The sequence below is a fragment of the Bacteroides ovatus genome, assembly GCF_001314995.1.
GTDB classification, from domain to species: domain Bacteria; phylum Bacteroidota; class Bacteroidia; order Bacteroidales; family Bacteroidaceae; genus Bacteroides; species Bacteroides ovatus.
In genome coordinates this window covers 1,211,099-1,267,844 of record NZ_CP012938.1, presented here as the reverse complement: position 1 = coordinate 1,267,844, position 56,746 = coordinate 1,211,099, and the positions used below count along the sequence as shown (strand labels likewise).

At 45.3% G+C, this 56,746-nt stretch carries 59 protein-coding genes and 2 pseudogenes (1 of these 61 only partly in view); 33 read left to right on the top strand and 28 right to left on the bottom strand.

Features of this window, described 5'->3' with window-relative positions; translation table 11 throughout:
• Window positions 1-19: 19 nt before the first annotated feature.
• The 13 genes and pseudogenes from Bovatus_RS05115 (at window position 20) to Bovatus_RS05055 (ending at window position 12,617) form a co-directional block, all read left to right on the top strand.
• Entirely contained in the window at window positions 20-730 is a 711-nt protein-coding gene (locus Bovatus_RS05115) for a hypothetical protein (protein ID WP_005815592.1), read from the top strand.
• 308 nt (window positions 731-1,038) lie between these two features.
• Window positions 1,039-2,589: pseudogene (locus Bovatus_RS05110) on the top strand (TraG family conjugative transposon ATPase); the annotation flags it as partial.
• A complete protein-coding gene (locus tag Bovatus_RS05105; RefSeq protein WP_004295643.1) occupies window positions 2,583-3,323 on the top strand; it encodes a hypothetical protein in 741 nt (246 codons plus the stop codon). The pseudogene Bovatus_RS05110 and the gene Bovatus_RS05105, both read left to right, overlap by 7 nt.
• Before the next feature lie 18 nt (window positions 3,324-3,341).
• Window positions 3,342-4,046: a hypothetical protein gene (locus Bovatus_RS05100; RefSeq protein ID WP_004295644.1), complete on the top strand. Its 705-nt coding sequence runs from the start codon at window positions 3,342-3,344 to the stop codon at window positions 4,044-4,046.
• Complete coding sequence (locus tag Bovatus_RS05095) at window positions 4,036-4,713, top strand: DUF5045 domain-containing protein (protein ID WP_004295645.1); 678 nt, start codon at window positions 4,036-4,038, stop codon at window positions 4,711-4,713. The genes Bovatus_RS05100 and Bovatus_RS05095 overlap by 11 nt, the downstream gene beginning before the upstream one ends.
• Window positions 4,714-4,737: 24 nt before the next feature.
• Window positions 4,738-5,865 carry a hypothetical protein gene (locus Bovatus_RS05090; protein ID WP_004295646.1) on the top strand — a complete coding sequence of 376 codons (1,128 nt, stop codon included), beginning with the start codon at window positions 4,738-4,740 and terminating at the stop codon, window positions 5,863-5,865.
• A gap of 28 nt (window positions 5,866-5,893) precedes the next feature.
• A complete protein-coding gene (gene traK, locus Bovatus_RS05085) occupies window positions 5,894-6,490 on the top strand; it encodes a conjugative transposon protein TraK (protein WP_004295647.1) in 597 nt (198 codons plus the stop codon).
• A gap of 25 nt (window positions 6,491-6,515) precedes the next feature.
• Window positions 6,516-7,007, top strand: coding sequence for a hypothetical protein (locus Bovatus_RS05080; RefSeq protein WP_004295648.1), 492 nt, complete (start codon window positions 6,516-6,518; stop codon window positions 7,005-7,007).
• The gene (gene traM / locus Bovatus_RS05075) at window positions 7,004-8,185 is read left to right on the top strand and encodes a conjugative transposon protein TraM (RefSeq protein WP_004295649.1); all 1,182 of its coding nucleotides are present in this window, start codon (window positions 7,004-7,006) and stop codon (window positions 8,183-8,185) included. The genes Bovatus_RS05080 and traM overlap by 4 nt, the downstream gene beginning before the upstream one ends.
• A 35-nt stretch (window positions 8,186-8,220) precedes the next feature.
• The gene (gene traN, locus Bovatus_RS05070; protein ID WP_004295650.1) at window positions 8,221-9,117 is read left to right on the top strand and encodes a conjugative transposon protein TraN; all 897 of its coding nucleotides are present in this window, start codon (window positions 8,221-8,223) and stop codon (window positions 9,115-9,117) included.
• Window positions 9,105-9,569: pseudogene (locus tag Bovatus_RS05065) on the top strand (hypothetical protein). The gene traN and the pseudogene Bovatus_RS05065 overlap by 13 nt, the downstream one beginning before the upstream one ends.
• Before the next feature lie 24 nt (window positions 9,570-9,593).
• Entirely contained in the window at window positions 9,594-11,903 is a 2,310-nt protein-coding gene (locus Bovatus_RS05060) for a type IV secretory system conjugative DNA transfer family protein (RefSeq protein ID WP_004295653.1), read from the top strand.
• A 6-nt stretch (window positions 11,904-11,909) separates the two neighbouring features.
• A complete protein-coding gene (locus Bovatus_RS05055; RefSeq protein ID WP_004295654.1) occupies window positions 11,910-12,617 on the top strand; it encodes a TraX family protein in 708 nt (235 codons plus the stop codon).
• A 67-nt stretch (window positions 12,618-12,684) separates the two neighbouring features.
• Here the strand turns inward: Bovatus_RS05055 and Bovatus_RS05050 are convergent, their stop codons facing one another.
• The 4 genes from Bovatus_RS05050 to Bovatus_RS05035 form a co-directional block, all read right to left on the bottom strand.
• Window positions 12,685-12,969: a helix-turn-helix domain-containing protein gene (locus Bovatus_RS05050; protein WP_004295655.1), complete on the bottom strand. Its 285-nt coding sequence runs from the start codon at window positions 12,967-12,969 to the stop codon at window positions 12,685-12,687.
• A gap of 12 nt (window positions 12,970-12,981) precedes the next feature.
• Window positions 12,982-13,164, bottom strand: a complete 183-nt coding sequence (locus Bovatus_RS05045; RefSeq protein ID WP_004295656.1) for a hypothetical protein — start codon at window positions 13,162-13,164, stop codon at window positions 12,982-12,984.
• 23 nt (window positions 13,165-13,187) lie between these two features.
• The gene (locus tag Bovatus_RS05040; RefSeq protein ID WP_004295657.1) at window positions 13,188-13,931 is read right to left on the bottom strand and encodes a hypothetical protein; all 744 of its coding nucleotides are present in this window, start codon (window positions 13,929-13,931) and stop codon (window positions 13,188-13,190) included.
• Between the two features lie 135 nt (window positions 13,932-14,066).
• A complete protein-coding gene (locus Bovatus_RS05035; protein ID WP_004295659.1) occupies window positions 14,067-14,705 on the bottom strand; it encodes a glucosaminidase domain-containing protein in 639 nt (212 codons plus the stop codon).
• An 82-nt stretch (window positions 14,706-14,787) separates the two neighbouring features.
• On the opposite strand from Bovatus_RS05035, the gene Bovatus_RS05030 reads away from it, so the two are divergent.
• The 12 genes from Bovatus_RS05030 to Bovatus_RS04970 all read left to right on the top strand — a co-directional run bounded on the left by Bovatus_RS05030 (window position 14,788) and on the right by Bovatus_RS04970 (window position 24,487).
• Entirely contained in the window at window positions 14,788-15,573 is a 786-nt protein-coding gene (locus Bovatus_RS05030; RefSeq protein WP_004295660.1) for a DUF4099 domain-containing protein, read from the top strand.
• 5 nt (window positions 15,574-15,578) lie between these two features.
• Window positions 15,579-16,853 carry a MutS N-terminal domain-containing protein gene (locus Bovatus_RS05025; RefSeq protein WP_004295661.1) on the top strand — a complete coding sequence of 425 codons (1,275 nt, stop codon included), beginning with the start codon at window positions 15,579-15,581 and terminating at the stop codon, window positions 16,851-16,853.
• 34 nt (window positions 16,854-16,887) lie between these two features.
• Entirely contained in the window at window positions 16,888-17,115 is a 228-nt protein-coding gene (locus Bovatus_RS05020; RefSeq protein ID WP_004295662.1) for a hypothetical protein, read from the top strand.
• Entirely contained in the window at window positions 17,099-18,436 is a 1,338-nt protein-coding gene (locus Bovatus_RS05015) for an ArdC family protein (RefSeq protein ID WP_004295663.1), read from the top strand. Before Bovatus_RS05020 ends, Bovatus_RS05015 begins: the two co-directional genes overlap by 17 nt.
• Before the next feature lie 12 nt (window positions 18,437-18,448).
• The gene (locus tag Bovatus_RS05010) at window positions 18,449-19,633 is read left to right on the top strand and encodes a toprim domain-containing protein (protein ID WP_004295664.1); all 1,185 of its coding nucleotides are present in this window, start codon (window positions 18,449-18,451) and stop codon (window positions 19,631-19,633) included.
• A gap of 5 nt (window positions 19,634-19,638) precedes the next feature.
• The gene (locus tag Bovatus_RS05005) at window positions 19,639-20,388 is read left to right on the top strand and encodes a hypothetical protein (RefSeq protein ID WP_004295665.1); all 750 of its coding nucleotides are present in this window, start codon (window positions 19,639-19,641) and stop codon (window positions 20,386-20,388) included.
• 44 nt (window positions 20,389-20,432) lie between these two features.
• A complete protein-coding gene (locus tag Bovatus_RS05000; protein ID WP_004295666.1) occupies window positions 20,433-20,978 on the top strand; it encodes a topoisomerase C-terminal repeat-containing protein in 546 nt (181 codons plus the stop codon).
• The gene (locus Bovatus_RS04995; RefSeq protein ID WP_004295667.1) at window positions 20,975-21,520 is read left to right on the top strand and encodes a hypothetical protein; all 546 of its coding nucleotides are present in this window, start codon (window positions 20,975-20,977) and stop codon (window positions 21,518-21,520) included. Before Bovatus_RS05000 ends, Bovatus_RS04995 begins: the two co-directional genes overlap by 4 nt.
• A 412-nt stretch (window positions 21,521-21,932) precedes the next feature.
• Entirely contained in the window at window positions 21,933-22,250 is a 318-nt protein-coding gene (locus Bovatus_RS04985; protein ID WP_004295670.1) for a hypothetical protein, read from the top strand.
• A gap of 19 nt (window positions 22,251-22,269) precedes the next feature.
• Window positions 22,270-22,758, top strand: coding sequence for a hypothetical protein (locus tag Bovatus_RS04980; protein ID WP_004295671.1), 489 nt, complete (start codon window positions 22,270-22,272; stop codon window positions 22,756-22,758).
• Between the two features lie 28 nt (window positions 22,759-22,786).
• On the top strand, window positions 22,787-23,209 hold the full coding sequence (locus tag Bovatus_RS04975; RefSeq protein ID WP_004295672.1) for a PcfK-like family protein: 423 nt from the start codon (window positions 22,787-22,789) through the stop codon (window positions 23,207-23,209).
• A 3-nt stretch (window positions 23,210-23,212) separates the two neighbouring features.
• Window positions 23,213-24,487 (top strand): PcfJ domain-containing protein, encoded by a 1,275-nt coding sequence (locus tag Bovatus_RS04970; protein WP_004295673.1) that lies wholly within the window; start codon window positions 23,213-23,215, stop codon window positions 24,485-24,487.
• Between the two features lie 131 nt (window positions 24,488-24,618).
• Here Bovatus_RS04970 and Bovatus_RS04965 read toward each other — a convergent pair whose 3' ends face one another.
• The 10 genes from Bovatus_RS04965 to Bovatus_RS04920 all read right to left on the bottom strand — a co-directional run bounded on the left by Bovatus_RS04965 (window position 24,619) and on the right by Bovatus_RS04920 (window position 39,091).
• Window positions 24,619-25,035 carry a YolD-like family protein gene (locus Bovatus_RS04965; protein WP_004295674.1) on the bottom strand — a complete coding sequence of 139 codons (417 nt, stop codon included), beginning with the start codon at window positions 25,033-25,035 and terminating at the stop codon, window positions 24,619-24,621.
• A complete protein-coding gene (locus tag Bovatus_RS04960; RefSeq protein WP_004295675.1) occupies window positions 25,028-26,506 on the bottom strand; it encodes a Y-family DNA polymerase in 1,479 nt (492 codons plus the stop codon). Before Bovatus_RS04960 ends, Bovatus_RS04965 begins: the two co-directional genes overlap by 8 nt.
• A gap of 16 nt (window positions 26,507-26,522) precedes the next feature.
• Window positions 26,523-28,004, bottom strand: a complete 1,482-nt coding sequence (locus Bovatus_RS04955; RefSeq protein ID WP_004295676.1) for an exodeoxyribonuclease VII large subunit — start codon at window positions 28,002-28,004, stop codon at window positions 26,523-26,525.
• A complete protein-coding gene (locus Bovatus_RS04950; RefSeq protein ID WP_004295677.1) occupies window positions 28,001-28,555 on the bottom strand; it encodes a hypothetical protein in 555 nt (184 codons plus the stop codon). Before Bovatus_RS04950 ends, Bovatus_RS04955 begins: the two co-directional genes overlap by 4 nt.
• Window positions 28,552-29,274, bottom strand: coding sequence for a uracil-DNA glycosylase family protein (locus Bovatus_RS04945; protein ID WP_004295678.1), 723 nt, complete (start codon window positions 29,272-29,274; stop codon window positions 28,552-28,554). The genes Bovatus_RS04950 and Bovatus_RS04945 overlap by 4 nt, the downstream gene beginning before the upstream one ends.
• The gene (locus Bovatus_RS04940) at window positions 29,271-31,844 is read right to left on the bottom strand and encodes a phosphoribosyltransferase (RefSeq protein WP_004295679.1); all 2,574 of its coding nucleotides are present in this window, start codon (window positions 31,842-31,844) and stop codon (window positions 29,271-29,273) included. Before Bovatus_RS04940 ends, Bovatus_RS04945 begins: the two co-directional genes overlap by 4 nt.
• 5 nt (window positions 31,845-31,849) lie before the next feature.
• Window positions 31,850-32,347: an HAD family hydrolase gene (locus Bovatus_RS04935; RefSeq protein WP_004303546.1), complete on the bottom strand. Its 498-nt coding sequence runs from the start codon at window positions 32,345-32,347 to the stop codon at window positions 31,850-31,852.
• Window positions 32,348-32,410: 63 nt separating this feature from the next.
• Window positions 32,411-33,091 (bottom strand): phosphoribosyltransferase, encoded by a 681-nt coding sequence (locus Bovatus_RS04930; RefSeq protein WP_004295681.1) that lies wholly within the window; start codon window positions 33,089-33,091, stop codon window positions 32,411-32,413.
• Between the two features lie 62 nt (window positions 33,092-33,153).
• A complete protein-coding gene (locus tag Bovatus_RS04925; protein ID WP_004295682.1) occupies window positions 33,154-34,116 on the bottom strand; it encodes a DNA-processing protein DprA in 963 nt (320 codons plus the stop codon).
• A 19-nt stretch (window positions 34,117-34,135) separates the two neighbouring features.
• Window positions 34,136-39,091 (bottom strand): DEAD/DEAH box helicase, encoded by a 4,956-nt coding sequence (locus Bovatus_RS04920; protein ID WP_004295683.1) that lies wholly within the window; start codon window positions 39,089-39,091, stop codon window positions 34,136-34,138.
• Window positions 39,092-39,882: 791 nt separating this feature from the next.
• On the opposite strand from Bovatus_RS04920, the gene Bovatus_RS24580 reads away from it, so the two are divergent.
• The 5 genes from Bovatus_RS24580 to Bovatus_RS04895 are packed head-to-tail and all read left to right on the top strand — an operon-like array spanning window position 39,883 to window position 41,380.
• On the top strand, window positions 39,883-40,077 hold the full coding sequence (locus Bovatus_RS24580; protein ID WP_004295685.1) for a hypothetical protein: 195 nt from the start codon (window positions 39,883-39,885) through the stop codon (window positions 40,075-40,077).
• An 11-nt stretch (window positions 40,078-40,088) separates the two neighbouring features.
• Complete coding sequence (locus Bovatus_RS04910) at window positions 40,089-40,397, top strand: hypothetical protein (protein WP_004295686.1); 309 nt, start codon at window positions 40,089-40,091, stop codon at window positions 40,395-40,397.
• A 12-nt stretch (window positions 40,398-40,409) separates the two neighbouring features.
• Complete coding sequence (locus Bovatus_RS04905) at window positions 40,410-40,580, top strand: hypothetical protein (RefSeq protein WP_004295687.1); 171 nt, start codon at window positions 40,410-40,412, stop codon at window positions 40,578-40,580.
• A 1-nt stretch (window position 40,581) separates the two neighbouring features.
• Window positions 40,582-40,944 (top strand): hypothetical protein, encoded by a 363-nt coding sequence (locus tag Bovatus_RS04900; RefSeq protein ID WP_004303545.1) that lies wholly within the window; start codon window positions 40,582-40,584, stop codon window positions 40,942-40,944.
• Window positions 40,945-40,999: 55 nt separating this feature from the next.
• A complete protein-coding gene (locus Bovatus_RS04895; protein ID WP_004295690.1) occupies window positions 41,000-41,380 on the top strand; it encodes a hypothetical protein in 381 nt (126 codons plus the stop codon).
• 17 nt (window positions 41,381-41,397) lie between these two features.
• Here the strand turns inward: Bovatus_RS04895 and Bovatus_RS25445 are convergent, their stop codons facing one another.
• The 9 genes from Bovatus_RS25445 to Bovatus_RS04855 all read right to left on the bottom strand — a co-directional run bounded on the left by Bovatus_RS25445 (window position 41,398) and on the right by Bovatus_RS04855 (window position 49,354).
• The gene (locus Bovatus_RS25445; RefSeq protein WP_032839557.1) at window positions 41,398-41,646 is read right to left on the bottom strand and encodes a MerR family transcriptional regulator; all 249 of its coding nucleotides are present in this window, start codon (window positions 41,644-41,646) and stop codon (window positions 41,398-41,400) included.
• A 569-nt stretch (window positions 41,647-42,215) separates the two neighbouring features.
• Window positions 42,216-42,839, bottom strand: coding sequence for a PP2C family protein-serine/threonine phosphatase (locus Bovatus_RS04885; RefSeq protein WP_004295692.1), 624 nt, complete (start codon window positions 42,837-42,839; stop codon window positions 42,216-42,218).
• Complete coding sequence (locus Bovatus_RS04880; RefSeq protein ID WP_004295693.1) at window positions 42,826-43,701, bottom strand: hypothetical protein; 876 nt, start codon at window positions 43,699-43,701, stop codon at window positions 42,826-42,828. The genes Bovatus_RS04885 and Bovatus_RS04880 overlap by 14 nt, the downstream gene beginning before the upstream one ends.
• Window positions 43,691-44,668 carry a type IV toxin-antitoxin system AbiEi family antitoxin gene (locus Bovatus_RS04875; RefSeq protein ID WP_004303544.1) on the bottom strand — a complete coding sequence of 326 codons (978 nt, stop codon included), beginning with the start codon at window positions 44,666-44,668 and terminating at the stop codon, window positions 43,691-43,693. The genes Bovatus_RS04880 and Bovatus_RS04875 overlap by 11 nt, the downstream gene beginning before the upstream one ends.
• Window positions 44,669-44,908: 240 nt before the next feature.
• Complete coding sequence (locus tag Bovatus_RS04870; RefSeq protein WP_004295695.1) at window positions 44,909-45,217, bottom strand: hypothetical protein; 309 nt, start codon at window positions 45,215-45,217, stop codon at window positions 44,909-44,911.
• 11 nt (window positions 45,218-45,228) lie between these two features.
• Window positions 45,229-48,546 carry a DNA primase gene (gene dnaG / locus Bovatus_RS04865; protein WP_004295696.1) on the bottom strand — a complete coding sequence of 1,106 codons (3,318 nt, stop codon included), beginning with the start codon at window positions 48,544-48,546 and terminating at the stop codon, window positions 45,229-45,231.
• Window positions 48,543-48,746, bottom strand: a complete 204-nt coding sequence (locus Bovatus_RS25625; RefSeq protein WP_074726661.1) for a MerR family transcriptional regulator — start codon at window positions 48,744-48,746, stop codon at window positions 48,543-48,545. Before Bovatus_RS25625 ends, dnaG begins: the two co-directional genes overlap by 4 nt.
• 114 nt (window positions 48,747-48,860) lie before the next feature.
• On the bottom strand, window positions 48,861-49,157 hold the full coding sequence (locus tag Bovatus_RS04860; RefSeq protein ID WP_004295697.1) for a hypothetical protein: 297 nt from the start codon (window positions 49,155-49,157) through the stop codon (window positions 48,861-48,863).
• A gap of 5 nt (window positions 49,158-49,162) precedes the next feature.
• On the bottom strand, window positions 49,163-49,354 hold the full coding sequence (locus Bovatus_RS04855) for a hypothetical protein (protein WP_004295698.1): 192 nt from the start codon (window positions 49,352-49,354) through the stop codon (window positions 49,163-49,165).
• 145 nt (window positions 49,355-49,499) lie between these two features.
• Here Bovatus_RS04855 and Bovatus_RS04850 point away from each other — a divergent pair, with 145 nt between their 5' ends.
• From Bovatus_RS04850 to Bovatus_RS04840, 3 genes are all read left to right on the top strand, one after another.
• A complete protein-coding gene (locus Bovatus_RS04850) occupies window positions 49,500-49,952 on the top strand; it encodes a helix-turn-helix transcriptional regulator (RefSeq protein WP_004295699.1) in 453 nt (150 codons plus the stop codon).
• Between the two features lie 390 nt (window positions 49,953-50,342).
• Window positions 50,343-50,858 carry an outer membrane beta-barrel protein gene (locus Bovatus_RS04845; RefSeq protein ID WP_004295700.1) on the top strand — a complete coding sequence of 172 codons (516 nt, stop codon included), beginning with the start codon at window positions 50,343-50,345 and terminating at the stop codon, window positions 50,856-50,858.
• A gap of 195 nt (window positions 50,859-51,053) precedes the next feature.
• A complete protein-coding gene (locus tag Bovatus_RS04840; RefSeq protein ID WP_004295701.1) occupies window positions 51,054-51,626 on the top strand; it encodes a porin family protein in 573 nt (190 codons plus the stop codon).
• Between the two features lie 136 nt (window positions 51,627-51,762).
• On the opposite strand, the gene Bovatus_RS04835 is transcribed toward Bovatus_RS04840, so the two are convergent.
• From Bovatus_RS04835 to Bovatus_RS04815, 5 genes are all read right to left on the bottom strand, one after another.
• Window positions 51,763-52,371, bottom strand: coding sequence for a thiamine phosphate synthase (locus tag Bovatus_RS04835; RefSeq protein WP_004295702.1), 609 nt, complete (start codon window positions 52,369-52,371; stop codon window positions 51,763-51,765).
• 62 nt (window positions 52,372-52,433) lie between these two features.
• Entirely contained in the window at window positions 52,434-53,126 is a 693-nt protein-coding gene (locus Bovatus_RS04830) for a HesA/MoeB/ThiF family protein (RefSeq protein ID WP_004303541.1), read from the bottom strand.
• 4 nt (window positions 53,127-53,130) lie between these two features.
• A complete protein-coding gene (gene thiH / locus Bovatus_RS04825) occupies window positions 53,131-54,255 on the bottom strand; it encodes a 2-iminoacetate synthase ThiH (RefSeq protein WP_004295704.1) in 1,125 nt (374 codons plus the stop codon).
• A gap of 79 nt (window positions 54,256-54,334) precedes the next feature.
• Window positions 54,335-56,032 (bottom strand): phosphomethylpyrimidine synthase ThiC, encoded by a 1,698-nt coding sequence (gene thiC, locus Bovatus_RS04820; RefSeq protein WP_004295705.1) that lies wholly within the window; start codon window positions 56,030-56,032, stop codon window positions 54,335-54,337.
• A gap of 13 nt (window positions 56,033-56,045) precedes the next feature.
• Window positions 56,046-56,746: the 3' portion of a thiazole synthase gene (locus Bovatus_RS04815; RefSeq protein ID WP_004295706.1), read on the bottom strand. Its footprint extends 73 nt past the window's final position; 701 of the gene's 774 nt are visible here — the last part of the coding sequence; the start codon falls outside the window, past its right edge; the stop codon is at window positions 56,046-56,048.

Genomic DNA, 56,746 nt, shown 5'->3' with positions numbered 1-56,746 from the left:
TATCAAATTCTTTCCGATTATGAAGAAACTCGTTGCTTTCTTATTGATATTATTAGCGTTTACTCCACTGCAAGCGAAGATTCATTTTACTGACTTACCAGATACGTTGCAAGTTGATTTAGATACTAAATATGCTGTGCATTGGTCGGTTACTTTTACTCCTGTCGTTAGTCAAGGTAGTACGACGATGGAGTTGCTTGAACATATGATTAACGCGGTAAGTCTAATCAATGAATCCGATAATTTTCAGTTGGCAGATAGTTCATTGCTTTATGAACAAAGCAACTGCACCATGGAACAACTGGAAAAGGTTTGTGAATATCTGTATCATACGCCACTGCCAAGTCCATATGGGTGGTTTTTAGGATTACAAAACGATGATACTGTTATATTCGGCATTAAGGATACTACCGAAAAATTTCAGGCCAATGTTGCCGAGGCGTCAGTACATATTGAACCCCTATATGGCAATATCCCTGTCGTTAATTTTAGGCTTGACAATGGAGAACCTACGGAAATAACACAGACTTTCAAAGACTTTACCGAGCGGAATCTATTCAAAGCTATTGCAACCGAAATCGACGGGGAGTGTATTATGGCACCAAGATTAAACAATACTATCGAAGGCGGCGCGATAGAGGTAACATCAATGCCAATTCCCTTAATCAATAAACTCTTTCGCCCGAACCCGGAAATTGGAATCGAAGAAGAAGCAGTTATAATAGACTAATAGCCGCGTCTTTTCCCACCCCATACTTGCTCCATAATTTTGTGGCACAACTCACAAGATTATGGGCATTTCTTTTCTATTCAAGGATTGTTTCGGTTTTATTCTCATTCCGAGCTGTTATCATCAGTTGATAAAAAGTCTTATCAAGTGTTAAGATTTGGTTAAATATTTCACCCAAAACGCACACCTTTTCTAATTCATTCACTCCCTCAAAGCAACTTTTTCATTCCCTCTTATTCCTAACGGATAGTTGTACCGTTATTTTCTTATATAGTTGATTTTCAGCGGTAAAAGTCATTGAAAATCAATTCCACATGAACAGTGTCGTCCGCCAGCTGCTGGAGCAGCAGACCGATGTGGTCATGGTCGATACGGGAGATTCCTACGAGGGTATCTGCGGCTACTACAAGGGCACATACATCTCTTACTCCAAAGAGAAGCCCATCTCCATGAACCCGTTCAAGGTGACAAAGGAAGAGTATGACCAAAATTTCGGGGAGAAGAAAAACTTCCTCAAATCGTTGATATTCCTGATATACAAGGGCAATGAGTTTCCGACCAAGATTGAGGACATGCTCATTAACCAGACCATCGTGGAATACTACGAAGCCTACTTCCATCCCTTTACCAAGTTCACAGAGAAAGAGCGCGAAGGACTGAGGCAGAAACTGCTGGTCGCCTCCAAGATGGAAGAGGACTATGACAAGTTTTCCCACAGCATGGAGGACATTGACGCCCAAATTCAGGATGCGGAAACCGACAAGCAATCGGAAAGCAAGGCACTGATGCTTCCGACAGAAGCCCGGCGGCTCAAACTGCTCCGACAGGGCCGTTCCCTCTTGGCACTTGCCCGGGACGAGGCGGCCAGCAAAGGGGAAAAGGAACGCGCCCTGCTGATTATCGAGAATTACAAGAAGGAACTGTACAACAACTCCATACTTATCAAGATAGACAAGCAGATTGACCATATCGAGGAGCAGAAGCGCAGGCTGAAAGTAACGGAATTGTCCTTCAACTCCTACTATGAGTTCGCACTGGAGCGCATTCCGCAAATCGTTTCGCAGGAGAAGATCCAGTTCAACATCCGGGACTTCGCCGCCATCCTGAAACAGTTCTACCGGGGCGGCGAGCTGGAAGTGACGCTGAACTCCGACCTTGACGTGAACCTCTTCGACGAGCGTTTCATTGTCTTTGAAATTGACAAGATAAAAGATGACCCCGTGCTTTTCCCCATCGTGGTGCTGATCATCATGGACGTGTTCCTGCAAAAGATGCGCATCAAGAAAGGGCGCAAAGCCCTGATAATCGAAGAGGCATGGAAAGCCATCGCCTCACCCACCATGGCGGAATACATAAAATATTTGTACAAAACGGTCAGGAAATTCCACGGCATCGCCGGGGTGGTCACACAGGAGCTGAACGACGTGATTGACTCGCCCATCGTCAAGGAGGCCATCATCAACAACTCCGACGTGAAGATACTGCTGGACCAGACAAAGTTCAAGGACAGGTATGAGCAGATAGCCGCCATCTTGGGTCTCACGCCCATCCAGCGGCAGCAGATATTCACCATCAACGCCCTGAACAACCGCGAGGGGCGCAGCTACTTCAAAGAGGTGTGGATATGCCGTGGGCAAAACTCGGACGTGTATGGTGTGGAGGAAGCCCCGGAATGTTACTGGGCATACACGACCGAACGGAGCGAAAAGGAAGCCCTGAAGGTATACCTCGCCCATTACGGCACGATGCAGGAGGCGATAACCCGTATCGAAGCCGACCGCAAACGTGCAGGAAGTCCGAAATATCTGGAATTTGCAAGGAAAGTAAATGAACATCAAAAGGTAATGTCACAATGGTAAAGTTACGATACATACTGGTAATGGTTTTAATGGCAACCGCATCAACCCCGGTGTTTGCCGGATGGAAGGTTGTCATTGACAAGAACTGCATCAAGGTGGTGGCTGCCAATACCGCCTCACAGAAACTGATAGAAGACCAGCATAACCAGCGTCTGGATTCCATCGCCTCCAAGAAGCAGAAGGTGGAACTCTATTCGGTGAGCATGGCCACCATCAAGGAACTCTACAAGCTCACGATGGAGAACATTTCGGGTTTCGGGACGGAGAGCCTGTACTACAAGGAAATCGGCACGTGCGCCTTTGACATACTCAAAGACGTGCCGGAACTGATAAACACGGTGAATAAGGCCAAGTTCAAGAACAAGCTCGCCTGCCTGACGGAGCTGGGCGGCCTCGTGATGGAGACACAGCAACTGGTAGGTAACTTCGTGAACATCGTGAACAACGCCAAGGTGCAAAATCCCCTCAAAGGACAAGGCACGGCGGAAAAGAAGAGCGACGGCTACAACCTGCTTGACCGTTATGAACGGCTGTCACTGGCCAACCGAATCTATACCGACCTGATGGAAATACGCTACAAGGTGGAGGGCATGATGCTGATGGCGCAGTTCGCGACAGCTAACGACCTATTCTTCGCCATAGACCCGGAAGGCTGGGCCAACGTAGTGACCATGAAAAACCAAGTCGGCGGCCTGATTCAGGACTGGAACGGACTGGTAGCGGCAAATTATTAACCCTTTGATGATACAGCTATGAAACATTGGAAGATAAGAATGGTACTCTTTACCCTTGTGCTGGCTTTGGCTTTTTTGCAGCCGGTGAAGGTCTCCGCCTATGTCCTGCCGAAGGACTTGCCGACCATCGAGGCATTGATTGCCCTGCACAAAGCCGTGAAGAAGGACGAAGACCAGGCCTTGCAGCGTGTGGCAACCAGTTTTGGCGAACAGTCGCTGCTCACCAAAGGGGCAGTCAAGTTCAACGATGTCCGCACCACGCTCGACACCAAGCTGAGTAACGCCCATTCCTATCTGGTGCTGGCCGGTGCCATATCCTCCACTGCCAACTCGCTGTACCAACTGGTCAGGGACTACAAGGACTTTACATCCAATACGTTCAGCCACGTATCCAAGAAACCATTCGTGGCATGGTACTATGCGGATGCCAACGTAGCCATTTCCCGTGAAGTCAAACACTGCTACAAACTATATGCTTCCGTGGCCGCCTCCGGCATCAACCTGATGAAAGCCTCCATGGACGAGAAGCTGAATCTGGTGATGACGCTCAAAACCACCATCGACAAGGCGAGGTACATCATCGACAACGCGAACCTGTACTGTTTTCTCATAACCGATTGCGGCTGGAAGCCGGACTACATCTGGGAAATCCTGAACTCCAGCGTCAAGGACGAGATAGCGGACAAAGTCATCAACAAATGGAAACAAGGATATGCAAGTTAGACAAATCATTATCGGAATAATGCTTATAGGACTTCCTCTTGCAGGCTATGCCCAAAGGCCGTCCCGTGACAACGAGAAGGCGAAACAATGGCAGTCAATGGAGAACGGCCCTTGGGACTTTGCACCTGACTGGTACTATTACTTCCTCCATAATAAATATTCCGGTGCGGAAATGTACTGGAAGTGGGCCGGTTTCAAGTCGGGCTTCCGGGTACGTTTCAAAGAACCGAAGTCCAGTGTAAAGCGCATCATGCCGGTACGTGTGACCTCGGAAGAGACCCAACGCCAGAAAGTGAAAAAGGTGGAAGAGGAACGGACGCACATAGAGGAACTTTACAAGGAAGAGTTGCTGAGGGAGGCGGACCGCAACGTGGATCTGACCTACGCCTCTTACAAGGACGAGTTCAACCGTATGCAGGGCTGCATCACGGACGGACTGCTCTATTGCATGAAGAAAAGCGACGGCAAACTCAAACATCAGGTGGACGAGCTGAGCCGTCAGAACGAGATCCTTTGTGCGGACATCGCCTATATCCACAAGACGGGAGTCGGCTACGGGCTGGAGAACGCCAAGCGGCAGCAGGCATACGAGGAAGCCAAGGCGAAGATGGAGGAACTGGTGGACCGTACCGCCCGTCTGTGCGCGGTGGCAGCTACGCATTATTAGGACACTTACAAACAAAGACAGAATATGAATCTATTATGTACACTTCTGACTATAGGCCTGCCGGCCATCGACGAGAGCCTTGATAAGCTGCTGGTCGCCATGGAAACATTTCCCAACGTGGCGGTGCTGGGCGATGCGGTCGGGATGGCACGGGTGATCGGGCTGTGCCTCGCGCTCTGTGTCGGCTCTTACGAGTGCTGGATGATGATGCTCGGACGGCGCGGCATGGACGTGATGAAGCTGTTCCGTATCGTGGGAATCTCCATCTGCATCTCCTCCTCTTCGTGGATATGCTCGGCCCTGCAGGTGCCCGGCAAGGGACTGGAATCCGCTACTAAAGCGATGGCGCAGGCAAAGAACAAGGAAGTGGCCGCTTTCGAGCTGAAAGTGGCGCAGAAGCAGGGCGAGTACCTTGACCGGCTCAGGACGGTGCAGGATTCCATCGCCACCGCCCAGCAGGTGGCCGCCATCGGCCAGGACGCGGCATGGTGGGACAAGCTCATCTACAACGTGCAGAACCTCGGCACCACCATCAACAACTACGCCCAGCGTGCGGCGGTGGCGGCAGAGACGAAAATGAGCGAGTGGATAAACGACGTCATACGCTTCGTGGGCGAGCTGATCTTCCAGATGTCCTATTACGGCATCCTCGTGGCGCAGCGCATCTTCATGGCCATCATGGTGATATTCTGCCCCATCATGTTCGCCCTCTCCCTCGCCCCGCCGTGGAACTCGGCATGGAGCCAGTGGATGTCGAAATACCTCTCCCTCTCGCTTTGGGGTTTCGTGACCTACATGTGCCTCTATTATATCGACTTTATCCTCCTATACAACCTGCAGCAGGACTTGGTGGCCTACAACCACCTCCTGCACGGCTCCGTCAACTCATGGTCGCAAATCGGCGCACTCGGCTTGCAGGGCATCGGATCCAACTGCATGTACGCCATGGGTATGCTCGTGGGGGCGTACATCATCCGTTTTGTTCCCGAAGTGGCCTCATGGCTGATTCCCGGCGGCGTAAGCTCCGGAGCAGGTTCTGTGGCAGGTTCGGCGGCAATGGGCATCACGAGCACGGCAGGATCGGCGGCGGGAGGTGCCGTAGGCGCGGCGGTGGGCGGCGCAGGTTCTGTGGGCAAGTCCCTCAAATCATAGGTAGTAACAACATCAAACAAGAAAGAATATGCTCATAGAATCATTGGCACAGAAAACAAGGCTCGCCATGATGACGGTAGTGGCAACCATCGCCGGTTGCGCCGTCATCTGCGGCTTCACCGTCTGGTGCTGCATCTCGCTGGTCAACAAGGAGAGGCAGCAGATATACGTCCTTGACGGCGACATCCCGTTCCTTGCGGAACGCGCCCAGTTAGAGGCCAACTTCACCATGGAGGCAAAAGCACACATCCAGCTCTTCCATCAGTACTTCTTCAACCTGCCGCCCGACAACGACTATATCAAGTGGACGCTCGGCAAGGCGATGTACATGGCGGACGGTACGGCACTCAAACAGAAACAGGCGTTGGACGAGAACGGCTTCTATTCGGACATCATATCTTCGTCGGCGGTCTGCACCATCATGTGCGACTCCATCCTGCTGGACGAGCATGAACGGAAGTTCACCTATTACGGCACGCAGCTTATCAAGCGGCGCACCAAGGACTTGAAGCGTTCGATGGTCACGACCGGCTACATCGAGAACGTGCCGAGGACAAGGAACAATCCGCACGGGCTGATGATCACGAACTGGAGGACGATAGAGAACAAGGATTTGGATTATTGACGTGTAACACCTTATCAAAGAAAATATGAAATCACTCAGAAAAATAGGGCGTGCCCACCGCTTGAAGACGCATGACCAGATAAAGGCATGGTTGCAGCCCAAGCTGGGCAGCATTGGCACGAAATACCGGCTGGCCGCAAGAATCAGGCTGGCAAACGCTTGGGCAAGGAAACATCCCAAGCGCACCTGTGCCTGTGTGGTGGGCACTTTGTCCTTCCTGTTGGCAGTCACCGTCACGTTGGACGGTATGCGTCCGAACGATGGGCAGGAACCAGACATCAGTGCCATCGCCAGCATGGAACCGCTTTTCAGCGGTTTCCGTACCATACAGGCGAACAAGGGCGTACAGCGGCAGACGTTGCTGGAACTGGCCGCCGAAGGGCAGGCACTCCGCGAGGAACTGGACTCCATGATAGCCCTGCCCCACAAGAGCCGTGCGGATTCCGTCCGCATCGTCCGGCAGTACGGGAAACTGGAAAGCATTGTCAAATCACTCAAAAACAACGATAACCCATGATGAAAATCAACTTCAAACAACCCAAGTACATCTTTCCGCTGGTGGTCTTCGTGCCGCTTTGCGCGTTAGTGTACTTCGTGATGCAGACTTTTGGGGGAGGCGGTGACACGCGGCAGACAGTGGCCACCGACCGCATCAACATGGAACTGCCGGAGGCCAATGCGGAGGAAGCCGGCGACAAGATGACCGAGATGTCCCGGCGTTTCGGTGACGAGGACGCTTTTACCGCCGTCGGTGCCATCGGCGAGGAGGAAAAGGACAAGGAGGAGCTGGAACACGGCTACAGCGAGGAGGAGCTGAACAGGCTCGACGCCGCCGAAGCGGAGCGTATCCGCCAGCAGCAGGAAATGGAGGAACTGGAGCGTTCCCTTGCCGAATCAAGGAAGCACATCAATTCATACGCCTACGGTAGCAGTTCTTCGGGCAATGTCTCACAGGACGATTTCGCCCGTGACCTTGAAGAAATCCAGCGGCGAAGTTACCAACGGCAGAAAGCCATCGAGAGCGGATTGGGTTTCGGCAATCCCGAAGCGGAAGAAGCGGCCCGAAAACAACGGGCGGATTCCATCGCCAAGGTACGCATGGAGGAAAAAGAACGCAACCGGCCGAACCTTGTCGTCAAATCATCCGATGCCGGTGCCGGAAAGTTCCATACGGTATCGGCACCCGATGAAGCGGCGGAAGCCAACCTGATACGGGCGATGATTGACCAGACCACCAAGGCGCGCGAGGGCACCCGGCTACGCTTCAAGCTGCTGGATGACGTGACGGTCAGCGGCACGAAACTGCGGAAGGGCACCTATCTGTACGGGACGGTGACAGGCTTCGGAGGGCAGCGTGTCCGCGCGGCGGTCACCAGCATCCTTGTGGGTGGCAAGTTCATCAAAGTGAAACTCTCGGTCTTTGACAACGACGGCATGGAAGGCTTCTACGTCCCCGAATCGGCTTTCAGGGATTTCGTGAAGGACGCTGGTGCCAGCACCGTGCAGCAGAATATCAACTTGGAGTCGGAGGACGGCTACGGCTCGGGCATTTCAGGCGAGGCCATCGCCCTGCAAGCCCTACAAAATATGTACAACTCCGCCACGTCCGCCATCTCTTCCAATATCCGGAAGAACAAGGCGAAAATCAAATACAACACCATCGTCTATCTAATCAACTCGGATGACGCGAGATAGGCAACATAATCCGTAAAATAATAAATATACGCACTATGAAATCAAAAATGCTTTTATGCTTCCTTTCCCTCTTTATGGCGGCTGCCGGCGCATCGGCCAACGAAAGGATTTATGTCAACCGGGAAGTGACCACGCACATCGTCATGCCGGAGAACATCAAGATGGTGGATATTTCCACCACGAAGATTGCCGGCAACCAGTGTACCGACAACATTGTCCGTATAAAACCGTCCTGTGGAAGCGACTCCATACCGGAGGCAGGCTACAGGGACAACGAGCTACTGGGCACGCTGACGCTTATCGGTGAGCGGCACATCGCACAGTACGACATCCTCTATACGCAGTCGCCCCAAATGGCCGCTTCCATCTTCGAGGTGCCTTACAGCCATACGCAGTCCTACATCAACCCGGAGGTCACCATGCCGATGGCGGAAATGGCGCGGTATGCGTGGGCGGTCTATGGCAGCGGACGGAAATACAACCAGATTGTGTCAAGAGCGCACGGCATGAAGGCCGTCGTCAACAACATTTACGCCGTTGGGGACTACTTCTTCATCGACTACTCCCTGCAGAACAAAACGAAGATCGCATACGATATTGAGGAACTGAGGGTGAAGCTGACCGACAAGAAGGAGACCAAGGCGACCAACTCGCAGACCATCGAGCTGTCTCCCGTATTCTCCCTGAACCATGTCAGAAAGTTCAAGAAGAGCTACCGCAACGTGCTGGTGCTACCCAAGCTGACGTTCCCGGACGAGAAGGTCTTGCGGCTGGAGATTTCTGAGAACCAGATCAGCGGACGTGTCATCACGCTGACCATCGAATACGAGGACATCCTACATGCCGACGGCTTTGATTCGGACATCCTGAAAAACGCGGCCTACTATCCCTATTATTACATCACTTATCCCTCACAGCCATGGAAAAATTGATATTCGCTTTATTGTGTGCGGTGGTAACGATTGGTGCGTCCGCATAGGACGGCAAACTGACGGTCAATGCCGGCTTCCTGTTCCCCTCCACGCTCAACGCGACTGTCGGTTATGAGCATCCGTTGGCCTACGGCAATGCCTTGGAGGTATTCGGTGAGGTCGGCAACCACTGGCGGAAGCCAGATTTTTGGAAAGGTTACTATTGGGACGGCGGCATCGTGTACAAGCACCGCCTTGCCCGTTACAAGAACGGAATGTTGCGCTTTCGCTTCGGGCCGCAGTTCGGGGCGGTGGAAAGGAAGTTCTTCCTCGGACTGGAGGGAGGCTTTGAATACAGTTATGTGTTCCGTAACGGATGGGAGTTCTCCCTTACCCAAAAGAACAATGTGAACTTCATACACGGAGACACGTTCCGAAACGGTATGCTGCTCGGATTCAAGATACCGTTTTAACCATCAACAGAAAGGAACACGGATATGGCATTTGAGGAAACACGGGAACAGCAGCAGATGTACAACTACTTCCGCAGCTGCATTTACATCTTTCTCATCATAGAGATTGTCATGAACCTGCCGGTGACGGCGGACAACCGCATCACGCAGTTCCTCCTCGACCTGCTGGGACGTTTCAAGATTTTCAACTCGGTATCGGGCTGTAAGGTGACGGAGCTGGTCTGCATCTGTGTGGTCTGCATCGGCACGAAGGCTAAGAAGGCCTTGAAGTTCAACGTGAGGACGATGGTCGTCTATCCCGTACTGGCAGGACTGACTTTTGTAGGGTTGTGCTTCGTCTTCCACGGGATGGATTTCGGCATCAGTTGGATGGGTTTCCCTGCGAACCGCATCCTCTATGCCGTCTGTTCGGTGGTGGGGACAATGCTGGTGCATCAGGGGCTGGACGGCATCGCCAAGTATTACAACTACAAGGTGGGTGAAGACCGCTTCAACTTCGAGAACGAATCCTTCCAACAGTCGGAGGCTTTGGTCAGCAACGACTATTCGGTGAACATTCCGATGATATACTACTGGAAGCGGAAGATGCACAGGGGCTGGATCAATATCATCAATCCCTTCCGTGGGACGATTGTATTGGGGACGCCGGGTTCGGGTAAGTCCTTCGGCATCATCGACCCGTTCATCCGGCAGCACGCCGCCAAGGGTTTTGCCATGATGTGCTACGATTTCAAGTTCCCGACACTGGCCAAGACGCTGTTCTACCAGTTCTGCAAGAACCGCAAGGCAGGGAAACTGCCTGATAATTGCGGATTCCGTATCGTCAACTTTACTGATGTGGAGTATTCCAACCGCATCAACCCGATACAGCGGAAGTACATTCCCGACTTGGCGGCGGCTTCGGAAACGGCCGCTACTTTGCTGGCATCCCTGAATAAGGGCGGCGGCGAGAAGAAAGGCGGATCGGAAGCGTTCTTCACCAACTCAGCGGAGAACTTTCTGGCGGCCATCATCTATTTCTTCGTGAACTTCCACCCGGTCGGGTTCAGGAACGGGAAGCGGCTGAAACGGTTTGTCTCACTGGAGGGAAAGAAACTGGAACTGGTGATACGGAACTGGGATGATTTCAATGCCGTCAACGAGGAAGGGAACGTGGTGCTGGACTTCGTGGATGAAAACGGGAATGATGTTTCTACCGATGAAGACCGTATGTTTGTGGAGCTGAACGGTTTTTCCTATAAAGACCGGACAGGGAAACGGATTGTCATTGACCGCTGCTGGTATGAGGACGAGGAGGGCAACGAGGTGGAGCCTGACACCGTTACGGGCGAGTATTCGGACATGCCACATGTGCTGTCGTTCCTTGGCAGACCCTACGACCAGGTTTTCAACATTCTGATGCAGGATGACAAGATAGCTTCTCTGATGGCGCCGTTCAAGAGTGCCTACGAGAATAAAGCGAACGACCAGCTGGAAGGCATGGTGGGCACGCTCCGCGTGAATGCCGCCCGGCTGGTGTCACCGGAAGCCTACTGGGTGTTTACCGGGGATGATTTTGACTTGAAGATTTCAGACAGGGAGCATCCGAGCTACCTCGTGATTGCCAACGACCCGGAAAAGGAGCAGGTCATCGGTTCGCTGAACGCCCTCGTGCTCAACCGCCTGATAACACGGGTCAACTCCAAAGGAAACATCCCGGTGAGCATCATCGTGGACGAGCTGCCCACCCTGTACTTCCACAAGATAGACCGTCTTATCGGTACGGCACGCTCCAACAAGGTGGCCGTGACGCTGGGCTTTCAGGAACTTCCACAGCTGGAGGCGGACTATGGCAAGGTGGGGATGCAGAAGATAATCACCACTTGCGGCAATATCTTCATGGGTGCGGCACGCAACAAGGAGACCTTGGAATGGGCGCAGAATGACGTTTTCGGCAAGGCGAAGCAGACCTCACGCTCCATCTCCATCAACGACCAGAAGGTCTCCACCACCATATCGGAGAAGATGGACTACCTCGTCCCGGCGGCGAAGATTGCGGACATGGCTACCGGCTGGCTGGCAGGCCAGGCGGCACGCGACTTCACGGCCACGGACGAAAGGATGCTCAACCGTTTCGACATAGAGCAGTCGGAAGAGTTCAAGACCACGAAGTATTTCTGCAAGACGCACTTCGACATGAAGAAGATAAAGGAGGAGGAAGACCACTACGTTCCGCTTCCTAAAATCTACGAGTTCAAGAATGACCGGGAGAAAGAAATCATGCTGAACCGCAATTTCAAACGGGTCAACCAGGAGGTCGAGGATATGGTCAGGGAACTGTTGGGCATGGGATGATAGCTTATGGATGTGTCAGGTACATTACATGGATTCTCTGCCCTGCCGAAACTGAGTGGCAGCGCATTGAAGGTCATTGCTGTTCTTTCAATGGTGGTTGACCACTCGGCTTATTACCTGCTGGAAGATGGCACATTGCTTTATGAAACGATGCGTTGCATCGGACGTATCGCTTTTCCGGTGTTCGCTTTCTTGATTGCGGAGGGCTTCCGGCACACCCGAAACCGAAGAAGATATTTTTTGCAGCTCCTGCTTTTCGCCGTAATCAGTGAAGTGCCGTGGTATCTGCTGGATGGAGCGGACGGTACGCATAACGTGATGTTCACTTTGGCTTTGGGAATAACAGCTTTAGCCGCTTTTGAGAAACTACATGAGTACCGCGTATTTTGCTGTTGTGTAATCCTAATGATAGCGTGGCTGGCCGCATGGTTAGGTGTGGATTACGAATGGAGAGGCATATTGATGATAGTCATCTTTTACTTGTTGGGATGTAGTTACAAGTATGCTTCTCCCTTTGGTAGAATGACGCAGTTGTTCTGTGCTTTTCCGCTCATAATGCACTACGGGATAGCTGGGGCATTGCTTGCGTGTATGGTACTCTGCTTATATGATGGAACAAGAGGATTCATACATGGTAATACAGCAAAGTATGGGTTCTATTCTTTTTATCCGGCGCATCTTATGGTTATCTTTGGTCTCGCGAATTGGTGGTAGAGAGGTAATGTACATACAAATTAAATGTATGTTCTCTTCTACCACCAAAATTGTGAGAATCATCATATCAAAGATTCTGGATAAGGTCCTCCTTTATTGATTCGCATAGTGTTTTATACAAAATCCTTTTATTTTCAGGAATATCCTCTTCTGAAATGCTGAATAATAAAAGATAAGACTCTGGAATTTTCAGCGCGTTGCATATTTTAGCAATGGTGCTTTTAGAAGGAAACGTACCTCCGGATTCTATGCTACACAATGCATTTGCTGAAATTCCGCACAGATTAGACAATTCTTTTTGGGAAATATCTTTTCTCTTTCTAAGTAATTTTATGGCATTTCCTATATCCATAATCTTTGTTGTTTATAAATGGCCACAGAACAGCTTTATAAGCGTAGGTGCAATTTCGATTAGTTTGAACAATAGAGGCAAAATTTCTTCAGCTCTATTTTTGTCATATTGTTCAATAATCTGAATGACTTCTGTTTTACACTCTTCCGTGAGGTTACTGTTTTTTATTTCTTTTAAAATACCTTCTTTGTTCATAAAAAATAATTTGAATAGTAAAATTAATTATAGGATGCAATTTTCTTTTTACTATTAAAATCATCGTCAGAGTCAGAAGAGAATATATGATACCTTGCGGCTACATAGATATTTCTTATAAGGAAATTTATGTGCCATCCTTGTTTAACATAGGTTGATTTCGCTATGTAATAATAGCTTTGAATAACAGCATCTAATACTTGGTTTTCCAGTCGGAATTTTTCATTAGCAGAATAAACCTCATAAGTAGGTCTAATTGCGAAACCTAAAGGATGGAAAGCTAATTCTTTTTTATCTACTGTTATTTTTTCAAACAAATCCGTCAATCGAGTAATATATGCGGATAGTTTGGAAGGTGTTTCATTTTTTACTTTTTCCTTAAAGACTTCTATCAAATGTTCGACATCAATGTCTGACCATTTCGAAGGCTCTCTTTGTAAATTCTTGTTTTTAAAGAGTTCAATAAACTGCTTGAAACTACTTAGTTCTTTTGGGGGAAGTTTGCTAACGTTGCGAAGAGAACTAATAAAATAACTTCGGATTTTTCGCACATAGGCTTCTGCGAAAATCTCAAGCCTTTTTTCATCTATACAAAGGCTTGACGTATCATCAATATTATCATACCCATTCGCCCTTAGCAATGAGGCTAATGCGCACATTGGTACATTCATAACCTTTTGGATTACATCTAAAGAGGTCATGAACGTTCCAGCCTTTTCTTCTGATAAGATTGACTTTGTGACTTGTATGTTTGAAAGTAAATCCATTTGCCTGCAAATATACGATAAAAGTTTTATATTACAAATGAAATTCGTAAAAAATACAACTATAACTTGTATTTGACTTATATCACATTCTTAAGTACTGCAAAATCAATTGAAAAAGATATTATTCTGAAAATGCTATAATGTTTTCAGTACCCGTATTACTTCACGAATATAATTGGGGTCTTCCGCATAGCCAATATCCCTTAACCACACGAGGTAGTTGCCACCTTTATACCGGTACTGTACCTTCGTATAATAAGCACGTACACTTTCCGTCCAATGCCCAAACTCGAAGTATTGTCCTGTCAGTGGATTGGTCAAGCCAAAAAGATTGTTCCGGTTGCGACAGACTTTTGAACGGAACCACCCCGTTTCTAAAATGGCCTGTGCCAATACTATTTTCGGATGGCGGATGCCGTTGTTTACTATTTCTTTATAGAGATTAGGAATTGTCAGTTCGGGAAGTCCTGCATCCGGTGTCGCCGGATTTACTTTTTCCGACTTTCCCGTTGTCACTTTCAGGGACATCCTTTTGTCACCTTTTCGGGCTTTGGGAGCATTGACAGCTTGGCCGTCCTTTGGAACAGTCACCGTGTCTTTCCCTATAGTTTCAGTGCAGTTAACTGATGTTTCTCCCTTATTATCAGCACTTATGGTACTATTCATAACCGGAGGCAGCTGGACTTCCGTCTCTTTGGTAATCGTGTAGAACTGTGCGGATGCCGCTATAGGCAGCAGCATCGCGGTGAACATTGTCAGAATAGTGTTGCGCATTTCTTTTTCAGGGGGTTACAGCAAATAATTTTGTGGCATCCAACGGCCACGGCCGCAAAATTAACAGCTCAACAACAGTCAAATGGAATTACACAACAGAAATCAATCCGAACAGCTGCCATACGAGAAACTGGCACTGTTGGGCATCGACCGTGAAAAGGCCGACAATCTGCCCCAAGAGGTAAAGGAAAGGCTGGTATCCGGAGAGGTCACACCGCTGATGCAGGTGTCGATAAGTGCCCGAAACGGTGACGTGATCACGTTGCCGCTCAAACTACAGATGACCGCCGACAAGGACGGCAATCCCGCCCTCTTAGCCTACCCGGTACGGGCGGAACTCGAAACGGAACGGAACAAGGTACTCCGACTGACACCCCAGGAAGCCGAACGGCTGGCCAAAGGCGAGGTACTTCAAAAAGCCGTGGAGGTGAACGGCGAGAAAACACAGCAGTACCTACAGCTCGACCCGGAAACGAAATCGGTCATCCACCGCAGGGTGACGGACATCGAAATGGAACGGAAACTCAAAGACATGGAGAAGGTAAACGACATCGAACTGGGCACGCAGCAGAAGCAGCAGGTACGGGACGGCAAGCCCGTGGAGCTGAACGTGGGCGGCGAGAAGGTCTCCGTGGGCATCGATCTCAAAGAGCCACAGGGGTTCAAGCTCATCAAGGGCGACATGAAGGAATGGGAAAGGCAGCAGAAGCTCCGCTACGACGACCTGCACCCCGAATACCTCGGCCTCGTGATGACCGACAAGAACCGCTGGGAGTACCAGCAGGTGGTGGACGCACAATCCAAGGAGCGTGCCCTGACGCTCAAACCATTGCGTGAAGAGAATATCGGTAACGGTCTTAAACGCTGACAGCTATGGCAAAGAAGAAAGAGACGGATGAAAACACCGGACTCGTCAGGCAGTTCGATGACATGAAGAAGAAGCATCCCGACGCGATGCTCCTTTTCAGGACGGGCGACTTCTATGAGATATACCGGCAGGACGCGGTGAAGGCCGCCGCCATACTTGCTATAACCCTCACCGACAGGATTATTCCCGGCGAGAAGGAACCCATGAAGATGACCATGTTCCCATACAACAAGCTCGACACCTACCTGCCCAAACTCATACGCGCAGGGACGAGGGTCGCCATTTGCGACAAGGTGGAAGACCCCAAGCTGACGAAGATGGCGAAGGAGGGCGTGAAAAAGGAACAAACCCAATCAAATCATTCAGATATGGCAAAGAAGAAAAAGGAACAGGCCGCGCAGGAAGAGCCTGTCCGGACAGTGAAGAACGCAGCCGGGGAGAAACCTGCCAAGGAAGAGAAAACCGGGACCGCCGTGAAGACCAAGGACGGTGAAGAAGCCAAAGAGAAACAGGAGCGTAAGCCGCGCGAGCCGCAGATGGTGACAGCCAACGGAGAGAAAGTGACCCACGGCCATGCCTACCAGAGCAAGACCAACCCGGAGGAATGGTACTTCACCGCCAAGATGGACGGGCAGCAGCTGAAACCGCAGCGGATGGATGCCGCCGACCTCGCCGCCTACCAGAAGAAGGAGCTGACGGTAGCGCAGCTGATGGAGCGTTATTACCCGACCAAGCTGATGCCGAAAGTGCCGGAAGAGGCGTTCAGGATGCCCAAGTCGATTGCCGGGCCGGAAGGCAGCATCACCGTGGAGAAGTTCAACGTGTACAAGGAGAAGGACGAGCAGCGTCCCGACTTCGGCAAATACAAGTTCTACGCGCAGGTCGGCGAGGCCAAGATGTCCGCCGTCGCTTCCCGTCAGGACCTGAACGCCTACTTTGACCGGGTGGTGACACCTGAAAAGCTGGTGGAGCGGAACTTCGGCGAACGCCTGCACCTGAAATCAGCCTACGAGAAATACCGTCTTCCCGAAGGCGTTGACCAGAATGGCGTCCGTGTGGCCAAAGACCGTGCCGACAACAAGTGGAAGGTATCGGTGGACATGGGTGAGAAAGGGCGCACCACCAGGCAGGAAATCTCCTTCGACGACGGCTATTCCCTCTTCAAGGCGAAGACCGCCACACGGGAGCAGATAGCCGCCAAGTACCTGAACACGGAAATCACCGGGCTGCTCGCAGCGAATACCGCCAAGGTGGAGAAATCCGCCTCCATGAAAATGTAAACCAATTCGTCAAACCATAAACAAGAACAATATTATGTCAGCAATGAAACATGAGGAGCTTGTGCAGCTCCTTCAGGAAGGCAAGATTGGCCACCTCCGTTTTGTCATGGAGGGTGACAACGCACGGGAGTATCTGGAATGGTGCCGCTCGCACGGCACAGACCCGTCCGACGAGTCGGCGGAGTTTTATGTCGAACAGACGGACATCGAGCAGATGGACCGCCAGATGATGGATGACGAGGACTATGGCATCTGGAACTGATACCACGTCCGTATCCGGCAACGCAGGACAGGCGGCACTCGACCGATTTGCCGGGATGATGATCGAGCGGATGCGGCAGATGAAAGACACCGGCTGGAAGCAGGGATGGATCGGCGGCGCGTCAGGCTTTGCCGGACTGCCCCAGAACGTCAGCGGACGGAACTACTCCGGCTCCAACTCGTTCTTCCTCCAGTTGCAGACGGCGGCCATGGGCTACCGCCTGCCGGTCTATCTGACCTTCAAGCAGGCGCACAACCTCAAAGCCCACGTACTGAAAGGCGAAAAGGCCTTTCCCGTGGTCTATTGGGACATGATGGTGAAGGACAAGTACGGCAAACGCATCAGCTCGGAAGAATACCGTGCGTTGGGCAAGGAGGAAAAGAAAGGAATGGAGGTGATACCCTTCATCAAGGCCTTCCCCGTGTACAACGTGCAGCAGACCAATCTGGCTGAGATTCAACCGGAACGGATGCAGAAACTACAGGACAAGTTCAAGGTGCCCGAACTCCGTGACACTGCCGGGATGTACGCCCATTCCGCCCTCGATCGCATGGTGGAGACACAAGCCTGGCTCTGCCCGATACAGGTGGACAAGCGTGTGGACGGGGCCTATTACTCTCCCTCCAAAGACCACATTGTGCTGCCCATGAAGGCGCAGTTCAACATCGGCGGCACGCCGGAGGACACCTACCGTGGCGGCATGGAGTTCTATTCCACCATGCTGCACGAGATGACGCACTCGACCATGACGGCGGAACGTCTCAACCGGGACATGGGCGGCAAGTTCGGCGACCCGAAGTATGCGAAGGAGGAACTGGTGGCGGAGCTGACCGCAGCGATGATCAGCCACTCGATGGGCTTTGACTCCAAAGTAACCGACAACTCGGCAGCGTATCTGGATTCATGGATAGGCGTGCTGAAACAGGAACCGAAGTTCATCGTCTCCGTCATGGCGGACGTGAACAAGGCTTCCGACCTGATTCTTGACCACGTTGACAAGCAGCGGCTGGCACTCGGCGAACAGCCGTACCTTGCCAAGAACGACCCTCTTGTACCGTTAGGCCCGGACGAGGAAGTACCCTTCAAGAACGCGGCCATCGTAAAGACCCGTTCGGGCGGCTACGCCATCCGCGCCTCCTACGATGGTGTGGAGTTGGGGTTGAAAAACGTCTCCAAGGAGACGGCCAAGACCTATTTCCAGCTCACGGACATGAAGGACAAGGCGGCGTTCCTGCACATGACGGCACGCAAGACCTACGGACCGGAACTGGCGGTGATGCAGCGGACACAGAAAACGGGTACCGGAATCAGCATGATGTAAAACGACCGGCTTATGGCAGACTACAAGGTAAACTTCAAGGACTTGAAAGCACGGGTGGGTGTCGATGACATCGCCTACGCGCTGGGCTACCGGCTTGACCGCAAGGCCGGTGTCGGACGCTACATAGAGCTGGTGCTCGGGGAGAACGGCAACCGGCGTGACACCATCATTGTCAGCCATCCCAACGACAAGGCGGCACAGACCTTTTTCCGCCGGGACGGTTCAAAGGGTGATGTGGTCACGCTGATACGGGAAAACCTGAGCGCTTTCACTGTATCGGGCAAGGACGAGTGGCAGAAGATTGCCAAGGTCATGGCACGGTTTGCCAACATGCCCGAACCCGAATACCGGGAAGACCGCGAATATGTGAAGTCGGTCAAAGCCACCGCGTTTTTCGATGCCTCACGGTACGAAGTAAAACCGATAGACACGGAAAGGATTCCACGGCTTTTCTCCGAACGGGGGCTTTCAGACGGAACGGTCAAGGCACTTGCCCCGTTCCTTTCCCTGATACGTGACCGACAGAACGGGAAGTTTGACGGTTACAACATCGGCTTTCCTTACACCAACGGCCACAGCAACGTGCCGCAAGGCTACGAGATACGTGGATATGGCGGTTACAAGTCAAAGGCGGCAGGTACGGACTCCTCTTCATCGGCGTGGGTGGCCGACCTGTCCGGCGGCAATCCTTATATCGTAAAAAGCGTGTTCTTCTGCGAGTCCGCATTTGACGCGATGGCTTTCTATCAGGTGAACCGGGCACAATTAGGAACGGACATTGCCCTTGTGTCGCTTGGAGGAACCTTCTCGGACAGACAGATAACCGGTGTGATGGAACGGTTTCCCGATGCGCGTGCATACGACTGCTTCGACAATGACCTTGCCGGACGCATCTACGGGCTGCGCATGATGGCGTTGCTGGAAGGCATCCCGATGAAAATCAATAAGAGAGACAATATCCTGTCAGTGGAAGCCAAAGGAAAGACTTTTGAGCTGAACCCTGAACGTCCGTTGACCGTACAGGTCAACGAGCACCTTTCCATCCGTCACAAGATGGGGCAATGGCTGCCGCCCAAGGCGTTCAAGGACTGGAATGACTGTCTGCTGAACAAGCCGATGGCACCGGTTATCTCTCCACATAAGGAGGAACGTGAGGAAAACTTGGCCGGGCGCAGAAGTGCCGGTCTTAAAATCTAAGGAATATGGAATCAATCTTCATCAAAAAGCGACTGGCGGCTTTTGCCGTCCTGTTGGGATTGGGCGCAGGGGGCGTTCCCGTCTTCGCCCAACAGACTGACCCGGCCCTGACCGCAGCGGTTGTGGCACAGACAGCGGAACTGAAAAGCATCCACAAGAAGCGGAGGAAACTCCAGGAGCGTATCATAGCCGCAGAAGCCGCCGTAACGGTGGCCCTCGACCGTGTCCACAGCGTCGAGGACAAAATGCTGGAATACCTGTCGAACGCGCAGGGAGCGATGCAGAACCTGTACCAAATCAAACGGGCAGGGGAACTGGTGACAACGGAAATCCCCAAGAACTGCAGCCTGCTGACAAAATCGGTCGGCGGAAACCTCAAAGGGACGGCCATTGCCGCCATCGTGTCGGATGAGCTGACGGACGCGGCCACACAGATGGCTGCCCTCTATCCGTTCATGAAACAGCTGGTCACTTCGGGCAGCTATAACGTCACAGGCTCTGACGGGAAAAACGAGAAGCACAAGGTGAACCTGCTGAACTCTTCGGAACGCTACTACATCGCCAACGAGGTGGTCACAAGACTGGAGGCCATCAACACAGACCTCTTCATCTTGGCGTGGCAGGTGCGCACGCTGTCGTGGAACGACCTCTGGTTCTCCCTCGACCCGGAAGGCTGGGCCAACGTGATGTCGGGCAAGAACATCATCGGCGGCATCGTGGCGGAATGGAACCAAGGCTACCTGCTCAAATGGTAAGGGAATAAGGAATACGAACATCGTAACAACAAATAAATAAGAAAATGGAAACAGAAAAGAAAATCATAGGCCGCTGCCCCTTGTGCGGCGGCAGTGTAGTGAAGACCTGCAAGGGCTACCGCTGTGAGCATAACATCGGCGACAATCCGTCCTGCGTGCTCAACATCAACGGCATCATCGGCAACCGCAAGATGGGTGACGGGGAAGTGGCGGAGCTGCTGGAGAAACGCCGTATCCTGCTGGACGGCTTTGCCACCAAGGAAGGCAAGACCTTCCCGACCGTACTTGAACTGGCGGATGACGGTGCGGTAAATATGCGACCGGTCATCGGCAAGTGCCCCCACTGCGGCGGAGACATCCGTGTGGGAAGCCGGGCGTTCAACTGCTCCAACTACGGCAATCAAGAGAAACCTTGCTCTTTTGCCATCTGGCGTAACATCGGCGGCCACCAGATCACGCTTGCCGAGGCTACGGATATCTGCGAGAAGGGCATCACCGCCTCCGAACTGGAAATGTACCGGGATGACGGCTCCATCTACCGCAAACGGCTGGGGCTTGCGCCTGACAAACTTCAAATCGTGAAGGTATGAGACAGGGTTCACTGATTATCTTTATTTTGGTTTCTGCCGTTCTGTTCTGGGGCGGCGTGGTTTGTTTCGTCAGTTGTTCCGGCAAGCCGGAGAACCGGGCGGTGGAAGTGGCGGAGAAGGCATTGATGGCTTCGGTCGATAACCCTAAATCCGTCAAAATACTTGCTATCAGCAAGGCGGATTCCGTGTTCGGCAGGGACTATGTGACCATGGATGAGAAAATGGCTCTTTCAATGGCGATGATGAAAATCAACGAGAAAGTGATGAAGGAAACGAACGGCTTCGAGAATTTCAACCCCGATGACAAGGCGATGTCCGACCTGATGGAGCGGCAGATGGCTGTGATGTCGGCGTTGAGAGGACTTATTGTCTATGAAGGGAATCCCCATGGCCATGCGAGACAGCCCTTCAACGGCTGGAAGGTCAAGATAGAGTTCGAGGCCAAGGATTCGGGCGGCAAGCCCTACCGCTCTGAATACTGGTTCATACTCGACAAGGAAGCCCTTTGTGTGGTGAAATCCTTTGAGGTGCCGTTGATGTAGGCACAAATCCTTTTCTCCGGATTGCATCATAAAATACTTTTGTCCCGGCATCTTATTATCAGGTAAGGTGTCGGTTTTTTTGTGACGGCCTTTCTTTTGATACTGATTCCATGAAGTCCCGGTGTGCCAACATCGGGGCTTTCTTTTTCCACACCATACCTGCATCACGCTCCCTGCGGATTTTCCGATACAAAGAAACGGAGGGCAGTGCCGACGGCAAACGGCGTTTCACTTGGCTGCACGGAAAGCGGCCGGCAGCCTTTCGCAATTTGTGCCAAATTGGGTATTCCGTCCTCTTTCCGTCGGCCACGTTTGCCTTATGGCACTTACGCCCTCCGTGAGGCAGGTATCGTAAACATCCCGGAAGCGAGAAGCCGAAAAGCTTCAAACAAAAGGGAAAAAATTAAGAACTATGGCTATCATACTTAAAGACAGGAACGAAAAGGTAACGCTCAATGGCAGTGTGTATGAACTTACGCTGCTATGGAACAGAGAGGACATCCGCAGGTGCTGCTTCGGTATGCCACCCGAATATGCCCACATCCGCAAGGACGGCAGGAACTTCGCCACCATTGACTGCTATTCTTCATTGAAAGGTTTTAGGGTTGATGAGTTCCATCGGGTTTTCGTCAAGCCGGAATGGAAGGTGCTTTTTGGCGACAAGGACATCAACACCATACCCTTTATGGATATACTCCAATCACTGCCGTTGCAGGACAGCAATTTATGAACCATCAAATATCAGGACTATGCACAGCATCATTTATCAAATCAGCAACCAACCGATAAGCAAGGAAGAACATATCGGAGTTGACCACATCGAAGCAGGGGACATGACTTCCCTTGATTATGCTTATGAGAGTAGCGAAGAGGAACGCAAAGAGAACATCCGCTGCCTTGTGGAGCACATATTGCCAAAAGAGATGTTTTCCCTTAACGAGGACGGAGAAACGATTGTATACCAAAGCGGTTTTGCGGAATGGCGAAAAAGCTATCTTGACACCATCCATACAAGGATGGCAGACATCAACGAGGAGAACATCATGAAATGGGTCGGTCCGGCTTACCAACTACAGAAAGCCATCCTCAATCCGCTTTGCACCGATGCGCTCTTTGTAACGGACTTCTCTAACGGGTACGGACTGGCGGAACGGTCGAGGGAACTGATGACCATCATAGGCAATCTTGAAATCGGGGACAAACTCTATGTTGGGGCGGTTTTCGGGTATCATTTCTAACATACGGACACATATAATCAGAACGGATATGAAAGGAACAGAACAATTCAAGGAGATTATCAAGAACTATCTTGACAACAGGGCAAAAGAGGATGAACTCTTCCGTGCCAAGTATGAAACCACAGAACGAACCATTGACGATGTGGTCACTTATATACTGAATGAGGTGAAGCAGTCGGGATGTTGCGGTTTCTCCGACATGGAGGTATTTTCAATGGCGGTACATGCTATTGATGAGCTTACACTGGAAATCGGAAAGCCTGTTAACTGTGATGTGGTGGTGAACCGTCATATAGACCTGACCGAGGAGGAAAAGGCGGAGCAAAAGGCACTCGCCCTCAAACGCTACCAAGAGGAGGAGCTGCGCAAGTTGCAAGTGCGCCACTCCAAGCCAAGGACAAGCAAGCCGCAAGAGACGAAACAACCCCAACCCTCACTTTTTGATTTTTAAGCCATGAAACCGAGAACGAAATTTGAAAAAACGGTGGCAGCCTCCAACGAGAGGCTGGCCGCCATCAGCTCAAAAGCGGTTGATTGGGCTATACGGAACGTCGTGAAACATATTTCTTTCCGCACATCGGGGCATAAATGCACGTGTGGCGATTGTGGAGGGGAGTTTGACTATAAGGGAAAAGGAAAGTCTGCACGTTGCCCCCACTGTGGACACCGTTTGCAGACGGTTGATACGTTGGCACGCAAGAATAAAGAGGCATGCTACTTTTCCACCCTTGAAGCGGTGGACGGTATGCAAGTGCAGCGTGTGTTCCTGCTGACTGTCAACTACAGGAAAGGCAAGCCAATGGAAGCCTTTTGTAACGAGGTGTGCCGTCTGTGGCTTGACAGCAAAGGAAAGACTGCCGTCACTTCATTGGCAAGGACTTTGGGTTATTACAAGGACAGCTTCAGTTGGGCTTCATCCATCGAACTGAGGAGCATGACAGATGTTCATTGGGTTATCTCCAATACATACGTCTATCCTTATTATTCCGTCATACCTAAGCTAAGACGCAACGGTATGAAGGGCAGACTTCCCGATACCCATCCCATGCGTTTGGCGAATGCCTTGCTTTCCGACCATCGTATAGAGACGATGATGAAAGCCAAGGACTTACAAGCCGTAGCGTATTTTATCAGCCATCCTCACGACCTTGACAGGTTTTGGCAGTCCTACAAGGTAGCTGCAAGACACCATTATCAACCGGAGGATTATGATATGTGGTGTGACACCATCCGGCTGCTTGACAGATGCGGACGGGACATCCATAACACAAAGTACATCTGCCCCAAAGACCTCAAAGCCGAGCATGACCGTTGGTTGAGCAAGATGAACCTCATGGAGGAGAAGCGCAGGAACAAGGAACGGATGGAGAGAGCCAAAAGACACGAGGCGGACTTCTATAAGAACAAGTCTTGCTTCTTCGGCATCGTCATCCGTGACAATGACATTGAAATTTCTGTGCTTGACTCCTTGGAGGCATACAAGGCGGAGAGCGAAAAGATGAAGCACTGCGTGTTCCAATGCGAGTATTATGCAAAGACTGATACCGTTATTCTGTCGGCTCACGACCGACAAGGCAACCGTATCGAAACCGTAGAGTTCTCACTCACAAAAGGAAAAGTGGTGCAAAGCCGTGGCGTGTGCAACTCCAATACGGAATTCCATGACAGGATTATCAAGCTGGTCAATGACAATGCCCACCGCTTCTTGGAGGCGAAGGTTACAGCATAAGTTCCTGATATGTGTTCTGAACTCCGACTTGCGCCGTGAGGCGTGGGTCGGAGTATTGTAGACCTTTACTCAAAATTCGAGTTGCTGTCGCAACTGTAAAGATGATGAATGGCTGTTCGGTATCAAAGGTTTTAATCTTTGTCAAAGACTTCTCCTGAAATAGATACGATGTCATCTATCCGTAGGATGTCTCCATTCTCCAGTTTAATAGTTCGCTCATATTCGTTGAAAGATTTTATAATGCCGGTAACGGTTTCGTATTTTCCGCCACTCTTTTTATTATCTGGAATAAAATAGATGAAGGTATAGCTGTCCCTTTCCGTGATATTTTCAAGTGCTTGGTTAAGGCATTGCGACAGTTCTTCCATTTCGTCAGAAGAAAGCATAGTTCTTGCGTCTGTCAATCTTGTCGCCTCTGATATGGCATCATCATAGCCGACGAGAGCCGCAAAGGGAGCGAACTGAGCGGCACGGTTTTCCATCGGCATAGGTCTCCTGTTTTTGGAAACATGGTGAGGCAGGTTTATTATATCTTCATATCTACTCATGGTGTCCTCCTATCTGCTGGTTGCGTTCCTTTTGTGTAGCCCCTTCTGAATAGTTCAGGCCTGTAAGAATAGAGTTCTTACCGAATTTCTTTTTTATTTGGATTACTGCCTCCTGACGGCGACGCTCCTTAGCCAGTCTTTCTTTCTCAGCTTTCTCTCGTTCCATCTTTTCATAATCAGGAAACAGGTCAAGCTGCACAACATTATTTACAGGCTTCACTTCCACTTCACTGACAAGGTGGTTTATTGACAAGGTTAGTCTTCGCACCAATAAATCCGGATTAATGATACGGTCAAATAGCTCTCCTATTTTCTCCATGAGAATCTTTCCCGAAGAGGTCGGATGTTCTATATTGGTAGTGCCGTGCGCATGAACCGGAATTTTCCGGCCATAATGGTCTGTGGTAGTATTGCCTTCATATATGCCGTTGGATAATGATTCTATGTCATAGCCTACGGTGAGGACTATCTGGTCTGTCAACAGTTTCTTATCCACAAGTTCAAGAGAAACGGAATGTGCCATTTCAAGCACTACGATACGGGCTTTCTCGACTGTATAGGCTGACTGGAGAACCTGCCCACTGCTCATAGAACGTGTATCAGGGCGATAGGCTCTTACCAAATCCATTGTCACAGGTTCCCATCCCCATGCGTGGTCAATAAGCAGTTCTGCATTAACTCCGAACAATTTGTACAGGAAATCTTCATGTTCCAACGAGCAACGGGCTATATCTCCCATAGTTATAATACCATATTGAGTGAGACGATTTGCTATTCCACGGCCTACACGCCAGAAGTCTGTCAGTGGAGTATGCTCCCAAAGCTGCCGACGATAAGACATCTCATCAAGTTCCGCTATGCGCACTCCATCCTTATCAGGCTGCATCTTTTTAGCTACAATATCCATGGCTATCTTACACAGATACATATTTGTTCCAATGCCGGCAGTAGCAGTAATACCCGTTTTAGCCAGCACCTCACGAATCATCTTCATGGCCAGTTCATGAGCCGTCATCTTATATGTGGAAAGATAGGGTGTTGCATCAATAAACACCTCGTCGATGGAATAGACATGCACATCTTCTGGATCAACATAGCGCATATACACCTCGTAAATACGTGTACTGTATTTGATGTAGTGAGCCATACGGGGCTTGGCCACAATATAGTCTAAGGCAAGGTCATTGTTTGAATCAAGCTTACATTTTGAATAGGATTTTCCCTGATGCCCACGTTGTCGGTTTACCTCACGAACCTTCTGTACCACTTCAAACAACCGTGGTCTGCCGCCTAAACCGTACTGCTTCAAGGCAGGGGAAACAGCCAGGCAAATCGTCTTCTCCGTCCGTGTCGGGTCAGCAACGACAAGGCAGGTATCAAGCGGGTCCAATCCTCGTTCCACACATTCCACAGAAGCATAGAATGATTTCAAGTCTATGGCGATATATTGTTTTAGAATCTCTGAATCCATACTAAAAGTATAACCTTTATAGAACCAACATACATAGTAATATAAGAATTGCAGATATAGCTATCCACATCCATATATTTGTGCCTTTCTTTGATTTAAGCTCGGACATAGAATGTTCGAGTTCTTTTGCTTGCTCTTTTGCGTGATTAAGCTCTTTCAAAGTTTCTGCATTTTGCATGGTAGCCTTTTCCAAACTTTTTTGTAACAGAGTATTCGCATCTTGCATCTTAGTCAGATTCTTGCCTAAGTCTTCCTGCTGTTTTTGATGAATTATTTGAAGCTTTTTCTGGCTCTCATTGAGAGTTTTTAGCTGTTCTTGTAGACTCTGGTTCTGCTTTTGCGCAGCCTCAATTTGTTCTATATGTTTTTTATTTGCTATCTGCTGTTCTTCATCTGCTTTCTTTTGATTCTCTGTCAGGACACGAAGTTTATCTTGCAGTTCTTTGTTTAGTTTATTAGCGGCTTCTACTTGCTCGTTATGCTTCTTTGTTGCTATTTCTTGTGCCTCAGTTGCTTTCTTTTGATTTTCAGTAAGCACACGCAATTTCTCCTGCAATTCTTTGTTCTGTTTATGCCCGGCATCAATCTGTTCTTTGAATTGTTTTTTTATCTGTTCTGTTAAAATTGCCCTTGAATGCGTTTTCTTTTCATTGGCACTTTCTACCATTTCTGAAAAATATTGTCTTAAGCCATTTGGTGTAGGAGCACATTTATCTACCAGTTGTTTGATAAACAACTTTTCCTCCACATGGCCAATAGCTCCGATTATAGGTGTCTTTAGTTCTATAATTGCAGCCAATACTTTAAGGTCATCCAATTTCTCGATTCCTCCACCACCGCCTCTTACAATAGCAATTATATCATATTGTAATTTATCAACCTTTTTAAGCTGTGTCACTAACTCTGCTGAATTAGAGAAACTAACCCTGTATTCTTCAAAATCAATAGCAGTACGTGCAGCATTAATACCTGCCTCAAAATCACCCATAGTAATTGAAGTTTCAGCGAAAATTAGTGCTATCTTAGGACGTCGGTCTGATAATAGCAAATTTTCAATGATAGTATCGACATTCTTAAATCCTATTGATGACTTCTTCTGCCTTAATTCAGACTGTTTTATTTCATCCTCACTTATGGCTTGCTCTTTTACAATTTCAATGCGACTAACATTTAGTACAATTTGAATGAATCCTTTTGATGAGATATTTCGATTTAGTACGCCGCCTACACTTACGAGATTTCCGTTTTTCAAGTTCTCTCTCTGTTGTTGGGTTAGCCGTAGTGTGAGTTCTTCTTGACTATCTTCATCTCTTAAAGAGTCATAGCAATATGCCCAATTCCCTTGTTTTTGATTTGCCAGATAGATACCACGCAGATATACAATCTGAGCATTAACAGATTGTCTTGCTAAAACGGAATTGAATATACCAATAATTTCCGATGGCTTATAAATGTTCTGTGAAACAGAAGAGGACTCTTGTTTTATGATTTCATTCATATTATTCTACGTATGGCTTTGGATGATAAAAACAGACAGAAATTAATAGGTAGCATATTGTTACATGGTTCGTTATTCCCATTATTATTCCCCTTTGTTAGAATACCAACAACTTCGTTACCTATAATGGCTGGACCTCCACTACAACCTGCTTTAAGATGTGTGTTTGTTAATGCCCCAAAATAATTTTCTTGCTTATAACACTCTACAAAAGCATCACACTCAATTAAATCAAACCCAGACGTACTTGTTTTGAAACTTATACTCTTTAATTTCATTCCACTTTCAATAACGCCATTGTACAGTTTAAGTTCGCTTTTCACTTCTGGCATGGAGAATACTGCAAGGTCATATTTGGAGGCATCCTGTTCATTTACTTCATAAAACGAGGGCTGCGTAAGATAACGTTTCCTTTTTGATAAAAAAATAAAGGGATTTTCAGAATCCCTTATTACGTGCCCAGGAGTAATGAAATACCCATCAATTAGAAAACCACAACCATCTACGTAGTTGGTGTTTTGAATTGGTAATATGTATTGTAGTAAACTCATTTCAAATCATTAATTATATCTATTATCGCTTTTGAATGTAAGTTTTCGTTTTTCCCCTGTGGGTGTTCGGAACAAATCATAATTGTATTCTTAATTAAGTAAGCTGTAGATTTGTATTCTCCCCATGATTTACATTCAATGGCTTGATCGTAATTCTCATGATTTAGATATGATAGAAAATCCTGAACCCAGTTTTCACCTGTTAGGAATACAATTATCCTGGGGGAAAGTTGTTCAATCTCTATTTCCAATATTTTTAGACAAGTTTCTAATTGTGCGTAATACAGTTCGTTGTTTGGATTACCTCCATTGAATGGGGCGACCTTGCAGACATTACTCCATGCTATATAGCTTGACCAATCTTCTGGGTAATAATATTCAGAGACTCTTTTTATAACCCTCCAAAATGCAGACCGACGTGAATTGTAACCATTATTATTTCCCTCAGAGTTTTCTACCCACTGCATCTGGTCATCTCTATTAAAGATCCTATCAGCAGTATTCCCAAATAATACATCAATATCTTCTTCGTCAGTAATCCATCCATTTGTAGCTCTTCCTACAAACAGAATGCCGGCATGTTCACTCTCTGGAAAGTTACGTCCCCATTGCATACAGAAAAAAGCCTTGGAATATGAAAAACCTTTTACAGATTGTATAAGGCTCTCATATAAAGGATATAATCTCCTTCTTAATGTTTTTGCAAATTCTGCATTCATATGTTATCTATAGGTTGTGAGAATTCTCTTTCATGTCTTGTTTTTCCAATGGATAAACCTGCTATTACTTTTGCACCTGATCCTTCCAAAAGTCTCTTGAAATTTTCCATTGATCTTCCAGATGTAATTACATCGTCAAATAGTATAACATATTTATCCTTAAAATAATCCGAGTTTATACTAAATTGGGCTTGGGCAACTCCTCCCAAATGTTTAGCCTCACCTTCATTCAAAATGTAAACATAATCATAGCCATTTTTCATGCCGGTCAAAGAACAAAGATTTTCAGAAAAATCTTTGTATCTTCTTTCCGTTACAATTTTCTTGGATGACGGAATGCAAACAAGTGTTAGTTTAGAAGCTCTGCTTCCAAAAAACTTATTTATTACTCGCCTTAATAAAGGAAGAATTTCATTCATAGATCTTTTATGCCTGCTCTGGATTTCTAACTCAGATTGTGGCCTATTGGGATTTGCCTTAAAATCCCAGATTAAATTTCTTATATCCCATTCCCTTTCAGATGCGTCCCAGTCGCAAGTCGTAGGATAATAGTAATAGAGTGAAAAGCAATGAAGAGTAGAACGATTGGGTTGTGGCCACGAAGATACATAAGACTTTAAATTACTGATGTCCTGTTGCCGTTTGTATTCTTCCAAACGTATTCTTTCTTCTTCTAATTTTCTAAGTCTTTCAGCTTCTTCCGCTTTTCTTTTTTCCTCTTCAATGCGTTTCTTTTCTTCTTCCTCCCGCTTAATTCTTTCAGCTTCTTGTTTGGCTTTTTCTTTTATTTTCCTCTTTGTGGCATTTACAATTTCCTCTTTTTCAAAGCCTTTTAATAGAGAAATGTACACTATATCCGTATAACAGTCATAGCGACCTTTCTTTAAGCAATCTTTACGGCAGTTTCTTTTGAGGTTGATTAATGTCTGACAGTTTTCTTTCATTCGACTGACAGTAGAAATCAAATCAATAACGACATAACGAACTTGATCCTCAACAGAAATGGGCGATGGATTGATAAATCCATACGGAATACCTCTTATGTTGAGTTGTTCCATTAAATATTTAAAATGATAGTTTGCTACATCCTTTGTCAAAAGTTCGTCAATGGCAAATACTATTTTTATATTCTCATCTTTTTTATAAATCTCACTTAGTTTTCCTATAAAACCTAATAAATCATCATATACTCTTTGGATGAAATAACGCTGCTTTCTATAAAATTGAGGCAAATTTTCCTTATTGCTTTTGTAGGTAGGAAAATAACTTAAATCTACGCCATCAACCTCGCTATATCCCGAATTGAATAAATTCCATACCTTGTATGGTCCGCTTCCTTTTTCACCGTTTACTTTTAAAATTTCAAATGGTATCTCATAAATGTAGCACCCGTAATCTGAAAGTATTTTAGGCATAAGTTTTCTACATTCTGCAGCATATTCCTCTTGTGAATGTATCCATTTTTCATAGAAGGAGGCTTCATCGGCAGATTTTTCAAAAAGACAAATTTCGTCTTCACGCTCTACGATCTCATATATTGATAAATCAGCACTATTTTTTCCATCATCATATGTATAATATCTTTCAAGGGCTGGTAGTCCTTTGGGGTATTTCTTTTTTAGTTGATTATACTTTCTTTGTGCAACATCTAGTTTTTGTATTTCATCTATCTTATGAATAATTATTTCTTTGTCATTTCCATATGTGTTTTGACATTTGTATGCGGAAAGGCCAAACGGATATTGTTTTGCGATTTTAGCATACTCTTCATCTATGCATTTCAACGCATAAGCATCTAACTCGCTTAAATGGAGGCACAAATATTCTATATCACTTTGACTACGATGTGAAAATACCAAGAAACTTTCATGATATTTTTTTCGCCTTTCATTGGCTAAAACTTCATCTTCATATTGAATCCGTAAATCTTCCTTTCTTAGCTCAGCTTTAATACGATCTTCATCCATACGCAACTCGTTAATATGCAAATAAATTTTCTCGTATTCTTCTTTGTCTAGATTGTCTATTGAACGAGGTGCGGTTCTATTTATATGTTCTTGAGGAATGCACTTTTTTTGAAATTCTCTAAATCGAATTAAATCACTGGAATGAAAGGATTCCCATGCTATTTTCATTGGATTTATAAGAGGGTCGGATTTCTCTCCTTTTTTCAATCTTGCTTCATTCTCAAGGCGAATAGCATATTTGCTTTTCCTGTTACCAGGCAATGTTACAGAAACTCCGGGTATATCATTAAGCGAAAGTTTTTTTACTAACTCATAAAATGCGTGTGGATATAGAGAAGCGGCTTGGATAACATCTTGCCTACGCTTGTCATACGCCTTTTCTTCAGCAATTATTTTCTCAAAATCCAAAATTTCTTTTTTATGATTTACAACATACAATTTGTCATTATATGTTGGGCGGAGGTCAAAACAGCTAGAAAGAGTGCCTACAATCTGTTTGCCCCGCCATCTGCGAAATGCTTCAGAGTGGTTATTTACCAAATCATTGTATGTAGAAATAACCTCAGGATTAAGGAAGCCCAGGATACTATCAAATACACCCATATTGATTATCTTATCAAGGTTAATATCTCATCAGGTCTAACAATTGCATGAGAATAGCCTGATTGTAGCAACTCGCTCTTTTCTTTCGTTCCCCAAAAACAAGCCACACTTTCAATGCCTGCAGCATTCGATGCCTGAATATCAATGACTCTGTCACCAAAAGAGATAGCTTTTGAAGCAGGGATTTGCATAAATTCAAGGGCTTTTAGCATCGGAGCAGGATGCGGCTTTATTGGCTTTGCATCATGATAACTCACGATGTATTGGGCTGGAATATTATAAAAAGCTATTAGTCGCTCTATATAAGGACGTGGGGATGTACTGACAATGGCTGTTTTAATGTTATGCTTACGGATAACTTCTAAAACATCAGCCATGCCTGCATACATTGATGTTTGGGGAATCAAGTTATATACCTGACTCCATTCCCTTTTATGTCGTAGTTCTTCTAAACATGTGGTATCAACCAATGTCAAGTCCATATCGAAAATTATACTTCTCATAATCATTAAGTCATTGTTACTAATTTGGCTGGTTGTTTTTACCTGCCGACAATGGATTTTATTCTAATCAATATTCCAGTACGCATCTGGATCGCCATCAAATACATCATCTATATCTTGATCACTCCAACCTTCAACGTCTTGCGCATATGAGCCGTTATACCTTTCATATGTTTCTTCCTCATAAGGGTCATAGTCTGGCTCCTCATTATACGGTTCTTCATAGCATGAGCTGTAATCAGGATTGATCGTGTGTGCCAAAAAGAGACCTGTCACATTTTTTGCACCAAGTGATTTCAATTTATCTGCTGTTAAATTGAATGTTGTGCCTCTTGTGATAACATCATCTATTAAAAGAATATTCTTGTTCACGATTCCAGTTCCGTCAAATCCAAATGATTCAATTGGATTGCCGGTTTTTCCTGTAAGATAACCTGCATCTTTGTCATATTTATTAAATATGGCTTTTTGCTCAACAGAATATCCTTCTTTTCGGATAGCATCTGCTAACTTAGAAAATCTTATGGATGTCTTATGCTCTGTAGAACCAGGAATAAAGCAAACTACCCATTCGCTCTTTGAGTTGCCGGTAATCTCTTTTATTTTATCGAGAAAACTTTTCTTAATACTTTCTGAAAGTTCTCCATTTTTGAAAGCATAGACTATTTCTCTATCCTGCTCCTGTTGAATGTCAGCACTATATCTCTTTGGAAGATATTCTTTAAGATAATAATAATTGTACATATCCAACTGTTTAATGATTCGTCTTTCTCGTGATAAAACAATAAACTCAATAATGACCTTTACTAAAAAAGTGATTGTTGCTGAACTGGATTGATACTCTTATGAGCCTTTTCAATGATAGAACAGGCATCATCTATACCAGTAGAACGGAGAGCGTAAGCCTTCTGTTCCTTCACAAGTTTAATGTTACCTTGAACTTTTTCATTGGAAGTGTCTTCATCTGTCTTATACTCTACAGCAAAAAGAGGCTTTTTGGACTGAATAGTTGCATTAACAGCGTGCATAGTACCACCCTTTACACCTGTTTGGACTACGACAGTAGCATAAGATAGGCCGGCTTGCAATCTATCTCTTGCAACCAAACCGTATCTTCCGCAACTTTGGCCAACAGGGTATTCACTTAATAGCAAGCCTCTTTTTACAACGATCTCCTTTGCCAAATCGAGGTTTTCTTTGGGATATATTGAATCCCAATCAAGGCCATTTGCCAGAAATGCAGTAGTAGCTCCTCCTACGGCTAATGCACCCTGATGCCCAGTAGTATCGCATCCGATGGCAAGGCCTGAGACGATGTTATACCCTCGTTTGGCAAATTCACCAGAAAAATGTTTTCCTGCCAAAATGCCATTTCGAGTAGGCTCTCTGGTTCCAATGACAGCAATTCCAAGCTTTTTCAATACATCAAGATTACCCCTGTAATAGAGAAGTATGGGCGGGTCTAATTTGCCTTCTTCGTTTACGCAAGATTTCAAGATCTCTGGGAAAATGCTTTCATAAAAAGATATTATGCCAACATCTTCACTTTTACATTTTGAAATAATACGTAACGCTACTCGATGTGCATCTTCCAAGTCATCTGCAGTAATGGATTGCAGCTTTTTCCCTTTTAGACTTTTCCAAAATTTGCACAGGCTTTCCATTGTCGTAATGTGAGTGTCTGCTTGATCTGCAATTTTGAATATCGTTTTATTACCAACTCCATCTAACTGTTGAAGGGTAAGAATCATTTCTGTTGATAATGCCATTATTCTATATATTTTAATGTTAGAATTTCAGTTTCGGAAGTGAGTTGACTATGTCAACTGTCTGAACCGAAAGATTTATTACCGAGAGAAGGAGGTCATAAATGTAAGTAGGATTCTTATGCTCACGACTCCACTCATTAGGATCATTTATAATGAGAGATTTTGAATCCTGAGAAACAGCATATCGCTCCATAATCCATTCTATCGCTGATTTACCGTTGACTATATATTCATAGGCTTTCGCCGGAATATTCTCTATAGTAATATGATCATTGTAAATAATACGTGATTTATCAGGAACAAGTTTACCTTTTTCATTCCTAACTTTGGGGAATGTCATCTTATCTACAAAGAAATGGCTATACTTGGTGTAAGCAAAAGGCTTTTCAGCGGAATCTTCCTCAAATACAGCATCAGCGACCTTTGGAGTAACATCGGGACAGGGTGGAACTTGCTCGTAATTCAAGTGCAAATCAGCAAGAGCTTTCCCTGCCTTATAGAAAGCCATGAAGTCCTCCACATTGTCAACGATGGGAATACGTGGAAGAGATTTCTTAAGGTCAGCTGCAAAACGTTCGCGGTATTGCGGAGAATGCAAGATACCATAGACATAATAGAAAATATGCTCTTTAGTGATAGCCTTGGAATTGCCGAAGCGTTTACGCACTTCTTTTAGAATCCAGTCTGTTATGCCATCATGTCTTTTATAACGGTCTTTTGATTCATCTGTGTCAAAAAGCGAGCCTTGAATGTCTTTTCGCTCTTCATACCAATAAAGAGGAAAACATTGGCTTTTGCCGATGAGTTCAAGATCTGGTAGTTGATCAGTAATTATACAAGAAAAGTCCTTTGTTACACCAATACCACTAACACAAATTAATTTGTTAGAAGTGATGCCCGTAGGGAATAATCTTAGTTGCTGATATGTACGCTGAATTAAATCTTTTTGAAAAATAAAATTTTGCTTAGTAAAAGGTCGATAACAGGATTCTACAAACCGCGAATAGTCTAATTTGAATATCTCCTGTTTTTTTGCAGAGTTCTTAAACATATCTGTCCATACTATTTTTGTAGGATCAGTTTGTAATTCATAATTGGCATTTAATGCTAATTTCATACGCTCCGAATTATAGAACGAAATCAATGATTCTATTTTATTGCATAATGATTCTTTTGAAAAATCATACAAAAAAGTATCCTTATTGGTAGCAATACCTAATGATAAGGTAGAAAAGAAAGATTGCTCGTCTATTTTGAACTTCTTCTCAGGGGCTACTGGAATAAGCTGGTCAAAAATGCCATCGCGTTGATTTATCCAATCATGTTTCTCTGTTGGATTTATAACTTCCCAGTCAAGTGTACGACCATGTACCGACTTGAATTTTTTGATAAAGTTTAGCTTCTGTTCACGAGTCAGATAATCTCCTATATCATGATAGTGGATTGTAGCAGCTTTACTATTTTTCGCAGGATTCTTAACAAGAATTGTAATCGTTATAGGTGTACGAGAACCTCCTCCAAAAATCTTTCCACCTTCTTTGCGAGATAATTCCCCACTTGTCCGTTGATTTCCTCGAAGATTTAACACATAAATGTCCGTAAATTCAGATTCAAGACAGGCACGGAAACCATCTTGAGCATTACCGTCAAGCCATGAACCATTACTAATAAATGCCACTATGCCTCCATCTGAATTGTCTGCAATACGGTCAGTAGCCCATCTAAAAGCTTTAATATAACTATCATATAATGCTTTCGTCAAATTAGCTGAGGATTTTGCTGCATAAGTATCAGAAACTCGTTTATCCAATACGGGATAAGTCATATTTGCAGCATTATCATTTGCAGACTTTTGCCCTATCGAATAAGGAGGATTTCCAATGATAACACGAATTGGAGCTTTCTTTTGGCGCAAAACTCCTTCTGAATTTTCTTTGAAAAATTCTTGTGAAAGTGATTGTTGTTTGGTTTCTGCAAGTTGGAAAGTATCTGTTAAGCAAATTCCGTCGTAGTTCACATAGTGATCTGGCTTCATCAGGTCATGATATACTGCTTCTATATTTACATCGGCAATGTAATAGGCAAGCAAGACTATTTCATTGCAATGTATTTCATTGCGATACTTGCGTTCCATGTCTTCGGGTTTAATAAGTCCTGACTGGAGTAGGCGTGTGATGAATGTACCTGTTCCTGTGAATGGATCAAGAATGTGTACATTTTCATCTGAAAGGGATGTGTTAAATTCCCGTTTCAAGATGTCATTGACAGAGTGAATGATGAAGTCCACACATTCAACTGGCGTATAGACAATGCCGAGTTTTTCAACAGTCAGAGGAAATGCACCTTTGAAGAACTTCTCATACAGGTTCTTGATGATTGTTTGCTTTCCTTCCAAATTATCTATATTACCAACATTAACGCGCACGGATTCGTAAAAAGATTCAAGCTCAGTGGTATCTTTCTCAAAGCCACCAACAGTTTCCAGCTGCTCTATCATTTTGTGCATAGAGTGGCTGACTGCATTGTTGTTTACGAAGTTATAATCCGCGAATAAAGCATCAAAAACAGGTTGAGAAATTAGGTGCTGTGCCAACATTTCAATAGCTTGCCCCTCATCCACGGATGGATTTAGGTTGTTCTGCAAGCCTTTCACGAATATATCAAATTCGGACTTAATTGCAGGCACTGTAGATACGAGCTTAGAAATTCGTTCTATGAATTTCTTTGCGATAAGACCTACCTTTTTAGACCAATTTTCCCAATAAAGCCGATCTCCACATTTTTCAACAAGTTTGGCATATATGCCGGATTGCATCTCACCAAAGCGAAGTTGTAATTGGCGCGCAACTTCGGCATCTTCAATGTGCTGTGCATCTTGTTGGTCTTGCTTGTCTGAAATTGCATTATGACCTATGCCCGGCCCTCCAACGACAACTTTTGATGTCCTGTTCTTGTTGAGTGCAATTTTGTTGACTTCTGCATTAAAATGGTCATCATGTGAACGAAGTGCATTGAGAATACTCCACACTGTTGAAAAATAAGTGTTGTTATTCAATGCGTCTTCTGGCTTAACGTCTGATGGCACTACTATGGGAATAATGATATATCCGTACTTTTTTTCGTCAGGCTGTCCCTTGCGGAAATTTCGCATGACGCGGCCAACCGACTGTACAACATCAACTTGTGAATTGCGTGATGAGAGAAATAGAACGGCATCAAGAGCCGGTACATCTATACCCTCGGAAAGACAACGGACATTTGTAAGTACACGGCATTCATTTTCACCTATATTTTCATCTGCAAGCCATGCCAGCTGCTCATTGCGTGCTTGTGAGTTCATAGAACCGTCGATATGACGTGCCTGTACTTCGACAACATGCTCTCGCTCTTCTGTACTAATGGAATCGCGATACTTCTCGCAGATAGTCGGTAATACTTCTGCTGTATTAACCGAAGTACCGGGTGAATGATTGTTTCCAATGGCGGAGCAGAAAGCGATAGCTCTGTGCATCACCGTTGGATCTGCATCCCATGTTGCGTGTTTATCACCACGGATGATTTTGGAAAGGCCATTTACAATACCGATTAACTTTGATGTGTCGTCAAAATTTAATTCGACATTATTAGGGTCTTTTATATCTGAAAGGATATTGTCTGGTAAGTCATCCTCATTCACTGTAAGTACAAGAACTTTGTAGTCCGTTAAAAGTCCATGCTCAACTGCGTATGAGAAATTAACTCTGAAAAACTCTTCTCCGTAAAGTTTAGGGTCGTCCATAGAGCAAAGTATCGCATCTTTTTCGGATGCTTTAATCTTTGCGGATTGCCCATACAAACGAGGGGTTGCAGTCATATAAAGGCGTTTGTTGCCTTTGATATATTCAGCATCATGTATTTTCGTAAAGTTGCTTTCGTCTCTATCTGAAAGTTTAACTCCAGTTGTCCTGTGTGCTTCATCGCAAACGATAAGGTCGAATTTTCCATACGTTCCGGCAGTTTCTTTGAGGATTTCATGTTGGGCTGCATGTATAGCCTCTATGGATTGGTATGTTGAAAATACAACCGTCAGTCCGTTATGGTTCCTATATAATTTCAACTGCTTTGCAATGCTCTTGGGGTTTGTCGTAGCCGGAACAGCAAGGTCAACAACACTGTCTTGCGTATCATCAAAGTCTTTCTTAATTTTTCGTGAAGCACGACTATCCGAACAAATACAAATGCCCTTAATGGGATTTACTGCATCTGCACACCAAGCATTCAGACTTTGCCCTAAAAGAGAAATAGAGGGCACCATAAAAAGTACCAACCCCTTATTGTTCAGTAAATCTTCCGCTATTTTTAATGCGGTATATGTCTTTCCTGTACCGCAAGCCATGATAAGTTTTCCCCTGTCATGTTCTTGAAAATAAGCATGTGCGGCAGACATAGCTCGCAACTGGTGCTCACGTGGCTGTTTGCCCGGAAGCATAGCCTCTTTACCTTTAAGGCCATCAATGAGCAGTTGCCAATCAACTGGAGAGTTCTGTAAATCTACAAGTCCGACCCTGTTAAAAGGAGGATTCTGATTTTGGATTGCATCTTCGGCATTCTTTCCCCAATGGTTTGTCGTTGAAATCCACATCCGTTTTGCAAATGAGGTCGTTTGCAAAGTCTCTGGATCTTTGAATTGGCGGCTTGATGTTGCAAGGAATGAATCTACAGCTGGCTTGTCAATAACTGAATCCTCCTTGTAGCATTTACATTGAATCGCCCAATAATCACCTTCTTCGGTACGTGCAACAAGATCTATACCTGTATCCTTTCCTCCAAGATCTGCACGGCTTGGAAAATCATCCCACAGCCATACTTTAGTGAGGTTGGAATACCGAGGGTCTGAAAGCAGCCAAGAGCGCATCAAACGTTCAAATTGGGTCCCTTTATCCTTTTGTGTAAAGGACTCCGATCTAAATTTATGTAGTATATCGTTGAAAGTCATTGCAATCAAAAAAGTCCTCTCTTGCAGTTATCCGAAGGTTAGCCAAACCATATCACACTACAATCAAGGACATCTCTTATGATACTTCTTCTAAATATTTTATTTCTTATTGGCTCATTTTTTCAGATAAATTCGTGCTATTTTACAAAGGTAGCAATTATACTTGAAATAACTGTCTAATATTTGATATTTAACAGAATATTATCTGATTCTTGTCTATTTACTACCGATTTGAAACGTAATGTATTAGGCAATAGTCTATTTGTATTTGTCAGAGAAAATTTGAAGGACAGTTTCACTTCAAGTCAAAGACATCAAATAAAACTGTCAATAGTATATTACATACTATTTGAAAAGGTGAAATACTATCCAAAGAGAGAACCTTTGAGGCTCCATTTCATTTCACTTCAAAGGCTCTCACATTGATAATGTATCGGAAAGATTAGTCTGAAAAAGATTGCTTTGCTCACAGAAATATAAGGAAACACCCTAATAGTGAGGATTATTGGTGCTTCTTGCTCGATACCATATTACGTGCAAAGTTACTACGGACAGGAGGAACATCAAGTACCATTGTCTTTTTCGGTCGGAGGGCTTGCCGGCAGCCTTCCGCAAATTTTCTCGTATCTCCAAAATTTGGGTATTCCGTCCGCGCTCTCTGACCTCATACTTGCCTTATCCCCCTTTTGTCCGTAGTGTAGGAAACGCACGAAAAACGGTTCTCCCGACCAAGAAGCTCAAAAAGAGCTTCACAAAAGGGAAAAGAATTGGAACTCTAAAAACGAAGGATTATGCGAGTAAAAAGAATGACTATCGAACAAGGGAAGAGAGTGGGTATCAGCCGCTTTTCCAACTTTCACAAGACTGGAAGCGTAAGAGGCATGAAAAGGCTGTATTACGGCTATAAATGTCTATTAGTGCGTTGTGGCAGCTATGTTTATAATGTATCGGCAGAGCCGCAAATCTACCATCAGGCAACTTTCTAAAACTATAGATTATGGACTATCAGGAATTTTCAGGAGAGGTTATCTCCGAACAAGATAAGGCTTTTGCCAAAGAGTTTACAAACTTCGTCAATGGACGGATGTGTTCCGCAGAGAAAACCGGCAAGGAGCTTACCAGAGCGCACCGTTATCTCCAGCAGCAGATGTTCAAGGTGTTCATGGGTTTCATGCGACAGTTGGCATACAACTATCAAAAAGGGTTCTATGACGAGCGTAACGAGTGGGCATCACGGCTCGCCTCGGAAGCGTACCGTCATCTGATTGAAAGCAATCTCATATTTGACCCGAATTATCAACCCTAAAACAAAAGTATCATGAATAACGAATATGATTTTCCCGAATACGGACGGCAATGTGAGCTTAATACACCGTGGCGTGGCTATCACCGTGGCACAATAGTAGCCAAGACAGCAAGAGGTTTTATCGTGCAGTTCAGCAGTGGTGCAGAGATAGAAATATATGAGGACGAAATAAAATTTGATTGATATGTGCAGGTTAATGACACCCCAATTAGCGGAAGCCTTGAAAGGTTTTCCGCTTTACTCCCAGAACGGCAAGGGAAAAGAAGCGGTTTGCCGTGCAGTGTTTATTCTCGGCTCTGCCCGATGGTTCATCCTTGAAGGAGAAGCAGAAGGGAATGATACCATCCTTTTTGGCATAGTCATCGGACTGATGGAGGACGAGTATGGCTATATCTCGCTGAACGAGCTTTCGGAAGTGGAGCTTGACTTGACCAAACAGGGGTATGGCAAGTTGCAAGTCAGACAGCAACAAGACTTTCAACCGACCCCATTAAAGAAACTTCAAGACAACCGATTACAGCGTTTCCTTGCAAGGTTTGAGGATTGAGTATTAATCCGTCAGCCGTGGCAACAAATGCTACGGCTGACATTATCTATGTGCTATGGAATATAGGAATTTGTTTGATATAGCTGTCAGAAATGGCTGGCGTGTGTTCCACAAAGAGCAGGATGGTATTTGGATAGTTGAGTTCCGAAGGAAAACATTTAGTGGCGTACCCTTTTGTTTCACCGTTGAAATGGAATATGGTAAGGTGGAAAACCTTGTCAGTGAGATTATATCATTTGCAGATGCAATAGACCCGGAGACTTGTGCTGTTGAATGGATGATACTGTCTGGTGCTGTTTCACCATCCTGTTATCAGCAAGCCGTGGCCGACATGGATAATATCCGTGTCGAAGTCTGGCTGCTTGTCTATGATTTGTTGGGGCTTATCGGAAGCAGTAACGCCTCGCTCCAATTTCCCAACAATGAACTTAACTAAGAGGTATGCAAACGGCATCATGGAATATCATTTTTCCGTTTGCGCCCTCTTTTGGGAAGTCCATTGGCTTTATAGGCTATCAAATCCCTTCCTTGGAATAGGAGTTTCGCTTGATTGGGAAACCGCGTAAATGATAATGGCTTCTCAGGGTGACTGATATAAGCGTATATTGTACATCGGTGTACGCCAAAATAGCGTGCTGCCTCACTCACCGAATAGATTTGTTCCGGGATAATCTCTCCAAATAATTTATGCAAGTCCATCATGGCATTCATTTTTGCCATAAAGGTAAAAGCAAAGCGATTGGGATGCAATACGTCAAATATTGGAATATCAAGGAGATAATCGGATAATTTATGATAAATTGTTCCAATGTATGAACTGACACGAAGAAAAGGCTGCATTATATATCCGATTTATGCAGAAATGCACATTCGCAGAAGTAGAAGCCTATATGTTTGAGTGTTGACAGCGTTGACAAGCGAGCTGACATACTATCTATCCAAATAGCCATTACAAAAGCGATTGCTATACAATATTTTATCTCTTTTCTTAGAAAAAAGAATTTAGAATAATAGTCTATGTCTTGTCAACGTTTGGCTTCGATTTTTCCAGCATTTCCGATAATGACTACCTTTGTCAACGTTTGTCAACGCAATTTTCTTATAGGAAGTCGTTGATATGAGGATTTTTATGCTTTGTCAACGGTGTCACCTTTGAAATAGGTGCATATTATATTTGGAAATGCACAATGAAACATTGCTAACGCTATTAGCAGGGGGTAATACGTCTTGCATGATTGGAGTTTAATAACAATCAATGTTTGTTTCTGAGTTTACAAAACTATTCTTATTAAAGTCGCATCATCCTCATATTCTTCATTTGTGGGTAGAGCTTTGTCTAACATCTGATTGACCTTGACTTGTTTATAAAGTCCGTCAGTACAAAGGAAAAGGGAACTTCCAGCATTGGCTTTCTGGCATTGGTATGGAATGTCATCTCTTAAACCTGCACCTTTAATGCACCTTGTGAGCAGGTACTTACCATATCCGATATTCAGAGTGTGGTCTGTGCTTAATTGCTTCATTTCATCGTGGTCAGAAATATAAATTCTGACATTGCCCAACCAAGTATAGTGAATGTCTCTATCTTCTATAAAGGCGACAGCAACGGCTGCGCCCATTTTACTATGCATCTCCAAACTCTTTTTGGAAACGGCTTTGTCTGCAAATTCTAATGCCTTAATCAACAAATCGCTGACAGTCATTTTATTTATGTGCTCACAAACAAAAGTTGTAATTGTGCTTACAATCAAATCTGCTGCCTCCTTGCCAAATGTTAAGCCACCCATACCGTCTGCCAATACTGCGATAATCTTATCGTCTATTATTTGAAGGACTGACAGGCTGTCTTCATTTGAATTGTGCTTACCTTCTATTGAAAAGCTATCTATTTTCATTGTTTTCTCCTTTCTTTAATACTTCAACCATTCCGATTAGTGCATTTCTCACAATCATATGTGAGTCGCTTGCAGAATACTTGCTACTCATAGACCTGATTAGTGGACTGTTTTCATCCAGTTCTATTTGCGCTTGTAGTTGGTCGGTATAGAATTGCAAGTGTTCTTTTGTAAGAAATTCTTTCATTTCACAAGCAATCCATCGAGCACCACCATTCAAGAGGTCAAAACTTTCACTTGTTTCCTGCACCTCATCAGGAACTGGTTGTTTGAACGAAACGTATGCCAAATAGAAATTGTCCATTATATAAAGCATATCGGCTGCGTCTTTGTCTGTGAGCAAGTGCCTGTCAAGCCAAGTATCAAATTTAATGAGGAATTGTCCTGACAAAGGAGCCATCTTTATTGTAATGGCGTCTTCAATCACCACTGTATCGGCTATATTCATTACGTCTCTAAAACATTTGACCGACATTTCAGGATTGCCTTCAGGTGGCCATGCGACTTTTTCGTCTTCCTCCAATTCTCCGAAAGGCACAATGTCTATTTCGTAGTCATTCTTTCCATCCACACCTTTATAATAAAATCGCTGTTTCGGTTTACCCTTGACAAAATTGTTTTTCAATAAATTTTCCGACAATAACTCGAACTGACTCCAATCTTTCAAGGCAATAGCCACATCAAGATCAGATGTTCTTCTACGCGAAGGCGGCATTTCAAGTATTTCCATAGCAATGTCTCTTGCCAGTGCGCCAACAACATACACATCCAGTTGCAGGTCGTTCATTACTTTACTCAATGCTTCAAGGGTGTCATAAAGCAAATTATTCTGTAAAGTATCTCGTGTGATTTTATATTCCATTTTCTTTTATTCTTAATGCGGCCTCATGGCAACGGCTGTCTCCAGCACCCATTAAATCCGCGTAAATGACTAATTTTGGGGCAAGGTTTAGTTTGCTTTCCCCTATCCAAAATTTCTTGTAGATGCGTATTTCCCCATTTGGGGCAGGCATTACCGCACCGGTACGAAGAAGCAACGAACTTGCTACATCTGAATAAATTTCAAATTCACCGGGGATTAAGTAACCATCTACTAAGTTGGCTCCACAATCACCTCCCCAATACATACCTTCGGGAAGAAGCATTTCTTTCCATTTTCTTCTATGCTCCGGACTGCGGAAGGTCATCCGATTGATGAGTAATTTAGGTTTCAAAAATTCATTGTATTGCTGTTGCCACCATTCGACAAGTTCTTCGCGCATCGAAATCTTTCTGCCTTTTTCAGTTTGCACCAAGTACTGTTTCGCTTTCAACAAATCAAAAGCTTTCGTGATAGTGCCCAAAGACAGCCCGACTTTCTCTTGAATCTCACGATAAGCCCAATTGACGCTTTCAGGATTTTGCAAGAAGAATAAGATGAGCTTGATGTTTGTCTCACTTATTTTTGAAGTAGAACTTGGTTTAGTGGGGGTGTTGTCTTTTTGGCCGGCAATCTTAATGATTAGACTCTTATGTCTGATATCACAATTTCCTACTTTGTCTATCCAATTGATTTGATTGTCCGAAAGCGTATTGGCTAATTTGGGATAGATTTTATCAGTAATCAAAACCATAGGCATATTCCTATCGCTACTTTTACTTCTGATTCCGTCAACGACTGAAAAGATGTTGGCGTTGCTTATGGTTTTCTTTATGTCACAATAAAACTTCAAGCTATTAATGCTAATAGTTTGGTCCAATTCGTCACAAATGACAATACAGTCATTCCTTGTTGTCGCCCTCAAATTGTTGATGGCTTCATGAAACAATTCCAAATAATCTGTTCTCATTGTTGTATCGTTCATTGTTCATATAATGTTCATAAATTGATAAACACTGCAAATTTAGTGAACATTCTTTGCTTTGCCAAATTTTGCGTTCATTATTTCATTGTGTTCACGAATTTATGAACATGCGTAATCTATAAACAAACGTTGCCCGTAGTCCATTTTTCTTTCAGAGAATAATTTATTCAGAATCAACAGTGTAATACTATATGGCATTTAGGTGCCAATAATACCTCTTTCATATTACCTTTTGAATCGTGGCTTTATATGAGTGGTGATGGAATTGGAAATTTGATTCAATTCCATCTTTACTTTGTATAACTGTTCTCTGGATAAAGGTGCAATGCAATGGATTAGCAAACCGTCCGATACTATTTTTCTTTTTTCTCTGATGCCGTTTATACCGTCAAAGGGGATTTTGTCAGCACCGCAAGCCTTCATGTAGGCATTGACTGCATCGCGCATGGAATATAAACCCAGTCCGATTTTACCCCAACGCACCAAAGCGTTCACCGCTTCGTTTTTTAATTTGTCAAGTCCTTCGTTCTTCATTATTTCATCATTTAGAATGGTAAATCCTCCTGAATGGGAGGTGTGGTATCGGAAGGGGTTGAATCGGAAAGATTGTCTTCCGACAAGTCCAGACTGTCAGACACAATTTCCGTTTCAAGATCCAGTCCGAAGGCATCCTTTAATTGCAGGTAATCAAAGCACAACGCTTTGGGGCGGTTTACCTTGACTTTCCTGACCTGCTCACCATTGATTACTTCTATCATGTAGTCCGGTAATCCGCCGGGCTGGAGAATGGTGAACCTGTCCTGTTTCAAGCCAAGGTACGAGGAGTGGGATTTTAAGTAGGACATGATGGTTGACCAGTTGGAGCGGTTAGCGGTGGCGTTCATGTTCCGGCTGTTGAACAGGGAAGCCACTGCCGCCATATTCAGATAGAGGATAGGACGGGCTTCCTTGAACTCAATGTCCTCCTTGACGGATATGGGACGGAAGGATTTCAAGTACCGTATGCGGTAATGCGCCTTTTCGATACATTTCCCTGATGTCTGGAATCCTTGTAGCATATTCCAGAAGTCGGCGATTTCAGAGCTTTCCTGCGCCAGCTCGTTCTGGTTACGGATGCCCCTGAATGCTGTTTCAAACAGCTCCGTATAACTGAAAGGTACATGGATGACAGTCTCCAATGTGCGGAACGTGGCCAACGGGATGACCCAGTTGCCGAAGATGCGGTCATGGATCGTTTCGTTTTCCAGTTTTGTAGCCAGTTCCCGTTTGGTGATGGCATATATTTCAGGAAAGTTCTTCTCAAACAGTTCCCTATGGTTCAATATCTCTACCGTCAGATGGGTCAGCCCCAAATTGCAGAGAGCCACCAAATCCTCATAATTTCTTTTCTCCGCCTGGTTGAACGATGTCTTGGAGAAAGCAAGGAAGATGACACGGGTGTAAAGTGCCATGTCCTGCGTGGGCTTGTCCTGTCCGCAAAGTGCCACGCCGGTAGTGACGATGGTCTGGGCCGCCATTCCGTCCGTACTTGTGTTCTTTTTAGTCTGGCCACCGCCACCCCAAAGACCTTTGAGGTAGGCTATCTTGCGGATGTCAAGGTCGTTTTTGTACTCGTCCAATACAACAAGTGTGTTTACAGCTTGTGACACCCGGTCGTTCATGGCCGGTACGGAGGTGACACCGAGGTTGGGCGGGTCAACACCGTGCAAGAAGAATGACTGGAGAGAGGTGGCAAGGGTGGTCTTACCTGTTCCCTTTTCTCCGAAAAGGTTCAGGATGGGGAAATGCCGGGTACGCCGGAATATGATGTCACGGAACAGGGTGGACAGTAGGTAAGAAAAGGCGATGGCCGCATTCTCGCCGAACACTTCCACCAACCTTGTCACATAGTCGTAAAGTTTCACGCCGTTGCGGTTCTCGTGCACCATCAGCCTCTCAAACTGGAAGATTTCCTGATTATGGATATAGATTTTGGACGTGGCAGGAATGTAAAAAGCCTTGCTATTGATACCCCTTACGATACCTAATTCATCCACTTCCCTGAAAGTGCCGTCCATCAAAATGCCGTTGCCAAAGGCGAAGAAACCTTCCGTGTCATTCCAACCCAATTTCCGTATGCGCTCCGCTGTATCGGTTTTCGAGTAGAGATATTCCTTGACACGGTTGAGCTTGTCAATCTTGGCCAACCACACATAGTTGCCCAAAGAGCCGACCTTTTGCTGAAAGTTACTCAACGAACAAAGTTCGGATTCTTTCAGCTCGATGACACGGCACATGTTGTACATGTTCCGCATCCGAAAGATACGTGTTCCATTGCTCTCGTCCTCAATGTGGAACAGCGGTTCCATGATGAAGTTGGAGATTCTTGCCGGCTCCTCGTCATCGTCGCCGGTGGCATAGTAGCAGTTCTCCCTTACAAACAGGCCGAACTGCCGCAATAATTCGGCATCCCGTTGCATTTCATTCATGGGCTCAAGCCGTTCATTCCTTTTCCGGGCTTCCCCACGCGCCTGTGCGACGGCATCACGCCACAGCTTCACCTTGCCGTGCAGTTTGGCCAGCTGCTCGATGCACTGGTCAAAGACAAGCTGATCCTTTACATAACGCATCAGGTCTGCTATTTCGGCCACGCATTTCCGCTCTTCCACCAATGAAGAAGCGACAAGAAAACGTTTTTGAGCCAGCCAGATGATGAAATGCTTCTCTGCCAGCGAGGTGTAATCCTCTTTACTCTTGATGAAACTGTCCGCATCATTTTTGACAAACTTCACTTGGAAAGTATCTTCGGACGGTATATTCTCACCGACAACCGAGGCTTTGACAAACGGAAGTTCCCTGACCGTCACATGAAACCCTTTCCTGATTGCCATCGCACCGTTCGCCATGACCGCCTCAAAGCCGGCACCGTATGGTTTGCCTTCCGTCACATCTGAATCGGGAATGAAACATAAGGATGATGTGTACTTTTTGAGCTGTTCAAACTGGCTGTCCGTCCATGCGGTGCCAAGTGCGGCCACGGTATTGTCAAAGCCGACAGACTGCATCCGCAGGACATCGGGTGCGCCTTCCACTATGATAAAGTAGTCAGCGTTACGTTGGCGGCTTGCCCTGTCGATGCCGAACAAGGTTTCCCCTTTGGAGTAAACCGGACTGGTGGAAGAATTGATGTATTTCGGAGCTTTGGGATTGTGGCCGATGTGTCTTGCCGTATAAGCGATGATACGTCCCCATCTGTTCCTGATAGGTATCATGATTCGTTGCCGAAACATGGCATAAATGTGTCCGTCCTCTCCACGTTTAAGCATTCCCAACTCAAAGAGTGCTTCTTCATTAAGCGACCTTTTTTGGCAATAGTCAACAAAGAGGTTTCCGTCTATTGGGGCATATCCGATACCAGCCACGGAACAGAACTCTTCCGGCCATCTGCCATAGGCATAGTCACGGGCCTGTTTGCACTCTATATTATCTGTTGTCCTCAGACAGTTCAAAAAGTAGGCCTGTATATGATCCAAAGCGACAAGGAGAGATTCCCTGTGTTTTTCTTCGGCCATTTGTTCCTCATTATATTCTTCCTGTGTGTATTCTATTTGGATATTATGATGTTTTGCGATGAATCGGACTGCATCCATGAATGAAAATCCTTCCTTCTCCATGATAAAGGTGATTGCATCGCCACCACGGTTACAGCTGAAGCAATGGAAAAGATTCTTTGCCGGAGAGACAGAGAATGAGCCTGTCCGTTCCTCGTGGAAAGGACAAAGCCCCATCAATGCCGAGCCTTTTCTTGAAAGTTTGACGTATGGGCGGAGGACATCTTCTATGGAAAGTTCCCTGACCTTGCTAATGGTCGATTCACTGATCATAATGCGATTAAGATATTCCAACAGTCTATGATTGACTGTCCCAAATATTTCGGACGGCAAACATTGTCTGGGTTGATCGGCCTGATATAACCGCGCTCCCTGTACTTGCGTAATGTCTTGTGGCTTATGCCCAATTCGGCACAAGTCCGTTTAACTGAATAGACCCCATTAGGGTCACAAGTAGGTTTTAATTCCTTCATTAGCTATAAATTCATGATGAACAGCCCCATAAATATGTTTGTTTGCCACATTGACGGGGTAGTTCTAACTGTCAACATAGCCATAATATTGTTTGAATACTCGCCTTTTTACCGTCATTCCAGATCATCTTTCGTAATGTCTTTGTCGAAATAGTCCTGAACGATACGCTGCAACAGGCGCAAGTCGGCCGTCCTGTACTCGACCTTGCCCGGTCTTTTGTATGCTACCACTTTTCCCATGCGCCTCCATCTTTCGACGTTGCGGCGGCCAAACATTTCATAAGCCCTTCTTTGACTGATAAATTCAGGGTCGTTGTTGTCTGACTTCAAAAACTTTACGATTCTTGCAGCAAGGTCATTCAGAAAGATGTCATACGGAATAAGGCGGTCTAAAAACTGCATGAATGCCATATTCCCTATATGATACGTTTAACGGTTATTGTTTGGGTTTCCCTGTTCGTCTTTGTTTTGAACTGCCTGTTATAAATAGCTCCCAGTTCGGAGGCTTGCGTGCGGACGCTTTTCAGCCTTGAAATGGGGAATGTGACTGTACCGCCTACTTCGAGGGCAGTAAGTGCTGGGCGAATTTTTTCCAAGTTTTCTGCCATAATCTTTGGATATTTAATATTTAATGTTTAACTTTGTACCCACTAATATAGTGTATTACACCTGCAAAGTAACACAAAATGGTTTATATACACAAATATTTGTTTGACTATTTAATGTTTAAGGTCTAATTATTGACTTAGCCCTATGGATATAGACATAAAAAACGTACATATAGGTGAGGCAATCGAGAAACGTCGCAACGAACTTGGATTGAGTAAATCCGAGCTTGGACGGAAAATTGGTGTGCCGCAACAGCATGTCAACCGCATACTGGAGAGGGAGACTATGGAGACCAAACGCCTTATCAAGGTCAGTGAGGCTTTAGGCTTTAATTTCTTCACACTGTTCTGCCCTGTCCAACACCAGATATCCGCCTATCTTGCGGCAGTGACGTTGGATGGTAATGCCCACAATATTATTGGTGATGCCGAACTCGCCTCTCAACTGGCCAAAGCTCAGACAGAGATAGAAAGCCAAAGGGGCACTATTGCACTCCTGAAAGAACAGGTGGATAGTCTGAATGCGCAAATAAACCGTCTTGACTCTAACTTGAAGGATAAGGACGCAATTATAGAACTATTAAAAGAAAGGAGATAAATGACTTGAAAGTTGCTATAGACGAATAGCAGGGAATCATTGAGTAAAAAATGCGATGTAGTGCTTATCAGTCGCTTACAATAACAATGTAAGTTTTTGATTATTAATAATGTATTGCAGCGGCGCAAGCAGCAATAGAAGGATAGTCAAATACGCTGGTTAGGTACTTAACTATCTGATAAATAGACTGTAAATACTTGTGAAAGTATTTGCAGTCTATTTTATTTTATGCCTGTTGGGTATTGATGTCCGTTTACCACCCAATATTTATTTGGTATTTATTATAAAAAACTAACTAAATGTTTGTTTAATCATAAAAACAGCTTTACATTTGCACCCCAGAAATCGACCGAATTGGGGTCTAACGTTTAATTTAAAAAAACAAAGAAAATGAAAAAGGGTTTATTATTGGTAGTTGTAATGTTAGCAACTATCGCTGTAAAAGCACAAGACATTTACGTAGGCGGATCTTTGAACGTTTGGCGTAACAGCACAGGCAACACTACTTCTTTTAAAGTTGCTCCGGAAGTTGGATACAACTTTAATGAAACATGGGCATTGGGTGCTGAATTGGATTATTCACATAATTATAATGGTGGACTAACAAAAAATTCAGTAATTGTTGCTCCATACATTCGTTGGTCTTACTGTGAAACCGGTGCGGTTCGCCTGTTTCTGGACGGAACTGCTGCTCTCGGCTTCGTGAAGGTTAAAGACGGAGACACTACTAAAGCCGGACAAGTGGGACTTAGACCGGGTATTGCTGTTAAATTGAACGATCACTTCTCTTTCATTGCCAAGTATGGTTTCCTGGGATATCGTAGAAATATAAATACGCTTGGAGATTCTTTTGGTCTTGAACTTACTAGTGAAGATCTTTCAATTGGTTTCCATTACGCATTCTAATAAGAAGAAAACAAATCAACAAATTAGGAAAGGGAGTTCTCAAAAATAGGGAATTCCCTTTTTTTATGTATAATCTCTATAAATTGCGCACTTGTTAACGAAAAAGTTGTTTAATACAAATTACAATTATACATTTGTATTGTTAAACAATGAGGTCAATAGAAACCTTTAGTATTAATTTAAAACTTTAAAATTATGAAGAAGAGTGTTTTGTTTGTTTTATTTGCACTGATTTCAGTGGCAGGTTTCTCTCAAATTACAGGTTGGAATGCCAAAGTAGGTATGAACTTTAGTAATTACACCGGTGATCTTGATCTGAATGCAAAGGTTGGATTCAAACTTGGTGGAGGTTTTGAATATGCTTTTACTGATACATGGTCACTGCAACCTTCATTATTCTTAACTAGTAAAGGTGCAAAGAAAGATGGCAATAGCATTAATGCAATGTATTTGGAATTGCCAGTAATGGCTGCTGCACGTTTCAATGTAGCAGATAATACTAATCTGGTGGTGAATGCAGGTCCTTATTTTGCTTGTGGTATTGCCGGTAAAACAAAGTTTGACTTAGGTAATGACACAGAACGCAAAGTCGACACTTTTGGTGATGATGCTTTGAAGCGTTTTGATGCAGGTCTTGGTGTAGGAGTTGCATTGGAATTTGGTAGAATCATTGCAGGCTTGGATGGTCAATTTGGTCTGGTTGATGTGGAAAAAGTTGGTAATCCTAAAAACATGAACTTCTCTATTATCGTGGGATATAAGTTCTGATAAGAAAACACCGAAAATACAGAAAGCCGTTGCGGAAGACAATTCGCGGCGGCTTTTTTATTTTATGATTGAGAAAGTCATTTCCTTTATTGGATATACAATAGGAATGTACAGTCAGTTTACTATCGGCTTTTTATTAATCTGATAGCTTTTTCAACTTTTTAAAGTGCTCGATTACGGCTAAATAGTTCTGATCCTGACAGGCGTCGAATTTGTTCCAAAGATCTCCTAATACGACAGCTCCTCCGAAACCGAAATCTTTAATCTCCAGCAAATTATCTTCATTGATACCTCCCAATGCCATCACTTTCGAATCGATAATTTTGGCTCTTTGTGCTTCACGCAATTCTTCGGCAGTATATGTTGAATAGTAATTCACTTTAGAGATACTATCATAAATAGGACTCATAAAAACATAGTCGTAAAAATGCTTTCTGTTTTTTACCTCCTCCACTGAATGGCACGAACAGCTGATGTGACCATAATAATCATGCGGCTCTTTGGGATTACGTGCATTCAGGTGGATACCCATCAGATTAAATTCTTCTTTCAAATAGAAATGTTCATGCGTGACGATACGGCGGTGATATTTATCCGGAATAAGTGTCAATAGCCGTTCCGAATACATAGCCGGAGTTTCCGGCTTCCTAAGATGTAGGACATCCAGCCCCTCTTCGAAAAGAGCGGTAATAATCTTATCTTCTTCGACGAAGAAGGTAGGGGTGGTAACTACAATTAGTTTCATTTCTTTTGTTAAAATTGGATTGCTTAGCAAAGTTACTAATTAACTATGTCAGAAACCAACCTTTATAGTGAAAATTTGTTAGATTGCCATGTCCGCAGGTCGATTGTCCATAGTTCGCCGGCTAAAACATCTCCAAAATCACAGATTATTTTCAGCACTTCCGTAGCTTCAACGCTTCCTACAATAGCAGGAGTAACTCCCATCACACCTTTGGGCGGAGGAGGCATTCGTTGCATTTCTTCTTCATCAGGATAAAGATCCCGGTAGTTCTTTTTCTGGTTTCCATAGTTGAATACAGAAACCTGTCCTTCAAAGCCGCAGATAGCACCATATACGTATGGCTTTTTCTGTTCAATGCAGATATCGTTAATCAGGTAGCGGGTGGCAAAGTTATCACAGCCGTCGACTACTATATCATATTCCTGAATGATATGATAAGCATTTTCTTTCGTCAACCGGGTAGAGTAGGGATGTATTCTGATCTCGCTGTTGAGAGCGGAGAGCCGTTCCGCTGCACAGATAGCTTTCGGTTTACCCAATTCCTTTTCGGAATAGAGAACTTGTCGTTGCAGGTTAGTGATGCTTACCAAATCGTCATCTACCAGTCCGAGACATCCCACACCGGCGCCTGCCAGGTAGAGAGCGATGGGAGAGCCTAGCCCTCCCACACCTACAATAAGCACTTTGGCTTCCTGCAGTTTCTTCTGACCTTCTTCTCCGATTTCGGGAAGTATGATTTGTCTATCGTACCGCATCTGCCTATCTTTTAAAATCAAAAGACTGATCCCAATCCTTCCAAACCGGTTCGCGACCCAGTTTCTTCAAGTCACGTTCCACTTCAACCGCCTTTCGCTCATCACTTACGTGAAATTGTTCCAGGGTTTGAGGATAACTGTAATATCCTCCGGGTTCAGTTTTACTCTCCGCACTCATGGTTGTAACACCGAGCGTTGCCATGTGATTTCGGATTTCTGCACTTTCACGGGTGGAATAGGAGATATCTACGTCGTGGTCGAAGATTCGCATCGCGAATGTAAGTTGAGCCAGTTCCCGGTCGTTCATGACTACATTCGGTTGGAATCCGCCATTTTCAGACGGGCGCATACGCGGGAAATTTACGCTGTATTTCGTTTTCCAGTAATGCTTTTGCAAATAACGTAGATGATAAGCCATCATCGTAACGTCAGTTCGCCATTCCTCCAAGCCGATCAGGACACCCATGCCAATCTTATGTACACCTGCCTGTCCCATACGGTCGAAGCCGTCTACACGCCATTCGAATTTAGACTTCATGCCTCTCGGATGATATGTCTTGTAATTTGCTTTATGGTAAGTCTCTTGAAAACAGATCACTCCATTCAGACCATGATTAGTCAGTTCCTGATATTCTTCTGCTTTAAGGGGCATTACTTCAATTTGCAGGTTGCTGAAATAAGGTTTTGCCAAATCCAGCGCCCGGGCAATGTAGGGAACACCTGCTGCGGCAGGGTTTTCACCGGTTACGAGCAGTAGATTTTCAAAAGGAGCCAGTCGTTTGATGGCTTTGTATTCGTTGACAATCTCTTCCTCTGTCAGTATCGTTCTCTTCATCGGATTGCTGATGTGGAAACCGCAATAGACGCAGGAGTTGGTACATGAATTAGTCAGGTAGAGCGGTACGAACATGGAGATAGTCTTACCGAACCGTTCCATCGTATATTTCTGACTAAGGCGTGCCATCACTTCCAGATAAGGAGTGGCGGCAGGTGAAATCAGCGCCATAAAGTCGTTGACATCCAGATGCTCTTTTTTACCCAATGCACGGCGTACGTCGGCATCTGTTTTGGAATAGATGGCTTTTGTCGTCTCTTCCCAGGATATTTTTTCTAATTCGTCGGAGAACATTTTAATCAATTAAAAATTAAAAATTGAAATGAGGGGAGAGGGTAGGTCAGTGGGCTGACTTTTTGTTTCTCCCCACTCATTATTTGTTGTTTTTAGTGCTTTTCTTTAAATCGCGTGACAGTCTCATTGCACAGAAATTAGGTCCGCACATCGTACAATATTCTCCATCGATATGATGTCCTGCACGGAAATAAGTCTGCGCCCGCTCCGGATCGAGAGACAGGTCGAACTGATCTTTCCAGCGGAACTCATAACGAGCTTTACTCAATGCGTTGTCCCGTACCTGTGCACCCGGGTGTCCTTTTGCCAGGTCAGCGGCATGAGCGGCTATCTTGTAGGTAATGACTCCTACGCGTACATCCTCTTTGTCGGGTAAGGCAAGGTGTTCTTTCGGAGTGACATAACAAAGCATAGCCGTACCCAGCCATCCGATTTGTGCGGCACCGATAGCGGAAGTGATGTGGTCGTATCCGGGAGCAATATCCGTCACTAACGGGCCGAGTGTATAGAATGGGGCGTCATGGCATTTTTCGATCTGACGTTCCATGTTCTCTTTTATTTTATGCATCGGAACGTGTCCGGGGCCTTCAATAAATGCCTGGACATTCTTATCCCAGGCACGAAGCACTAATTCTCCCATGGTATCCAGTTCGGCAAACTGCGCTTCATCGTTCGCATCGTAGATAGAACCCGGACGAAGTCCGTCGCCTAAAGAAACGGCTACATCATATTGTGCCAGGATATCACAAATATCATCAAAGTGATCGTATAAGAAACTTTCCTGATCGTGTACGAGACACCATTTACTCATTATGCTTCCTCCACGGCTGACAATACCGCACAACCGTTTATCGGCAAGATGAACATTATGGCGGCGGATCCCTGCATGAATGGTGAAGTAATCTACACCTTGTTCGCATTGTTCAATCAATGTATCCCGGTAGATTTCCCAGGTGAGGTCTTCCACTATGCCGTTCACCTTTTCAAGTGCCTGATAAATAGGAACCGTGCCGACGGGTACGGGACAATTACGGATAATCCATTCGCGTGTTTCATGGATATTTTCTCCTGTGGAAAGATCCATCAAGGTGTCGCCACCCCATTTGCAGCTCCACAATGCTTTCTCCACTTCTTCATCTATGCTTGAAGTAGTAGCTGAATTTCCGATATTCGTATTGATTTTCACAAGGAAGTTGCGTCCGATAATCATCGGTTCAGCTTCCGGGTGGTTGATATTGGCCGGTAATACGGCACGTCCCTCTGCAATCTCCTGACGGACAAATTCTGGAGTAATGTGGGTCTTAATTCCCAATTCCTCGCAATTCATGTTCTCGCGGATTGCCACATATTCCATTTCAGGGGTGATAATCCCTCTTTTGGCGTATGCCATTTGAGTGATTGCTTCTCCTTTTTTAGCGCGATAGGGCAGAGCGATGTGCTCGAAACGTAAGTGATCGAGACTTTTATCGTCCCTTCTCATTTGTCCGTATTCCGAAGTAATTTCGGGAAGTTGTTCCACATCACCACGGCCTACAATCCATTCTTCACGCATACGGGGCAGTCCTTTTTTAAGATCAATGCTCATATCTGCATCGCTGAACGGTCCGCTGGTATCATATACATATATCTCCGGGTTCGGTGTTGCTATCTTTTCTTCGCCTTCAAAGCTGACACTGGGCACTTGTTCCACTTTCCGCATCGCTACACGGATATTCGGATAAAGTTTACCGGGTAAATAGACTTTCTGCGAGCGGGGGAATTTTATTTTTTGTTCCATAGTTTATTCGTTTTTAATCAAGAAAAGCCGTTAGAGGTGAACTTGCTTCTGCCACGAAGTCGACGGCTTGTAATCCTAATCCTGCTTCGTAAGCCTGTCTTCCGGCTTCTGTGGCCGCTTTGAATGCTTTTGCCATTTCTACCGGATTTCCGGCAACGGCTATTGCGGTATTAACTAATACAGCGGAAGCTCCCAGTTCCATTGCTTCGGCAGCATGACTGGGTGCACCGATGCCTGCATCTACGACTACCGGGATACCTGCCTGTTCGATAATGATTTGCAGGAATTCTTTGGTCTGCAATCCTTTATTGGTACCGATTGGTGCACCGAGCGGCATAACAGTAGCTGCGCCCGCTTCTTCCAGACGTTTGCAGAGTACAGGGTCAGCCTGACAATAAGGCAACACGATAAAACCCAGTTTTACCAGTTCTTCCGTAGCTTTCAGTGTCTCGATAGAGTCAGGGAGCAGATAGCGTGGGTCCGGGTGAATTTCCAGTTTCAGCCAATTTGTTCCAAAGGCTTCGCGAGCCAGTTGTGCTGCAAAAACAGCCTCCTCTGCATTACGTACACCGGAAGTATTGGGCAATAGCTGAATATTCGGATGAATAATATGTTTTAGCATGTCATCCTCTTTGTTGTCCATGTCGATTCGTTTCATGGCAACAGTAACCATTTCCGTGCCTGAAGCCAGAATAGCTTGTTCCATTACTTCAT

Excerpts from the sequence above, each read along its gene's own strand:
- Bovatus_RS04870 (WP_004295695.1), bottom strand. The coding sequence starts at position 45,217 with ATGAAGAACGAAGGACTTGACAAATTAAAAAACGAAGCGGTGAACGCT.
- Bovatus_RS04995 (WP_004295667.1), top strand. The coding sequence starts at position 20,975 with ATGAGACAGGGTTCACTGATTATCTTTATTTTGGTTTCTGCCGTTCTG.
- Bovatus_RS05060 (WP_004295653.1), top strand. The coding sequence starts at position 9,594 with ATGGCATTTGAGGAAACACGGGAACAGCAGCAGATGTACAACTACTTC.
- Bovatus_RS05105 (WP_004295643.1), top strand. The coding sequence starts at position 2,583 with ATGGTAAAGTTACGATACATACTGGTAATGGTTTTAATGGCAACCGCA.
- Bovatus_RS04875 (WP_004303544.1), bottom strand. The coding sequence starts at position 44,668 with ATGAGAACAGATTATTTGGAATTGTTTCATGAAGCCATCAACAATTTG.
- Bovatus_RS04955 (WP_004295676.1), bottom strand. The coding sequence starts at position 28,004 with ATGAATGAAATCATAAAACAAGAGTCCTCTTCTGTTTCACAGAACATT.
- Bovatus_RS05020 (WP_004295662.1), top strand. The coding sequence starts at position 16,888 with ATGTCAGCAATGAAACATGAGGAGCTTGTGCAGCTCCTTCAGGAAGGC.
- traK (WP_004295647.1), top strand. The coding sequence starts at position 5,894 with ATGCTCATAGAATCATTGGCACAGAAAACAAGGCTCGCCATGATGACG.
- Bovatus_RS04945 (WP_004295678.1), bottom strand. The coding sequence starts at position 29,274 with ATGAATGCAGAATTTGCAAAAACATTAAGAAGGAGATTATATCCTTTA.
- Bovatus_RS04920 (WP_004295683.1), bottom strand. The coding sequence starts at position 39,091 with ATGACTTTCAACGATATACTACATAAATTTAGATCGGAGTCCTTTACA.
- Bovatus_RS05045 (WP_004295656.1), bottom strand. The coding sequence starts at position 13,164 with ATGAACAAAGAAGGTATTTTAAAAGAAATAAAAAACAGTAACCTCACG.
- Bovatus_RS05090 (WP_004295646.1), top strand. The coding sequence starts at position 4,738 with ATGAATCTATTATGTACACTTCTGACTATAGGCCTGCCGGCCATCGAC.
- traM (WP_004295649.1), top strand. The coding sequence starts at position 7,004 with ATGATGAAAATCAACTTCAAACAACCCAAGTACATCTTTCCGCTGGTG.
- Bovatus_RS05005 (WP_004295665.1), top strand. The coding sequence starts at position 19,639 with ATGGAATCAATCTTCATCAAAAAGCGACTGGCGGCTTTTGCCGTCCTG.
- Bovatus_RS25445 (WP_032839557.1), bottom strand. The coding sequence starts at position 41,646 with ATGATGGACTTGCATAAATTATTTGGAGAGATTATCCCGGAACAAATC.
- Bovatus_RS04845 (WP_004295700.1), top strand. The coding sequence starts at position 50,343 with ATGAAAAAGGGTTTATTATTGGTAGTTGTAATGTTAGCAACTATCGCT.
- traN (WP_004295650.1), top strand. The coding sequence starts at position 8,221 with ATGAAATCAAAAATGCTTTTATGCTTCCTTTCCCTCTTTATGGCGGCT.
- Bovatus_RS04830 (WP_004303541.1), bottom strand. The coding sequence starts at position 53,126 with ATGCGGTACGATAGACAAATCATACTTCCCGAAATCGGAGAAGAAGGT.
- Bovatus_RS04860 (WP_004295697.1), bottom strand. The coding sequence starts at position 49,157 with ATGGCATTCATGCAGTTTTTAGACCGCCTTATTCCGTATGACATCTTT.
- thiH (WP_004295704.1), bottom strand. The coding sequence starts at position 54,255 with ATGTTCTCCGACGAATTAGAAAAAATATCCTGGGAAGAGACGACAAAA.
- Bovatus_RS05025 (WP_004295661.1), top strand. The coding sequence starts at position 15,579 with ATGGCAAAGAAGAAAGAGACGGATGAAAACACCGGACTCGTCAGGCAG.
- Bovatus_RS04880 (WP_004295693.1), bottom strand. The coding sequence starts at position 43,701 with ATGGAATATAAAATCACACGAGATACTTTACAGAATAATTTGCTTTAT.
- Bovatus_RS04905 (WP_004295687.1), top strand. The coding sequence starts at position 40,410 with ATGAATAACGAATATGATTTTCCCGAATACGGACGGCAATGTGAGCTT.
- Bovatus_RS04900 (WP_004303545.1), top strand. The coding sequence starts at position 40,582 with ATGTGCAGGTTAATGACACCCCAATTAGCGGAAGCCTTGAAAGGTTTT.
- Bovatus_RS05010 (WP_004295664.1), top strand. The coding sequence starts at position 18,449 with ATGGCAGACTACAAGGTAAACTTCAAGGACTTGAAAGCACGGGTGGGT.
- Bovatus_RS05015 (WP_004295663.1), top strand. The coding sequence starts at position 17,099 with ATGGCATCTGGAACTGATACCACGTCCGTATCCGGCAACGCAGGACAG.
- Bovatus_RS04975 (WP_004295672.1), top strand. The coding sequence starts at position 22,787 with ATGAAAGGAACAGAACAATTCAAGGAGATTATCAAGAACTATCTTGAC.
- Bovatus_RS04985 (WP_004295670.1), top strand. The coding sequence starts at position 21,933 with ATGGCTATCATACTTAAAGACAGGAACGAAAAGGTAACGCTCAATGGC.
- Bovatus_RS05035 (WP_004295659.1), bottom strand. The coding sequence starts at position 14,705 with ATGCGCAACACTATTCTGACAATGTTCACCGCGATGCTGCTGCCTATA.
- Bovatus_RS04895 (WP_004295690.1), top strand. The coding sequence starts at position 41,000 with ATGGAATATAGGAATTTGTTTGATATAGCTGTCAGAAATGGCTGGCGT.
- Bovatus_RS05095 (WP_004295645.1), top strand. The coding sequence starts at position 4,036 with ATGCAAGTTAGACAAATCATTATCGGAATAATGCTTATAGGACTTCCT.
- Bovatus_RS05040 (WP_004295657.1), bottom strand. The coding sequence starts at position 13,931 with ATGGATTTACTTTCAAACATACAAGTCACAAAGTCAATCTTATCAGAA.
- Bovatus_RS05000 (WP_004295666.1), top strand. The coding sequence starts at position 20,433 with ATGGAAACAGAAAAGAAAATCATAGGCCGCTGCCCCTTGTGCGGCGGC.
- Bovatus_RS04850 (WP_004295699.1), top strand. The coding sequence starts at position 49,500 with ATGGATATAGACATAAAAAACGTACATATAGGTGAGGCAATCGAGAAA.
- Bovatus_RS04930 (WP_004295681.1), bottom strand. The coding sequence starts at position 33,091 with ATGTACAATTATTATTATCTTAAAGAATATCTTCCAAAGAGATATAGT.
- Bovatus_RS04910 (WP_004295686.1), top strand. The coding sequence starts at position 40,089 with ATGGACTATCAGGAATTTTCAGGAGAGGTTATCTCCGAACAAGATAAG.
- Bovatus_RS05115 (WP_005815592.1), top strand. The coding sequence starts at position 20 with ATGAAGAAACTCGTTGCTTTCTTATTGATATTATTAGCGTTTACTCCA.
- Bovatus_RS04950 (WP_004295677.1), bottom strand. The coding sequence starts at position 28,555 with ATGAGTTTACTACAATACATATTACCAATTCAAAACACCAACTACGTA.
- Bovatus_RS25625 (WP_074726661.1), bottom strand. The coding sequence starts at position 48,746 with ATGAAGGAATTAAAACCTACTTGTGACCCTAATGGGGTCTATTCAGTT.
- Bovatus_RS04980 (WP_004295671.1), top strand. The coding sequence starts at position 22,270 with ATGCACAGCATCATTTATCAAATCAGCAACCAACCGATAAGCAAGGAA.
- Bovatus_RS05050 (WP_004295655.1), bottom strand. The coding sequence starts at position 12,969 with ATGGATATAGGAAATGCCATAAAATTACTTAGAAAGAGAAAAGATATT.
- Bovatus_RS04925 (WP_004295682.1), bottom strand. The coding sequence starts at position 34,116 with ATGGCATTATCAACAGAAATGATTCTTACCCTTCAACAGTTAGATGGA.
- Bovatus_RS05100 (WP_004295644.1), top strand. The coding sequence starts at position 3,342 with ATGAAACATTGGAAGATAAGAATGGTACTCTTTACCCTTGTGCTGGCT.
- Bovatus_RS05030 (WP_004295660.1), top strand. The coding sequence starts at position 14,788 with ATGGAATTACACAACAGAAATCAATCCGAACAGCTGCCATACGAGAAA.
- Bovatus_RS04935 (WP_004303546.1), bottom strand. The coding sequence starts at position 32,347 with ATGAGAAGTATAATTTTCGATATGGACTTGACATTGGTTGATACCACA.
- Bovatus_RS04970 (WP_004295673.1), top strand. The coding sequence starts at position 23,213 with ATGAAACCGAGAACGAAATTTGAAAAAACGGTGGCAGCCTCCAACGAG.
- Bovatus_RS04840 (WP_004295701.1), top strand. The coding sequence starts at position 51,054 with ATGAAGAAGAGTGTTTTGTTTGTTTTATTTGCACTGATTTCAGTGGCA.
- Bovatus_RS04835 (WP_004295702.1), bottom strand. The coding sequence starts at position 52,371 with ATGAAACTAATTGTAGTTACCACCCCTACCTTCTTCGTCGAAGAAGAT.
- thiC (WP_004295705.1), bottom strand. The coding sequence starts at position 56,032 with ATGGAACAAAAAATAAAATTCCCCCGCTCGCAGAAAGTCTATTTACCC.
- Bovatus_RS24580 (WP_004295685.1), top strand. The coding sequence starts at position 39,883 with ATGCGAGTAAAAAGAATGACTATCGAACAAGGGAAGAGAGTGGGTATC.
- Bovatus_RS04940 (WP_004295679.1), bottom strand. The coding sequence starts at position 31,844 with ATGGGTGTATTTGATAGTATCCTGGGCTTCCTTAATCCTGAGGTTATT.
- Bovatus_RS05055 (WP_004295654.1), top strand. The coding sequence starts at position 11,910 with ATGGATGTGTCAGGTACATTACATGGATTCTCTGCCCTGCCGAAACTG.
- Bovatus_RS04855 (WP_004295698.1), bottom strand. The coding sequence starts at position 49,354 with ATGGCAGAAAACTTGGAAAAAATTCGCCCAGCACTTACTGCCCTCGAA.
- Bovatus_RS04885 (WP_004295692.1), bottom strand. The coding sequence starts at position 42,839 with ATGAAAATAGATAGCTTTTCAATAGAAGGTAAGCACAATTCAAATGAA.
- Bovatus_RS05080 (WP_004295648.1), top strand. The coding sequence starts at position 6,516 with ATGAAATCACTCAGAAAAATAGGGCGTGCCCACCGCTTGAAGACGCAT.
- Bovatus_RS04960 (WP_004295675.1), bottom strand. The coding sequence starts at position 26,506 with ATGGATTCAGAGATTCTAAAACAATATATCGCCATAGACTTGAAATCA.
- Bovatus_RS04965 (WP_004295674.1), bottom strand. The coding sequence starts at position 25,035 with ATGAGTAGATATGAAGATATAATAAACCTGCCTCACCATGTTTCCAAA.
- dnaG (WP_004295696.1), bottom strand. The coding sequence starts at position 48,546 with ATGATCAGTGAATCGACCATTAGCAAGGTCAGGGAACTTTCCATAGAA.